Annotated in this window: 45 protein-coding genes and 1 tRNA gene; 19 read left to right on the top strand and 27 right to left on the bottom strand. The window is 70.5% G+C overall.

Going from position 1 to position 57671, the window contains the following annotated elements:
• The first annotated feature begins 99 nt into the window (after positions 1-99).
• Complete coding sequence (locus ACFYY1_RS36950; protein ID WP_388593521.1) at positions 100-1320, top strand: trypsin-like serine peptidase; 1221 nt, start codon at positions 100-102, stop codon at positions 1318-1320.
• Positions 1321-1589: 269 nt separating this feature from the next.
• A complete protein-coding gene (locus ACFYY1_RS36945; RefSeq protein ID WP_388593518.1) occupies positions 1590-2759 on the top strand; it encodes a trypsin-like serine peptidase in 1170 nt (389 codons plus the stop codon).
• Positions 2760-2840: 81 nt separating this feature from the next.
• On the opposite strand, the gene hflX is transcribed toward ACFYY1_RS36945, so the two are convergent.
• From hflX to miaA, 6 genes are all read right to left on the bottom strand, one after another.
• Positions 2841-4361: a GTPase HflX gene (gene hflX / locus ACFYY1_RS36940; RefSeq protein WP_388593515.1), complete on the bottom strand. Its 1521-nt coding sequence runs from the start codon at positions 4359-4361 to the stop codon at positions 2841-2843.
• A 144-nt stretch (positions 4362-4505) separates the two neighbouring features.
• The gene (locus ACFYY1_RS36935; protein ID WP_388593513.1) at positions 4506-5960 is read right to left on the bottom strand and encodes a M1 family metallopeptidase; all 1455 of its coding nucleotides are present in this window, start codon (positions 5958-5960) and stop codon (positions 4506-4508) included.
• A 97-nt stretch (positions 5961-6057) separates the two neighbouring features.
• Entirely contained in the window at positions 6058-8229 is a 2172-nt protein-coding gene (locus ACFYY1_RS36930; protein ID WP_388593510.1) for a RelA/SpoT family protein, read from the bottom strand.
• Positions 8230-8370: 141 nt separating this feature from the next.
• The gene (gene dapF / locus ACFYY1_RS36925) at positions 8371-9243 is read right to left on the bottom strand and encodes a diaminopimelate epimerase (protein ID WP_388593507.1); all 873 of its coding nucleotides are present in this window, start codon (positions 9241-9243) and stop codon (positions 8371-8373) included.
• Between the two features lie 115 nt (positions 9244-9358).
• Complete coding sequence (locus tag ACFYY1_RS36920) at positions 9359-9796, bottom strand: hypothetical protein (protein WP_388593557.1); 438 nt, start codon at positions 9794-9796, stop codon at positions 9359-9361.
• 107 nt (positions 9797-9903) lie between these two features.
• Positions 9904-10842 (bottom strand): tRNA (adenosine(37)-N6)-dimethylallyltransferase MiaA, encoded by a 939-nt coding sequence (miaA, locus tag ACFYY1_RS36915; RefSeq protein ID WP_388593505.1) that lies wholly within the window; start codon positions 10840-10842, stop codon positions 9904-9906.
• 217 nt (positions 10843-11059) lie between these two features.
• On the opposite strand from miaA, the gene ACFYY1_RS36910 reads away from it, so the two are divergent.
• Positions 11060-11302 carry an antitoxin gene (locus tag ACFYY1_RS36910; RefSeq protein ID WP_388593502.1) on the top strand — a complete coding sequence of 81 codons (243 nt, stop codon included), beginning with the start codon at positions 11060-11062 and terminating at the stop codon, positions 11300-11302.
• Between the two features lie 83 nt (positions 11303-11385).
• On the opposite strand, the gene ACFYY1_RS36905 is transcribed toward ACFYY1_RS36910, so the two are convergent.
• Together ACFYY1_RS36905 and miaB are read right to left on the bottom strand one after the other, a co-directional pair.
• Entirely contained in the window at positions 11386-12102 is a 717-nt protein-coding gene (locus ACFYY1_RS36905) for a class III extradiol dioxygenase subunit B-like domain-containing protein (protein WP_388593500.1), read from the bottom strand.
• 116 nt (positions 12103-12218) lie between these two features.
• Positions 12219-13712 (bottom strand): tRNA (N6-isopentenyl adenosine(37)-C2)-methylthiotransferase MiaB, encoded by a 1494-nt coding sequence (miaB, locus tag ACFYY1_RS36900; protein WP_388593555.1) that lies wholly within the window; start codon positions 13710-13712, stop codon positions 12219-12221.
• 168 nt (positions 13713-13880) lie between these two features.
• On the opposite strand from miaB, the gene ACFYY1_RS36895 reads away from it, so the two are divergent.
• Complete coding sequence (locus ACFYY1_RS36895; protein ID WP_388593498.1) at positions 13881-14879, top strand: TAXI family TRAP transporter solute-binding subunit; 999 nt, start codon at positions 13881-13883, stop codon at positions 14877-14879.
• Positions 14880-14903: 24 nt separating this feature from the next.
• Here ACFYY1_RS36895 and ACFYY1_RS36890 read toward each other — a convergent pair whose 3' ends face one another.
• On the bottom strand, positions 14904-16298 hold the full coding sequence (locus tag ACFYY1_RS36890) for a sensor histidine kinase (RefSeq protein ID WP_388593495.1): 1395 nt from the start codon (positions 16296-16298) through the stop codon (positions 14904-14906).
• A gap of 15 nt (positions 16299-16313) precedes the next feature.
• Positions 16314-17006: a response regulator transcription factor gene (locus tag ACFYY1_RS36885; RefSeq protein WP_388593492.1), complete on the bottom strand. Its 693-nt coding sequence runs from the start codon at positions 17004-17006 to the stop codon at positions 16314-16316.
• A 355-nt stretch (positions 17007-17361) separates the two neighbouring features.
• Between ACFYY1_RS36885 and ACFYY1_RS36880 the strand changes: the two genes are divergently transcribed.
• From ACFYY1_RS36880 to ACFYY1_RS36840, 9 genes are all read left to right on the top strand, one after another.
• Positions 17362-18147, top strand: a complete 786-nt coding sequence (locus ACFYY1_RS36880; RefSeq protein ID WP_388593489.1) for an amino acid ABC transporter ATP-binding protein — start codon at positions 17362-17364, stop codon at positions 18145-18147.
• A 69-nt stretch (positions 18148-18216) separates the two neighbouring features.
• Positions 18217-19053: a glutamate ABC transporter substrate-binding protein gene (locus tag ACFYY1_RS36875; RefSeq protein ID WP_388593486.1), complete on the top strand. Its 837-nt coding sequence runs from the start codon at positions 18217-18219 to the stop codon at positions 19051-19053.
• A gap of 75 nt (positions 19054-19128) precedes the next feature.
• Positions 19129-19794 carry an amino acid ABC transporter permease gene (locus ACFYY1_RS36870; RefSeq protein WP_266729323.1) on the top strand — a complete coding sequence of 222 codons (666 nt, stop codon included), beginning with the start codon at positions 19129-19131 and terminating at the stop codon, positions 19792-19794.
• A complete protein-coding gene (locus tag ACFYY1_RS36865) occupies positions 19791-20687 on the top strand; it encodes an amino acid ABC transporter permease (protein WP_388593483.1) in 897 nt (298 codons plus the stop codon). The genes ACFYY1_RS36870 and ACFYY1_RS36865 overlap by 4 nt, the downstream gene beginning before the upstream one ends.
• 221 nt (positions 20688-20908) lie before the next feature.
• Positions 20909-22522, top strand: coding sequence for an FAD-dependent monooxygenase (locus ACFYY1_RS36860; protein WP_388593480.1), 1614 nt, complete (start codon positions 20909-20911; stop codon positions 22520-22522).
• Between the two features lie 3 nt (positions 22523-22525).
• Positions 22526-22642 (top strand): putative leader peptide, encoded by a 117-nt coding sequence (locus ACFYY1_RS36855; RefSeq protein ID WP_388593478.1) that lies wholly within the window; start codon positions 22526-22528, stop codon positions 22640-22642.
• A gap of 104 nt (positions 22643-22746) precedes the next feature.
• Positions 22747-23265 carry a cysteine dioxygenase gene (locus tag ACFYY1_RS36850; protein WP_388593476.1) on the top strand — a complete coding sequence of 173 codons (519 nt, stop codon included), beginning with the start codon at positions 22747-22749 and terminating at the stop codon, positions 23263-23265.
• Positions 23262-23672 (top strand): rhodanese-like domain-containing protein, encoded by a 411-nt coding sequence (locus ACFYY1_RS36845; RefSeq protein WP_388593474.1) that lies wholly within the window; start codon positions 23262-23264, stop codon positions 23670-23672. The genes ACFYY1_RS36850 and ACFYY1_RS36845 overlap by 4 nt, the downstream gene beginning before the upstream one ends.
• Positions 23673-24103: 431 nt before the next feature.
• On the top strand, positions 24104-24763 hold the full coding sequence (locus ACFYY1_RS36840) for a hypothetical protein (protein WP_388593471.1): 660 nt from the start codon (positions 24104-24106) through the stop codon (positions 24761-24763).
• A 32-nt stretch (positions 24764-24795) separates the two neighbouring features.
• Here the strand turns inward: ACFYY1_RS36840 and recX are convergent, their stop codons facing one another.
• From recX to ACFYY1_RS36820, 4 genes are all read right to left on the bottom strand, one after another.
• Positions 24796-25539, bottom strand: coding sequence for a recombination regulator RecX (recX, locus tag ACFYY1_RS36835; protein WP_388593469.1), 744 nt, complete (start codon positions 25537-25539; stop codon positions 24796-24798).
• A 3-nt stretch (positions 25540-25542) separates the two neighbouring features.
• A complete protein-coding gene (gene recA, locus ACFYY1_RS36830; protein ID WP_388593468.1) occupies positions 25543-26670 on the bottom strand; it encodes a recombinase RecA in 1128 nt (375 codons plus the stop codon).
• A 400-nt stretch (positions 26671-27070) separates the two neighbouring features.
• Positions 27071-28267 (bottom strand): AI-2E family transporter, encoded by a 1197-nt coding sequence (locus ACFYY1_RS36825; protein WP_388593465.1) that lies wholly within the window; start codon positions 28265-28267, stop codon positions 27071-27073.
• A 267-nt stretch (positions 28268-28534) separates the two neighbouring features.
• Positions 28535-28729, bottom strand: coding sequence for a DUF3046 domain-containing protein (locus tag ACFYY1_RS36820; RefSeq protein WP_114247022.1), 195 nt, complete (start codon positions 28727-28729; stop codon positions 28535-28537).
• A 79-nt stretch (positions 28730-28808) separates the two neighbouring features.
• On the opposite strand from ACFYY1_RS36820, the gene ACFYY1_RS36815 reads away from it, so the two are divergent.
• Positions 28809-29723, top strand: a complete 915-nt coding sequence (locus tag ACFYY1_RS36815; RefSeq protein ID WP_388593463.1) for a hypothetical protein — start codon at positions 28809-28811, stop codon at positions 29721-29723.
• 80 nt (positions 29724-29803) lie between these two features.
• Here the strand turns inward: ACFYY1_RS36815 and ACFYY1_RS36810 are convergent, their stop codons facing one another.
• The 3 genes from ACFYY1_RS36810 to ACFYY1_RS36800 are packed head-to-tail and all read right to left on the bottom strand — an operon-like array spanning position 29804 to position 31912.
• Positions 29804-30109: an AzlD domain-containing protein gene (locus ACFYY1_RS36810; RefSeq protein WP_388593460.1), complete on the bottom strand. Its 306-nt coding sequence runs from the start codon at positions 30107-30109 to the stop codon at positions 29804-29806.
• The gene (locus ACFYY1_RS36805) at positions 30106-31032 is read right to left on the bottom strand and encodes an AzlC family ABC transporter permease (protein ID WP_388593457.1); all 927 of its coding nucleotides are present in this window, start codon (positions 31030-31032) and stop codon (positions 30106-30108) included. Before ACFYY1_RS36805 ends, ACFYY1_RS36810 begins: the two co-directional genes overlap by 4 nt.
• 10 nt (positions 31033-31042) lie before the next feature.
• Positions 31043-31912 carry an AraC family transcriptional regulator gene (locus ACFYY1_RS36800; RefSeq protein WP_388593456.1) on the bottom strand — a complete coding sequence of 290 codons (870 nt, stop codon included), beginning with the start codon at positions 31910-31912 and terminating at the stop codon, positions 31043-31045.
• A 149-nt stretch (positions 31913-32061) separates the two neighbouring features.
• On the opposite strand from ACFYY1_RS36800, the gene ACFYY1_RS36795 reads away from it, so the two are divergent.
• From ACFYY1_RS36795 to ACFYY1_RS36785, 3 genes are all read left to right on the top strand, one after another.
• Entirely contained in the window at positions 32062-36777 is a 4716-nt protein-coding gene (locus ACFYY1_RS36795; RefSeq protein WP_388593453.1) for a DEAD/DEAH box helicase, read from the top strand.
• Between the two features lie 78 nt (positions 36778-36855).
• Positions 36856-37677: a DNA-formamidopyrimidine glycosylase family protein gene (locus ACFYY1_RS36790; protein WP_388593451.1), complete on the top strand. Its 822-nt coding sequence runs from the start codon at positions 36856-36858 to the stop codon at positions 37675-37677.
• Between the two features lie 50 nt (positions 37678-37727).
• Entirely contained in the window at positions 37728-38492 is a 765-nt protein-coding gene (locus ACFYY1_RS36785) for an SDR family NAD(P)-dependent oxidoreductase (RefSeq protein ID WP_388593449.1), read from the top strand.
• A 690-nt stretch (positions 38493-39182) separates the two neighbouring features.
• On the opposite strand, the gene ACFYY1_RS36780 is transcribed toward ACFYY1_RS36785, so the two are convergent.
• The 9 genes from ACFYY1_RS36780 to ACFYY1_RS36740 all read right to left on the bottom strand — a co-directional run bounded on the left by ACFYY1_RS36780 (position 39183) and on the right by ACFYY1_RS36740 (position 53378).
• Entirely contained in the window at positions 39183-39374 is a 192-nt protein-coding gene (locus tag ACFYY1_RS36780; RefSeq protein ID WP_388593447.1) for a CsbD family protein, read from the bottom strand.
• Between the two features lie 261 nt (positions 39375-39635).
• On the bottom strand, positions 39636-40019 hold the full coding sequence (locus ACFYY1_RS36775; protein WP_018105285.1) for a helix-turn-helix domain-containing protein: 384 nt from the start codon (positions 40017-40019) through the stop codon (positions 39636-39638).
• A gap of 109 nt (positions 40020-40128) precedes the next feature.
• A complete protein-coding gene (locus tag ACFYY1_RS36770) occupies positions 40129-40638 on the bottom strand; it encodes a CinA family protein (protein ID WP_388593444.1) in 510 nt (169 codons plus the stop codon).
• Entirely contained in the window at positions 40635-41348 is a 714-nt protein-coding gene (gene pgsA / locus ACFYY1_RS36765; protein WP_388593442.1) for a CDP-diacylglycerol--glycerol-3-phosphate 3-phosphatidyltransferase, read from the bottom strand. The genes ACFYY1_RS36770 and pgsA overlap by 4 nt, the downstream gene beginning before the upstream one ends.
• On the bottom strand, positions 41345-42820 hold the full coding sequence (rimO, locus tag ACFYY1_RS36760; RefSeq protein ID WP_388593439.1) for a 30S ribosomal protein S12 methylthiotransferase RimO: 1476 nt from the start codon (positions 42818-42820) through the stop codon (positions 41345-41347). The genes pgsA and rimO overlap by 4 nt, the downstream gene beginning before the upstream one ends.
• A 146-nt stretch (positions 42821-42966) precedes the next feature.
• A complete protein-coding gene (locus ACFYY1_RS36755) occupies positions 42967-43767 on the bottom strand; it encodes a helix-turn-helix domain-containing protein (protein WP_388593437.1) in 801 nt (266 codons plus the stop codon).
• A gap of 205 nt (positions 43768-43972) precedes the next feature.
• Entirely contained in the window at positions 43973-46753 is a 2781-nt protein-coding gene (locus ACFYY1_RS36750) for a DNA translocase FtsK (RefSeq protein ID WP_388593435.1), read from the bottom strand.
• A 276-nt stretch (positions 46754-47029) separates the two neighbouring features.
• On the bottom strand, positions 47030-47704 hold the full coding sequence (locus ACFYY1_RS36745) for a two-component system response regulator (protein ID WP_388593432.1): 675 nt from the start codon (positions 47702-47704) through the stop codon (positions 47030-47032).
• A gap of 244 nt (positions 47705-47948) precedes the next feature.
• A complete protein-coding gene (locus tag ACFYY1_RS36740; RefSeq protein ID WP_388593430.1) occupies positions 47949-53378 on the bottom strand; it encodes a HAMP domain-containing protein in 5430 nt (1809 codons plus the stop codon).
• A 400-nt stretch (positions 53379-53778) separates the two neighbouring features.
• Here ACFYY1_RS36740 and ACFYY1_RS36735 point away from each other — a divergent pair, with 400 nt between their 5' ends.
• Both ACFYY1_RS36735 and ACFYY1_RS36730 read left to right on the top strand, forming a co-directional pair.
• A complete protein-coding gene (locus tag ACFYY1_RS36735) occupies positions 53779-56424 on the top strand; it encodes a SpoIIE family protein phosphatase (protein ID WP_388593428.1) in 2646 nt (881 codons plus the stop codon).
• A gap of 66 nt (positions 56425-56490) precedes the next feature.
• Positions 56491-57249: a 2-phosphosulfolactate phosphatase gene (locus ACFYY1_RS36730; protein ID WP_388593425.1), complete on the top strand. Its 759-nt coding sequence runs from the start codon at positions 56491-56493 to the stop codon at positions 57247-57249.
• Positions 57250-57321: 72 nt separating this feature from the next.
• Here the strand turns inward: ACFYY1_RS36730 and ACFYY1_RS36725 are convergent.
• Positions 57322-57394 (bottom strand) — tRNA-Thr (locus ACFYY1_RS36725).
• Positions 57395-57671 lie beyond the last annotated feature (277 nt).

The raw sequence follows: 57671 nt of genomic DNA, 5'->3' as shown, positions 1-57671 counted from the left end.
CGTCCGGGAGTCCGCAGCTTGTTCGGAGCAGGTGGCTCGGAGCAGTACCGCGGTGCAGTACAGAAGTGTTGAGTTACGAAGTCCCAGGGGGATCACCACATGCGACTCATTCGACCGGCTCTCGCCGTACGTCAGGGGAGGGGGCGCCGCCGGCCTTCGTCGGTGCTCGCCGTGGCCGCGGCCACCGCGGTCCTCGCGCTCACCGCCACCGCCTGCGGTCCCGAGGAGGACAACGCGAGCAACAAGCCGAGCGTTCCCGCCGGCCAGTCCTCGGACGGCAAGATCACCATCCCGGACGATCTGAAGGACCGGCTCAAGGATCACGGGATCGACCTCGACCAGTGGAAGAACGGCGAGTGGAAGAACTGGGACAAGGACAAGTGGCTGCGTGAGGCCAAGGACTTCGTCAACCCCATCATCGAGGACCTCTGGGACCCGGACCGGATGCGGGACGCGGACAAGTCGCCGGAGAAGCCGGTCGACAACGACATCTCGGGCGATGTCGGCGTGACGGACCCGACGCCCGTGCCGGTCCGGGCCACGAGCGTCGGGACGCCGTACCACGCCAACGCCGCGGAGTCCGGGAAACTGCTGTTCGACGGCCCCGAGGGCTCCATGGTCTGTTCCGCGACCGTGGTGAAGGACCCGGCGCACCCCGGGAAGTCCAACCTGGTGTGGACCGCGGGGCACTGCGTGCACGCCGGCAAGAAGGGCGGCTGGTACCGCAACATCGCCTTCGTGCCGTCGTACAACAACCAGGGCCTTTCGCTCGCCGAGCTGAAGAAGGCGACGAAGCAGGAGATCGCCCCCTACGGCGTGTGGTGGGGCACCTGGGCGCAGACGTCCGACCAGTGGATCTCGCAGGGTGCCTCGGTGGGCGGTCAGGGCGCGCCGTACGACTTCGCGGTGCTGCACGTGACACCGGAGAAGGGCTCGACGGGCAAGTCTCTGGAGGAGACGGTCGGTTCCGCGCTGCCCGTCGAGTTCAACGCCCCGGCCGTGCCGAAGATCGACAGCATGACCGCGACCGGCTTCCCGGCCGCTCCGCCGTACGACGGCCAGAAGGCGTTCCAGTGCGCGGACAAGCCGGGCCGGCTCTCGCTCACCGCTCAGGACCCGACGATGTACCGCATCGGCTGCACCATGACCGGCGGCGCCTCGGGCGGTGGCTGGGTCGCCAACGGCCAGGACGGCAAGCCCGCGCTGGTCTCGAACACCTCCATCGGGCCGGTGACGGCCGGCTGGCTGGCCGGGCCGCGGTTCGGCAAGGAGGCCAAGGGCGTCTACGACTCGGTCAGCAAGAAGTACGCGGGACAGTGATGACGGGCCGTCATCCGTCCCGGCCACGGGAGCGGTGACGGCGACAGCGCATCAGGGGCCCCCGGCACGGCAGTTGCGTGCCGGGGGCCCCTGTCCGTCGTGCGGCACCGCCGCCCGGTCGTGCCGTGTGCGGGACGTGCGGCCGTGGCGGGGAGCATGCCCCGGACCGTCATAGGGTGGCCCCTGCATGTTCGGTGGCCGTTGGCCCGGCCCGTCGAGCCATGTGACACGTTCATGGCAATTTTGGCAATTTCAGGGGGAACCTTTCCATGCGATCCATACGTCCGCTGCTCGCCGCGACCGGTCTCGTCGCCGCGCTCACGCTGACGGCCACGGCCTGCGGTCCGAGCGAGGACGACGCGGCCGGCAAGCCCGCCGCCGAATCCCCGGGCGGCCAGGACGCCGGCGGCTCCCTGCCCGACGGTCTGGCCGAGACGCTGAAGAAGCACGGTGTCGACCCGGAGAAGTGGAAGAACGGCGAGTGGAAGAACTGGGACAAGGACAAGTGGCTGCGTGAGGCCAAGGACTTCGTCAACCCGGTCATCGAGGGGCTGTGGAAGCCCGACCGGATGAAGTCGGCCAAGGACCCGGCGAAGACCATGGCGGCCGGCGACGCCTCCGGTGGTCAGGGCATCAGCGACCCGGAGCCCGCTCCGGTGCAGGCCGAGCGCGAGAAGACGCCGTACCACGACTACGCGGCCCCGGTCGGCAAGGTGTTCTTCGACTCCCCCGAGGGCTCGATGGTCTGCTCGGGCACGGTCGTCAAGGACCCCGAGAACCCGGGCAAGTCCAACCTGGTGTGGACCGCAGGGCACTGTGTGCACGCCGGTTCGAAGGGCGGCTGGTACCGCAACATCGTCTTCGTGCCCGCGTACAACGACAAGGGCAAGTCCGCCGCCGCCCTGCAGAGCGCGCAGCCGCAGGAGATCGCCCCGTACGGCGCGTACTGGGCGGACTGGGCGACGACCTCGGGTGAATGGCTCGCCGACGGCGGACCCACCGGGGGCGAGGGCGCCCCCTACGACTACGCGGTACTGCACGTGAAGCCGGAGAAGGGCACCAAGTCCCTGGAGGAGACCGTGGGCAACGCCCTGTCGGTCGACTTCGACGCTCCTGAGATCTCTCGGATCGATGCCATGGGCGCCTGGGGATACCCGGCCGCTCCCCCGTACGACGGCCTGATCATGCACAAGTGCGTCGACCGTCCCGGCCGGCTCTCCATCAGCCCGAGCACTCCGGCGATGTACCGCATCGGCTGCACCATGACCGGTGGGTCGTCCGGCGGCGGCTGGTTCCGCAAGGGCAGTGACGGCAAGTCGGTGCTGGTCTCCAACACGTCCATCGGGCCGGTGACTTCGGGCTGGCTCGCCGGCCCCCACCTGGGTCCGGGCGCCAAGGACGTCTTCACCACGACGAGCGAGAAGTTCGCCGGCCGCTGACCGCCGCCACCCCACGACGGCCGAAGGCCCGCCCCTGGTCGGGGCGGGCCTTCGGGCGTCACGCGCCTTGTCGCGCCGCGGTCAGTGCGCCACGGGGACGAACGAGGAGAGCTCGGCCGCCAGCTCCTCGTGCACCCGCGCCTTGAGCAGGGTGCCCTCCGACGTGTGCTCCTCGGAGATCACCTCGCCCTCGGCATGCACCCGGGAGACGAGTCCGCCCTGGATGTACGGGACGAGCGCGTCGATCTCGATCGACGGCCGCGGCAGTTCGGTGTCGATGAGTGCGAGCAGCTCCTCGATACCGGCGCCGGTGCGCGCCGAGACGGCGATCGCGTGCTTCTCGATGCGCAGCAGTCGCTGAAGCACCAGCGGATCGGCCGCGTCCGCCTTGTTGACCACCACGATCTCGGGCACGTCCACCGCGCCCACTTCGCGGATCACCTCGCGCACCGCGGCGAGCTGCTCCTCCGGCGCCGGGTGCGCGCCGTCCACCACGTGGAGGATCAGGTCGGACTCGCCGACCTCCTCCATGGTGGAGCGGAACGCCTCGACGAGGTGGTGCGGCAGATGCCGTACGAACCCGACGGTGTCGGCCAGGGTGTAGAGCCGGCCGCTCGGCGTCTCGGCCCGGCGCACGGTCGGGTCCAGGGTGGCGAACAGTGCGTTCTCCACCAGGACGCCTGCGCCGGTGAGCCGGTTGAGCAGCGAGGACTTGCCCGCGTTGGTGTAGCCGGCGATGGCGACCGACGGCACCTTGTTGCGCTTGCGCTCCTGGCGCTTGATCTCGCGGCCCGTCTTCATCTCCGCGATCTCCCGGCGCATCTTCGCCATCTTCTCGCGGATCCGGCGCCGGTCCGTCTCGATCTTGGTCTCACCGGGACCACGGGTGGCCATGCCGCCACCGCCGCTGGAACCGCCGCCGCCCATCTGACGGGAGAGCGACTGACCCCAGCCTCGCAGCCGCGGCAGCATGTACTGCATCTGTGCCAGCGAGACCTGCGCCTTGCCCTCTCGGGACTTGGCGTGCTGGGCGAAGATGTCGAGGATCAGGGCGGTCCGGTCGACCACCTTCACCTTGACGACGTCTTCCAGGTGAATCAGCTGGCCGGGGCTGAGCTCACCGTCGCAGACGACGGTGTCGGCCCCCGATTCGAGGACGATGTCGCGCAGCTCCAGCGCCTTGCCCGAACCGATGTAGGTGGCCGGGTCCGGCTTGTCGCGGCGCTGGAAGACGGCGTCGAGCACCTGGGCGCCCGCCGTCTCCGCCAGTGCGGCCAGCTCCGCGAGGGAGTTCTCCGCGTCACGCACGGTCCCCGACGTCCAGACACCGACCAGCACCACGCGCTCCAGGCGCAGCTGTCGGTACTCGACCTCGGTGACATCTTCGAGCTCGGTGGAGAGCCCGGCCACACGCCGCAGCGCGGCGCGTTCGGAGCGGTCGAACTGCTCGCCGTCCCGCTCCGTGTCGATCTCGTGGCTCCAGGCGACGTCCTCTTCCATCAGGGCGTCGGCCCGAAGGCTCTCGGTGAGGCTTTCGGTGGCATTCTCCGTAGCACTCTGCGCGTCCTGCGCGTCCTGGGGAAGGGAAGAAGAGGAGGTCATTGGATCCTTACGTCGTTGGAATTCCGTTACATCAGTCACAACGCGTGACCCCTTCCGATGATTCCCTCCGTCGGGAATCTCCGGTCCGGCCGCCGCGGCGACCCGTCGATAGTGGCACGGCCGCGCCTCGCCGGTCACCCGGGTTTAGCGCTGTGCGGCGGGCGCCGTGCTGCGCCAGTCCGGGTGCCCCGGCATCGGCGGGGTCTTCTCCCCGTACAGCCAGCCGTCGAAGAACGAGGTCAGGTCGCGGCCCGCGGTCCGGGACGCCAGGCGGACGAAGTCCTCGGTGGTCGCGTTGGAGTCCCGGTGCTTCTTCACCCAGCTCTTCTCCACCCGGTCGAACGCGCTGCTGCCGATCTTCTGGCGCAGCGCGTAGAGGATCAGCGCGCTGCCGTCGTACACCACCGGCCGGAACAGGCTGATCTTGTGTCCGGGCGCCGGGGCGTCGGGGCGGGCCGGCGGACCGCCCGCGGCGCGCCAGCCGTCGGACCTGGTGTACGCCTCACGCATGCGGTCCTCCAGCGACTTGTCGGCGTGGTCCTCGGCGTAGCGGGCCTCGTACCAGGTGGCGTGCCCCTCGTTGAGCCAGAGATCGGACCACCGCTGCGGGGAGACGCTGTTGCCGAACCACTGGTGGGCGAGCTCGTGCACCATGATCGATTCGAGGTACCACTCGGGGTAGTCGGCCCCGACGAACAGGGACCGCTCGAAGAGCGAGAGCGTCTGGGTCTCCAGTTCGAAGCCGGTCTTGGTGTCGGCGACGAGCAGTCCGTAGGTCTCGAAGGGGTAGCGGCCGACCTGCTGTTCCATCCACTCCAGCTGGGCGGGGGTCCTGCTGAGCAGGGGTTCGAGGCGCTCGCGGTCGGCGGTGGGCACCACGTCGCGCATCGGCAGCCGGTGCGGGCCGGTCCGGTGCAGGACGGTGGACCGGCCGATCGAGACCTGGGCCAGTTCGGTGGCCATGGGGTGTTCGGTCCGGTAGGTCCAGGTGGTGTCGGCGCCGTGCCGGGCCGTGCGGGCGGGCAGTCCGTTGGCCACCACGATGAGGCCCTTGGGCGCGGTGACCCGGAAGGTGAAGTACGCCTTGTCCGCGGGGTGGTCGTTGCTCGGGAAGACCCGGTGCGCGGCGTCGGCCTGATTGGCCATGGCCAGGCCGTCGGCGGTACGCAGCCAGCCACCGGTGTTCTGGTCGCCGCTGGGGTCGCTGGTGTGCCGGACGGTGATGCGCAGCGGCACCCCGGCGGGGAGCCGGCCCACTGGCTCGATGACCAGGTCCTCGTCCTTGACGGCGAAGTCGGCGCGAAGTCCGTTGACTTCGACCCCGCGGACCGTGCCCCGGGTGAAGTCGAGGTTGATCCGGTCGAGGGGTTCGGTGGTCCGCGCGTCGATCCTGGTGACGGCGTCCAGCGGCTTGTTGTTGTCGCCGTGGTAGGTCATTGCGATGTCGTAGGCGCGGACGTCGTACCCCGGATTGCCGAGGTGGGGGAAGAGCGGATCGCCGATGCCGAGCGGCACGGGCGAGGGGAGGGTGGCTGCGACGAGGGTGGCTGATGCGGTGGCCAGCAGGGCGGCCCGCAGGCGGCGGGAGATGAACGGCATGAACTACCGCTACCAGCGACTTCCCGCCGGACGGGCGCGGCGCGCGCCGCGCCACCCGAACGAGACCTCTGTGGGCAGATGGCTCCGGCCGGCGGGGTCAGACGGTGGCCGCTCGGTGCTGGGCGCGACTCACGTCGTACACCCCGGGCACGTCACGCATGGCGCGCATCAGGGCCGGCAGTCCGGCCGCGTCGGAGAGTTGCAGGGTGTAGGTGTGCCGGACGCGTTGTTCGCTGGGGGGTTCGACAGTGGCGGCGATGATCGCCGCGTCCGCCGTCGCGATCGCCTCGGTGAGATCGGCGAGCAGCCGGGGGCGTCCGAAGGACTCGGCGACCAGGGTGACCCGGTACTCGGTGGCCTCTCCCCAGCTCACCCCGACCGGCTTCCGGCCGACGGACCGCATCCGGGCGACGGCGGAGCACTCCAGGCGGTGCACGGTGACGGCGCCGCCGCGCACGACGAATCCGGTGACCGCGTCGGGCGGCACGGGGGTGCAGCAGCCCGCGAGCCGTACGGGGGCGTCCGGCCCGTCCACCACGGCGCTCGCGGCCATGGCGGACCCGGTGCCGGCCGTCTGGTGAGCCTGCGGTCCGGGCCTGGTGTGCCCCTGCGCCTGCTGCTCGGGTCCGGTCCCCGCGGGCCGGGCGCCCTGCGGGCCGCGGGTGTCCTCGGGGTGGGCGTCCAGCCAGCCGGTGATGGCGATGCGGGCGGCGGGGGTCCGGGCGTGGTCGAGCCAGTCGGGCGAGGGGCCGGAGGCGGCGTCCTCGCCGAGCAGCAGCTGCACGGTGTCGCCGTCGCTGAGTACGGTGCCGAGCGTGGCCAGGCGGCCGTTGACCCGGGCGCCGATGCAGTTGTGCGCCTCGTCCCCGTACTGCGCGTAGGCGGCGTCCACGCAGCTGGCTCCGGCGGGCAGCCCGAGCGTGCCGCCGTCGGTCCGGAAGACCGTGATCTCCCGGTCCTGGGCCAGATCGGCGCGGAGCGTGGTCCAGAAGGTGTCGGGGTCCGGGGCGGACTGCTGCCATTCCAGGAGCCGGGAGAGCCAGCCGGGCCGGGTGGGGTCGGCGCGCTCCCCGTCGGCGGGTTCGGCTGCCTGGGGGCCGGTGCCGTTGTCCGCGGCGTACGGATTGCCGAGGGCGATGACTCCGGCCTCGGCGACCTTGTGCATCCGGTGGGTACGGATGAGGACTTCGGCGACCGCCCCGTCCTCGCCCACGACGGCGGTGTGCAGCGACTGGTAGAGGTTGAACTTGGGGGCGGCGATGAAGTCCTTGAACTCGGAGATCACCGGCGTGAAGCAGGTGTGGAGTTCACCGAGCACGGCGTAGCAGTCGGCGTCCTCGCCGACCAGCACCAACAGCCGGCCGAAGTCGGTGCCGCGCAGCTCGCCGCGTTTGATGCCGACCCGGTGCACGGACACGAAGTGGCGTGGCCTGATGAGGACTTCGGCGGGGATGCCGGCCTCCCGCAACACCGTCGTGACGTTCTCGGAGATGGCCGCGAGCGGGTCCTGACGGGCGGCGCCGGAGCCGTCCGGCCGCGCCGACGCGGCGTCGATCAGCGTGCGGGTCCGTTCGTACTCCTCCGGGTGGAGGATCGCGAAGACGAGGTCCTCCAGCTCGGTCTTGAGTGCCTGTACCCCGAGCCGTTCGGCCAGCGGGATCAGTACGTCGCGGGTGACCTTGGCGATCCTGGCCTGTTTCTCGGGCCGCATCACGCCGAGGGTGCGCATGTTGTGCAGCCGGTCGGCGAGCTTGATGGACATGACCCGGACGTCGTCCCCGGTGGCGACCAGCATCTTGCGGAAGGTCTCGGGCTCGGCCGCCGCCCCGTAGTCGACCTTTTCGAGTTTGGTGACGCCGTCGACGAGATAGCAGACCTCTTTGCCGAACTGCTCCCGCACCTGATCGAGGGTCACATCGGTGTCCTCGACGGTGTCGTGGAGCAGCGACGCGGTGAGCGTCGTCGTCTCGGCGCCGAGCTGGGCGAGGATCAGGGTGACCGCGAGCGGGTGCGTGATGTACGGCTCGCCGCTCTTGCGCATCTGGCCCCGGTGCGAGGACTCCGCGAGTACGTAGGCCCGGCGCAGGATCGAGAGGTCGGCATCCGGGTGGTGGGCCCGGTGCGCCTCGGCGACATGGCCGATGGCATCGGGCAGCCGGTCGCGGGAGACGGGGCCGAGCAGCGCTACGCGGCCGAGCCTGCGCAGATCGATCCGGGGACGGCCCCGTCTGCGGATGGGGGCACCTGGGCTGGTGGCCTCTGCGCTCATGGGGGCACCTCCGGCGACGTCGACCGGCGGTGGGGAGGTGCGGTCGCTCCTCCGGGCCGGTGCTTGATGCTACCGAGCCCACCACGCGGCGGAGTGCCGCTCTCGCCCAGCGTGAAAGGGATCACCCATTCGAGCGAAGTTCTAACCAGCCACCGTTTCGAGCCAGGCGGGGTCGATCAGCCCCTCGGCGACGATCACGGCCGGTCCCGTCATCTCGATCTCGCCGTCCGGCCGCTCGGTGATCAGGAGGGTGCCGCCGGGCAGATCGACCGTGTACGTGACCGGGGTGCCGGTCTCCGTGGGGTCCGCGCCGTCCCTGCGGGCCGTGGCGACGGCCACGGCGCAGGCGCCCGTGCCGCAGGAGCGGGTCTCGCCGGAGCCGCGCTCGTGGACCCGCATGGCGACATGGCGCGGCCCGCGGTCCACCACGAACTCGATGTTGACACCGTCGGGGTAGACGGCCGCGGGGCTGTAGGGCGGTACGGAGAGCAGGTCGCCGGCGTGCGTCAGGTCGTCGACGAAGGCGACCGCGTGGGGGTTGCCCATGTTCACGTTGCGGGCGTTCCAGCTGCGGCCGTCGAGGCTGACCGTGACGCCGTCCTCGGGGAGGAGGGCGCGCCCCATGGAGACCGTGATGGCGCCGTCCTTGGCGATGTGCACCTTCTTCACGCCGCCCCGGGTCGCGACGGCGAGGTCGCCCTGCTCGACGTGCCCGGCGCGCTGGAGGTATCCGGCGAAGACCCGGACCCCGTTGCCGCACATCTCGGCGATCGAGCCGTCCGCATTGCGGTAGTCCATGAACCATTCGGCCTCGGCGGCCATGGCCTGCGCCTCGGGGTGCGCGGCGGACCGCACGACGTGCAGCAGTCCGTCACCGCCGATACCGGCCCGGCGGTCGCAGAGCCGGGCGACGGTGGAAGCGGGCAGGTCGATGGCGTTGTCCGGGTCGGGAACGATCACGAAGTCGTTCTCGGTGCCGTGACCCTTGAGGAAGGCGATCTGCGAGGTGCTCACAGGGCAACTGTACGAAACAGCGCCGACAACCGACGCCCCAGGCCCGCCCCGCGGGCGTCGGCACGAAGGCTCCGGCCGCCACGGAAGCCGTACCGCCCCCGGGACGGCTCCGGCGTCACTGGAGCCGTGCCACCCGCCAGACGGCCAGGGCGACCAGTGTGCCGCCGACCGCGACGTACAGGGCGATCACCCGCCAGTCCGAACGCTCGCCCGAGCCCCGCTGAGGCAGGCCGGGCCAGGTGTATCCCACGCGGCGGGCGGCCATCATGCCCCAGCCCGCGGCGCAGCAGCTGATCAGCAGGCCGAGCATGGCCACGACGGCGCCGCCGTCGCCGAACTCGAAGGCGAGCGGGAAGGCGAACATCAGCGATCCCACCGCGGCAAGCATGACGATGGGTGCCAGCTGCCAGATCCGCAGCTTCCGAGCGGGCCGCAGCTCGACCTCGACCTCGGGGGTCGCCGCCGGCTCGTCCGGCCCGTCGGGGCTCAGACTTCCCGCTCCGTGCAGGGCGTCCGGTGCGTCTTGTTCAGTGTCGCGAGGGCCGGCCTCCATCGCCACGCGCCCTCCCAACTCGGACTCCACTGGTCGATCGATGCTCGATGATGGCACGCTCCGGGTCGTCGAAATGACGGGCAGGGCTTCCCGATGCCATCACGTGATCAGGCTGTAACCGCTCGTTCGATCAACGCCAGCGCCTGGCGCGGGAGTTCCCCGCGGTGTTCCGCGGCGCCGCTCAGCCAGTGGACCCGCGGGTCGCGGCGGAACCACGAGTCCTGACGGCGGGCGAATCTCTTGGTGGCGCGGACGGTCTCGGCGCGGGCCTCGTCCTCGGTGCATTCCCGGGCCAGCGCGGCGAGTACCTGCTGGTAGCCGAGCGCCCGGGACGCGGTCCGGCCCTCGCGCAGGCCGCGCGCCTCCAGGGCGCGCACCTCGTCCACGAGCCCGGCCGCCCACATCCGGTCGACCCTCAGGGCGATGCGTTCGTCGAGTTCGGGTCGGGCCACGTCGACGCCGATCTGGACGGTGTCGTACACCGCATCGTTACCGGGGAGATTCGCGGTGAAGGGCTTGCCGGTGATCTCGATGACTTCGAGGGCCCTGACGATCCGGCGGCCGTTGCCGGGCAGGATGGCCCGGCCCGCCTCGGGGTCGGCGGCGGCGAGCCGGGCGTGCAGCGCTCCGGAGCCGCGCTCGGCCAGCTCCTCCTCCAGCCTGGCCCGCACGTCGGGGTCCGTGCCGGGGAACTCCAGGGCGTCGATGGCACCCTTCACGTAGAGCCCGGAGCCGCCGACAAGGACGGGGGCGCGGCCGGCGGCGAGCAGCCGGTCGATCTCGGCGCGGGCCAGCCGCTGGTACTCGGCGACGCTGGCGGTCTCGGTGACGTCCCAGATGTCCAGCAGGTGGTGCGGGACGGATTCGCGTTCGGCGAGCGTCAGCTTCGCGGTACCGATATCCATCCCCCGATAGAGCTGCATGGAGTCGGCGTTGACCACTTCGCCGTCGAGCTGCTGAGCAAGAAATACGCCCAGATCGGACTTTCCGGCCGCAGTGGGGCCGACGACGGTGATGACCCGCGGTGCGGGAGCTGAACTTCTCACTGCCACAGTCTCGCAAACCTCCGGCGCTCTTCCCGAACGAGTGAGGTGACCGGCCGGGAACGGCAATCGTTCGCCGCCCCGGCCCGGACCCGCCTGCCGCACCCCTCCGGGCGGCGCGGATCGTCTCGCACGCCAGTAGAATTCACAGTGAATATGGGCGTTTTTTCATGGTTTGAAAAAGCGTCCGGCCGTAGTCCCCCAGCAGGGAAGGTGCCCGATGGGCTTCCTGGACAATTTGAAGGCCAAGCTGAGCCCCGCCAAGGACAAGGTCGGCGAACTCGCGCATCAGCACGGGGAGAAGATCGACCAGGGGCTCGACAAGGCAGCGCGTACGGTCGACGAAAAGACCAAGGGCAAGTACAGCGACAAGATCGAGTCCGGCGCGAAGAAGGCCAAGGACGCGGTCGAGCGCCTGTCCCACAAGAAGGACGAGGGTGGTACGCCGCCGCCTGCTTCCTGACCATGAACTGATCAAGTCCGGGTGACGCCCGTGGAGCGGCGACGCGCACGGCCGTCACCCGCAGGACCGTCGGCGCCAGCGGCTCAGGACCAGGCCGCGACCAGGTAGCCGACGCCGTACGGGGCGTCCTCGTACAGGAGTCGTCCTCCCAGGCCGGCCCCCTGTGCCGCGCCCGCGAGGACCTGCCAGGGGGCCCGTCCCGCCGCCTTCAGTTCGTACGCCAGCGACTCGTCCAGCGCGATCAGCGCGTCCGGGTCCGCCGCGCCCAGCGCGCGGGCGGCCGCCGCGTCGAACGCCTCGGCGCGTTCGTCCAGATAGCCGGGGGCCTTGAGCGTGCGGCAGGCGCTGCCGTCGCCCATCACGAGCAGCGCGACCCGGTCCGCCCGGGCGGCCAGCTCCCGCCCGGTGCTCGTGCAGCGGTCGGCCGCCAGCGGCTCCCCCACGCCCAGCCCCTCGACGGGCGCGCCGGCCCATTCCGCGTGGGCCAGCAGCCAGGCGCCGACAGCGAGGGACGGCGGAAGAGAGTCGTCCGCGCCCACCGGTCCGAGCTCGCGCCCGAGCCGTACAGCCAGGTCGACGCCGAACCCCTCGAAGGTCCCGGTCGCCCCCTCGGGGTGCGGTCCGCGGCCCGGCCGGTCCGCGGGCCCGACCACGATCAGCAGGTCGGGACGCGCGGCGGCCAGCACGCCGATGGCGTCGGCGCAGGCGTCCCGCAGGGTGTCGAGCTCGGGAGCGGCACCGGCGGCGACCTCGGGTACCAGCAGGGGCGGGCAGGGGCAGACTGCGGCGGCGACAAGCATGGAGGGCAGCGTACTGCCTGCCCGCCAGGCCCCCGCCGCCTCGGCCCCGGTCGTTCCGGGCGCTGCTCGGTCCTGCTGCCGTGCGGGCGGCCGTCCCGCCGCCGGGCTCCCCGCCGTCAGTCGCAGCCGCAGCCCGGGGCCGCCGCGGCCGGCAGCGGTGCCGGGGCCCCGATACCGGGCAGTCCCAGCATCACTCCGGCCGGCTTGGCGGCCTCGGCGGCGTTGCGCTTCTCCCAGGCGTCCCCGGCCCGGGTCCGCCGCACGGCGACCGGGGCGCCCTCGGCGAGCAGGTGGTGCGGGGCCGCGTAGCTGATCTCGACGGTCACCACGTCGCCGGGGCGCACGTCCTCGTCCGGCTTGGTGAAGTGGACCAGGCGGTTGTCGGGGGCGCGGCCGGAGAGGCGGTGGGTGGCGCCGTCCTTGCGGCCCTCGCCCTCCGCGACCATGATCTCCAGCGTCCGGCCGACCTGCTTCTTGTTCTCCTCCCAGGAGATCTCCTCCTGGAGGGCCGACAGGCGCATGTACCGCTCCTGGACGACCTCCTTGGGGATCTGTCCCTCCATCTCGGCGGCCGGGGTCCCGGGGCGCTTGGAGTACTGGAAGGTGAAGGCGTTGGCGAAGCGCGCCTCGCGGACCGCGTGCATGGTCTGCTCGAAGTCCTCCTCGGTCTCGCCGGGGAAGCCCACGATGATGTCGGTGGAGATGGCGGCGTCCGGCATCGCGGCGCGCACCTTCTCGATGATGCCGAGGAAGCGCTCCTGCCGGTACGAGCGCCGCATCGCCTTGAGGATCGCGTCCGAGCCCGACTGCATCGGCATGTGGAGCTGGGGCATCACATTGGGCGTCTCGGCCATGGCGGCGATCACGTCGTCCGTGAAGTCGCGGGGGTGCGGCGAGGTGAAACGGACCCGCTCCAGGCCCTCGATCCTGCCGCAGGCGCGCAGCAGCTTGGAGAACGCCTCGCGGTCGCCGATGTCGGAGCCGTACGCGTTCACGTTCTGGCCGAGCAGGGTGATCTCGGAGACTCCCTCGGCGACCAGGGCCTCGATCTCGGCGAGGATGTCGCCGGTGCGGCGGTCCTTCTCCTTGCCCCGCAGCGCCGGAACGATGCAGAAGGTGCAGGTGTTGTTGCAGCCGACGGAGATCGACACCCACGCGGCGTAGGCGGACTCGCGGCGGGTGGGGAGCGTGGAGGGGAAGGCTTCCAGGGATTCGGCGATCTCGATCTGCGCCTCCTCCTGGATGCGGGCGCGCTCCAGCAGCACGGGCAGCTTGCCGATGTTGTGCGTGCCGAAGACGACGTCGACCCAGGGGGCCCGCTCGACGATGGTGTCGCGGTCCTTCTGCGCCAGGCAGCCGCCGACGGCGATCTGCATGCCGGGCCGCTTGGTCTTCATCGGGGCGAGCCGGCCGAGGTTGCCGTACAGCTTGTTGTCGGCGTTCTCCCGGACCGCGCAGGTGTTGAAGACCACGACGTCGGCGTCTCCGTCGGAGCCCTCGGCGGCACGTACGTAACCCGCGCCCTCCAGCAGCCCCGACAGCCGCTCGGAGTCGTGGACGTTCATCTGGCACCCGTAGGTGCGCACCTCGTACGTTTTCAAACCGTCCACTACTCCACCAGCCACGTCGTTGCCGCTCACCCGTCCAGGGTAAGGGCTCCGCCGGGGCCCCGATGCTGGCTGCCCCGCCCGTCGACCACCCGCCATCGGGGAGCGGCCCTGGTCGTCACCGGGGAGCGGCGCTGGTCATCGCCGGGGCGGGCTGGCAGGATCGCCGCCATGCTCCAGGCACTCTCCCGTATCGGCAGGCGACGCTTCCTTCAGATGTGCGCCGCCGTCGTCGTCGTGTCCGGGCTGCTGCTGTGGTGGCTGCTGCCGCTCGGGCAGCCGGCCCCGACCGGCACGCTGACCTTCAGCACAGGGGTGCGCAGTGGGGTCTACCAGCGCTACGGCGAGCGCCTCATGGGGGACCTGGCCAGGGATCTGCCCGAGGTGTCGATAAGGCTGCAGACCAGTGAGGGCTCTCAGCAGAACATCGCCCGGGTGGCGACCGGGAAGGCCGACTTCACCATCGCCACCACCGATGCCCTCGCCACCTATCTGCGCAGCGGCAAGCCCGGAGCGGACCGGTTGCGGGGCTGTGTGCGGCTGTACGACGACTACATACAGCTGGTCGTACCCCGCGACTCGGAGGTGCGCAAGGTCTCCGACCTGCGTGGAAAGCGGGTCGGGGTGGGGCAGCGGGGGTCGGGGGTGCGGCTGGTCGCCGACCGGCTGCTGACGGCTGCGGGGCTCGATCCCGCGAAGGACGTGACCCCGGTACCCGCTGGTATCGACACCATGCCGGAGCAGTTGGAGGACGGCAGGCTCGAAGCCTTCTTCTGGTCCGGCGGGTTGCCCACCTCCGCCGTGCAGGAGCTCTCGGACCGGTTCGCGATCCGGCTGGTGCCGCTGGAGGCCCCGCTGGTCAAGGAGCTCCAGGCGGCGGGCGGGTCCGCCCGCTACTACCGTTCGGCCATGATGCCCGCCGATGCCTACGGCAACGCGCAGCAGGACCAGGCGGTGCCGACGGTCGCGGTCGCCAATGTGCTGGTGACCACGGACCGCTCGGATCCGGCGTTGACGGAGGCGTTCACCCGAACCGTGATCGACAGCCGGGACCGGATCGGGCGCGAGGTGCACGCGGCCCAGCTGGTGGATCTGCGTACGGCGATCTACACCGACCCGCTCCCGCTGCACGAAGGGGCCAGCCGCTACTACCGCTCGGTCAAGCCCTGACCGTTCTCCCGGGCCCTGTGGCGCTCAGCCCTGCGGGCCGTTGCGCGGCACCGAGACCGTGACCCGCAGCCCGTGCGGCTCGCGGGCCGCGTAGCTCACGGAGCCGCCGCAGGCCGCCAGGAGCGCCTGCGAGATGGAGAGCCCGAGGCCGGATCCCTTGATGTTCTGGTGCTGGGTGCTGCGCCAGAACCGGTCGCCGATGCGTTCCATCTCCTGTGTGGTGAGGCCGGGCCCGCGATCGGCGACGACGACCGTGACGTCCTCGCGGCCGGAGGCGACCGTGACGACGACCTCTTCCTCGGCAGGGGTGAATTTCAGGGCGTTGTCGATGATCGCGTCGAGGGCGCTCGACAGCGCGATGGGGTCGGCCCAGGCGGTCACCGCGGACGAGCCGTCCGCCCGGAGCCGCACCGCCTTCTCCTCGGCGACCGGCCGCCAGGACGCGACGCGCTCCGCGGTGAGCGCGCCGATGTCCGTGAGTTGCAGATCGGCCGCGGCGTGTTCGGCCAGCGCCAGGTCGAGCAGGTCGTCGAGGACCTGCGCGAGGCGCTTGCCCTCCGTACGCACGGAGGCGATCTCCTCGTTGCCCTCGGGGAGTTCGAGCGCGAGGAGCTCGATCCGCAGCAGCAGCGCGGCGAGGGGGTTGCGCAGCTGGTGCGAGGCGTCGGCGACGAAGGCGCGCTGCTGCTCCAGCACGTCCTCGACGTTGTCCGCCATCTCGTTGAACGAACGGGCCAGGCGCCTGAGTTCCGGTGGCCCGCCGGAAGCCGCGACCCGCGATCGCATGCGTCCGCTGGCGATGTCGTGGGTGGCCGCGTCCAGCGTCCGTACCGGCAGCAGGACCCAGCCGGTGAGGCGGATCGCGGCGCCGACGGCGACCAGCATCGCGATCACTTCGCCGGCTGCGATCAGCAGCCAGCCGCGGATCGTGCGTGAGCGCATCTCGTCGGTGGGCGAGTCGAGGACCACCACGGCGACGACATCGCCGTCCCGTACGACGGGTGAGGCGACGACGACCCTGCCGTTCTGCCACGGCCAGACCTGTGGTGGATCGTGGCTGCGCCGCCCGAGCAGAGCCTCCTTGAACGCCTCGCGCCCCTCCCCCTCCAGCGGCAGCTGCCAGGCGGCGGGAGCCTTGGCCATGGCGCTGTCGTCGCGGCGGAAGACACCGGCACGGATGCCGTACACGGACTCGTAGGTGTCGAGTTCATTGCGCAGGGTGCGCCGGCGCTCGTCGTATCCGGCGACCGGATCGGTCATGAACTGCGCGAGGGCGGCGAAGCGTGCCGTGTCGTCGATGCGGTCGATGACGACGCGCTGCTGCTGGGCGGCGGCGACGCTGACGGCCAGCGGGAAGCCCAGGGCGAGCAGTACGCCCGCCATGAGCACGATGAGCAGGGGAAGCAGCCGGGTGCGCACCTGGGACGTACGCCTCTACGCGGACGACGCGACGAGGCGGTAGCCGACTCCGCGCACCGTCTCGATCAGTGCGGGCAGCCGCAGCTTGGAACGCAGGGACGCGACGTGCACTTCGAGCGTGCGCCCCGTGCCCTCCCAGCTCGTGCGCCACACCTCGCTGATGATCTGCTCCCGGCGGAACACCACTCCGGGCCGCTGGGCGAGCAGCGCGAGGAGGTCGAACTCCTTGCGGGTGAGCTGGACTTCCGCTCCGTCGACGCTGACCTTGCGGGTCGGCAGCTCGATGTGGACATGGCCGAGACGCAGCCCTGCGACGGGCATGGGCACGGTGTCCTCGCCCGATGTCTTGCGCCGGCTGACGGCGTGGATACGGGCGAGGAGCTCGCCGGTGTCGTACGGCTTGACCACGTAGTCGTCGGCGCCGAGGTTGAGGCCGTGGATCCGCGACCGTACGTCCGCGCGCGCGGTCACCATGATCACCGGCGTGGAGGTGCGCTTGCGGATCTTCCCGCACACCTCGTAGCCGTCCTGATCGGGCAGGCCGAGGTCGAGGAGCACGACACCGAACGGCTCCGTGTCGGCCGGCAGCAGGGCCTGCAGGGCCTCCTCGCCGCTGCGCGCGTGCACGACCCGGAAGCCGTGCCGGGCGAGGATCGCGGAGAGGGCGGCGGCGACATGGTTGTCGTCCTCGACGAGCAGCAGTCTCATGGCCTCCCTCTCCGGTTCTTCGATGATTGCGACGGGACGCCTGCCGGCAGGCGTCGGCGGGTGTCGGTGCGGTCTCCGTACGCTCCCCGTCACTTCCCCGTACCGAGGCGTTTCACGTCATGGCGTACCAGGGCATCCACTCCGATGAGAGGCAGGTCAGTCAAGGCCTGCCCGCCGCATCCGGCCATCTGTTATCCACCCGGTACGCCGCGGGCGTCACACCCCGCACCCCCTTCACACGGAGTGTCCGGTTGCCGCCGGATCGTTATCCTCAATTTCCGCTCAGATGTAATGACGCTGGTAGCACCGCGTCACTAGGGTCCTTCCCAACCGAGGAGGACGGAGCATGAAGCCGATGAGCGGAGTTTCAGTGACCAAGGGTGCCGGGGACGCCGCGCCTGCGGCGGACGACCTTGTCGTGCTGAGCAACGTCAACAAGCACTTCGGCGCGCTGCATGTGCTCCAGGACATCGACCTGACGATCGCCCGTGGCGAGGTCGTGGTCGTCATCGGGCCCTCCGGGTCCGGGAAGTCCACGCTGTGCCGCACGATCAACCGCTTGGAGACGATCGACTCGGGCGCCATCCTGATCGACGGCAAGCCGCTGCCCGCCGAGGGCAGGGAACTGGCCAGACTGCGTGCCGATGTCGGCATGGTCTTCCAGTCGTTCAATCTCTTCGCGCACAAGACGGTGCTCGAAAACGTGATGCTGGGCCAGATCAAGGTCCGAAAGACGGACAAGAAGGCCGCGGAGGACAAGGCCCGTTCGCTGCTCGACCGGGTGGGTGTCGCGACGCAGGCCGACAAGTACCCCGCCCAGCTCTCCGGCGGCCAGCAGCAACGCGTGGCCATCGCACGGGCGTTGGCGATGGGCCCGAAGGTGATCCTCTTCGACGAGCCGACCTCCGCGCTCGACCCGGAGATGATCAACGAGGTGCTGGAGGTCATGCAGCAGCTCGCCCAGGAGGGCATGACGATGGTCGTCGTCACCCATGAGATGGGCTTCGCGCGCTCGGCCGCGAACCGGGTCGTCTTCATGGCCGACGGAAAGATCGTCGAAGAGGCCACGCCCGACCAGTTCTTCAGCAACCCTCGCAGTGACCGGGCCAAGGACTTCCTGTCGAAGATCCTTCACCACTGACTGAGCCTGCACCGCCGGGCCCCGGACCGGCTGATCACTCACATCGCGTCAACTCTAGGGAAAACCACCATGCAGCTTCGTAAGGTCACCGCCGCCTCGGCCGCCGTGCTCGCCCTCGCCATCACCGCCACCGCCTGTGGCTCCGACAAGGAGGACGGCGGCTCGGGCGACGGCAAGAAGATCACGATCGGCATCAAGATCGACCAGCCGGGCATCGGCCTGAAGACCCCGGACGGCAAGTACACCGGCTTCGACGTCGATGTCGCCACGTACGTGGCCAAGGAGCTCGGCTACAAGCCCGAGAACATCGAGTTCAAGGAGACCAAGAGCGCCGACCGCGAGACGGCGATCGAGCGCGGTGACGTGAAGTTCATCGCCGCCTCCTACTCGATCAACGACGAGCGCCTGCAGAAGGTCGACTTCGCCGGTCCCTACCTGCTGGCCCACCAGGACATCCTGGTCCGCGCCGACGACAAGACGATCAAGTCCCCGGCCGACCTGAACAACAAGAAGCTGTGTTCGGTCGCCGGCTCGACCTCGGCCAAGAACGTCAAGGACAAGCTGGCCCCGAAGGCGCAGCTCCAGACGTACGGCGGCTACTCGGAGTGCCTGACCGGCCTGGAGAACAAGGCCATCGACGCGCTGACCACCGATGACAGCATCCTGGCGGGCTACGCCTCGCAGGCGAACTTCCAGGGCAAGTTCAAGCTGGCCGGCTTCAAGATGACCAACGAGAACTACGGCATCGGTCTGAAGAAGGGCGACGCCGACCTCAAGAAGAAGATCGACGCCGCGCTCACCAAGATGGTCTCGGACGGCGCCTGGGACAAGGCCGTGAAGGACAACTTCGGCCCGGCGAACTACAAGAACGAGCCCGCCCCGAAGATCGGCAACATCGTCAAGTGAAGCAGGGCTGACCGGGCGCGCCGTCCGTGAACGGCGGCGCGCCGTGCCCTCCTAGACGCGGAAGCGCGGGAGATCGTGTTCGACTTTCTTGAAGGTTACGACCTGCTGGGGGCCTTCTGGGTGACGGTGCAACTCGCCGTCTACTCCGCCCTCGGCTCCCTCATATGGGGAACGCTGCTGGCCGGCATGAAGGTCAGCCCGGTCCCCCTGATGCGCGGCTTCGCCACCGCGTACGTGAACGTGGTCCGGAACATTCCGCTGACCGTGATCATCGTGTTCTCGTCGCTGGGTCTGAACCAGACGCTGACCATCTCGCTCGGCGCCGATGTCATCGAGGACATCAACTTCCGGCTGGCCGTGCTGGCCCTGGTCGCCTACACCGCGGCCTTCGTCTGCGAGGCGCTGCGCTCCGGCATCAACACGGTGCCGGTCGGCCAGGCCGAGGCGGCGCGCGCGCTCGGACTGAGCTTCACGCAGGTACTGCGGCTGATCATCCTTCCTCAGGCGTTCCGTGCGGTGGTCAATCCGTTGTCCAACGTGCTGATCGCGCTGACGAAGAACACCACGGTCGCCTCCGCGATCGGCGTCGTCGAGGCCTCCTACCTGATGAAGGACATGATCGAGGCCGAGGCCCAGCTGATCCTGATCGCGCTGGTCTTCGCGTTCGGCTTCGTCGTCCTGACCCTCCCGACCGGCCTGATCCTCGGCTGGGTGAGCAAGAAGGTGGCGGTGAAGCGATGAGTTCCGTCCTCTACGACGCCCAGGGGCCCCGCGCCAAGCAGCGCAACATCCTCTACACGGCGCTGTTCGTGCTGTGCGCCGCGGCCGTGGTGTGGTGGGTGTACGACGGTCTGGCCGAGAAGCACCAGCTCGACTGGATCAAGTGGAAGCCCTTCTTCACCAGCTCCCAGCCGTGGGAGACGTACATCTGGCCGGGCTTCCAGAACACGCTCAAAGCGGCGTTCTTCGCCCTGATCATCGCACTGCCGCTGGGCGCCCTGTTCGGCATCGGCAGGCTCTCGGACCACCGTTGGGTACGGATGCCGGCCGGCTTCGTCGTGGAACTCTTCCGCGCCGTCCCGGTGCTGATCCTGATGATCACCGCGAACGCGGTGTACGCGGAGTACACCACCATCGACACCGATGTGCGTCCGCTGTACGCCGTGGTGACCGGACTGGTGCTGTACAACTTCTCGGTCCTCGCCGAGATCGTGCGGGCCGGGATCGAGACCCTGCCGAAGGGCCAGGCCGAGGCTGCCAAGGCACTCGGCATGCGCAAGAGTCAGATCATGCTGTCGGTGCTGCTGCCGCAGGCGGTGACGGCCATGCTGCCCGCGATCGTCAGCCAGCTCGTCGTCATCGTGAAGGACACCGCGCTCGGCGGCGCCATGATGACCTTCCCCGAGCTGCTGGCGTCGGTCCGCCCGATGAGCGCGAACTACGGTGCCAACACCATCGCGTGCTTCACCATCGTGGCCGTCCTCTTCGTCGCGCTGAACTTCGCGCTCACCTCCTTCGCGAGCCGGCTGGAGCGGTGGCTCCGACGCAACAAGAAGGCGAAGGGCACCGCGCCCGGGGGCGCACTCAAGACCGTCGGTGAGCCGTCGCTCGTCGTCGACGACGGGCGCGCCTGACAGCTCGTCGCATTGCGGTCCCGAGGGGCGGTGGCAGATCTGCCACCGCCCCTCACTGCTCTTCGGTGTCGCTTGACGCAAGCACCGGCAGTAGGTTGCATACGTTCTGTGATCGCGCCCCCTGTCCTCTCCGTCGCCACGCCTCCTCAACCCTCCATCCACCTTCCGAGCCGCTCGCTTCGCGCGTCCGCGTCGTGTGAACGGATCCCAGGAGTCGCGCCGTGGACCCGGTGATCGTCGTCGGCGCCGGGCCGGTCGGCCTGGCGCTGTCGCTCGCCCTCGCGGCGCAGGGCGTTCCCTCCGTCCTGCTCGACGAGGACCCGGGCAAGGACGAGACACGCCCCGCCCGCACCGTGGTACTGCACGAGGACACCGCGGCCCTGGTGGAGCGGCTGGGCTGCAAGGCGCTCCGGCACGAGGGGATGCGGTGGGCCGGGTGGCGGTCGATGCGGCGCAAGCAGCTGGTGCGTGAGCTGCCGCTGGGCGAGGACTCTCCCGAGGGCGATCCGTTGCCGGCCCCCATCCATCTGCCCCAGCACGTGCTGACGCGTGGGCTGCGGGAGGCGGTGGCCGCGCACGAGCTGGTACGGGTGGCCCCGTACAGCCGGATCGACACCCTGGAGCAGGACGCCACCGGTGTCACGGTGCACACCAGGGAGCCGAACGCGACCTGGTGGCGCGGGAGTTATCTGGTGGGCTGCGACGGCGCCAGGTCCACCGTGCGCAAGCTGCTCGACATCCGGTTCCCCGGGCGTACGGCGGTGGAGCGGCATGCCGTCGCCGCGCTGCGTACCGAGCTGCCCTGGCCCGGACAGGCCGTGCTGCACCGGCTGCCGCCGTGGCGAACCGGCGGCGCCGAGGTCACGGCGCGGCCCCTGCCGGACGGCGTCTGGCGGCTGGACTGGTTGCTGCCGCCGCGCGGCGAGCTCGTCACGCCGGATGCTCTGATCACCCGGGTCCGGGACACCTTGGCGGGCTGGTGCGGGGAGACACCGCCGTACGAGCTGCTGGACACGGGCGTGTACACGCTGCATCACCGGCTCGCCCTGCGCTGGCGGGTGGACCGGGCCTTCCTGGCCGGCGACGCCGCCCATCTGCTGGGCGCACTGGGCACCCAGGGGCTCGACGAGGGGCTGCGGGACGCCGAGAACCTGGCCTGGAAGCTGGCCCAGGACTGGCACCACGGCGCTTCCGACGTACTGCTCGACAGTTACCAGGCCGAGCGCCGGGCCGCGGTCGCCGCACGGCTGCGTGCCGCGGACCAGTCGCTGCCGATACTGCGGGGCGGCGGAGGGCTGCGGACGCTGGTCCCGGGGAGCGCACGGGAGCACGATGCGCTGCTCGCCGACGGACATCTGGGCTGTGGCCCCCTCGGTGCGCCCCCCTCGTACTCGCATTCGCCCCTTGCGCCCCCACGCGCCGAGGCGCACACATCTGTCGGTACGCCCCCCGGTGCGCCGGTGGCCGATGTGCGGGTGACGGCCCCCGACGGCACGACCGTACGGCTCCGGGAACGGCTGGGGCAGGGACATCTGCTGGTGGTTCTGGTGGCGCCCGGGACCGGGGTCTGGGACCGGCGCCACTGGATGACCGCCGGTGTCATGCCCCGCCTCGCCGCCGCCGTCGACGCCCTGCCGATGAAGGGCGAGCTGCTGGTGACCGAGAGCTACCCGGGAGCATCGGCCCACACCGTGCTGCTGGTCAGGCCGGACGGTCATCTCGTGGCGTCGTTCGGCGGGGTGCAGCCGCGGGACCTCTTCGCGGCTGCGGACGCGGTACGTGGCGGAGCGGTGCGCGCCGCCGTACGTTCCGACCAGACTGCGGGCATCAATTGACCGATGCGGACGGCAGATGGTGTACTCCGGAACGTGACCGACACCGATGTGCGCCTGTGGCGGAGGGTCCATATGGACCTCGTCCGCTATGCGGGCTGCGTGTGTCGTCCGTCCTGCTGAATCGCCTTCCTCTGCCCCGCCGTGCGCGCTGCCGTACGGGCGGGGCATCCGCGCGAACCCTCAGGCCGGTCCCTGTGTCTGCCCCTTCGTCACCCTCTGTACGCATGTCCTCCGCCGCCGATGACGCTTCCGGTCCGACGGCGGCGGAACTGCTCGATTTCGTCCGTGCTGTCGCCGCCGACGCCGAGGTCGTCGCCTCGCTCCCTCTCGACCCCGAAGGCCGCACCTGGGTCCAGCTCGAAGGGCCCGGCGGCAGCGAGGCCTGGCTGATCGGCTGGCCGCCCGGTGCGGGTACGGGCTGGCACGACCATGCCGACTCGATCGGCGCCTTCACCACGGCGAGCGGCACGCTCAAGGAGCTGTCGCTCGCCGCCCGGCTGCCCACCGACGGCTGGAAGACCCTCGAACTCGCCGAGGGCATCGACCGTTCCCGGCAGTTGGCCACCGGCCAGGGCAGGGCGTTCGGCCGCCACCACGTCCACGAGGTGCTGAACGAGTCGGCCACGGAGCACGCCGTCTCCGTCCACGCGTACTACCCGCCGCTGCCGCGGATCCGCCGCTACAGCCGTGCCGGCGCGGTGCTCCGTCTTGAGCAGGTCGAGCGCCCGGAGGACTGGCAGTGAGTGCCGACGGTCGCGGGGACACCGAGCCGGTCGGGATCGATGAGCTGCTGGAACGGGTCCGGGCGGGGTTCGTCAGGGTCGGCCCGCAGCAGGCGGCCACCGCCGCCGCTGCGGGCGAGGCGCTCCTCGTGGACATCCGCTACGCGGAGCTGCGGGAACGGGACGGACTGGTTCCGGGGGCGCTGGTCATCGAGCGCAATGAACTGGAGTGGCGGCTCGACCCACGAGGAAGCCATCGGGCCCCGCAGGCGGTCAGCCACGATCTCCGCATCGTGGTGATCTGCAACGAGGGTTACGCGTCGAGCCTCGCCGTCGCGTCCCTGCGTCAGCTGGGACTGCACCGGGCAACCGATCTGATCGGCGGCTTCCAGGCATGGCGCGCGGCGGGCCTGCCGGTCGAGGTGTGACGGGCGGGGTTCGACGGGCGAGGTGCGACGGTCGAGGTGTGACGCGCGGGGTGCGACGGTCGAGGTGTGACGGTCGAGGTGCGACGGGCGGCGCCCTGGTTGCGGAATGACGGCTCCGCCTGGGGTGCGGGACGGCCGGGGCCGAGCCGCGCGTCGGTGAGCCGGGCGAAGCCGCGCGTTGGAGAGCCGGGCCCGGTCTCGGGGTGGCGACTTGGGCCCGGTTCCACACACGGGCACCTGCGCGCCGGATCCTGCTGTCTTCGTCCGGGACCGCTCCTCCACCCCTCCACTTCTCCGCTCCTCCATGCCGCCCGCAGATCCCCCGAATCCGCCCCGACACACCCGAACGCCACGCTCCGGTGGAGCAATCCCCGTACCCGACCGACATTCACCTCAACGCCAAGGACCGATGTGACGGAGACCTCGCACTCATGCCGACCCCCACCCCCACCCTCACCCCCGATCAACTGGACGCCCAGGCCGCTCGTCTCCATGACACCGAGGCGTGGCAGCAGATCATCACCGGCTGGGACGCCACAGCCTCCGGCCCCGACCGCGACCCCGTACAGCCTTCCTCCCCCGCCGTCGCAGAACGGCTGCTGCCGGTCCATCAGCCGGCTGACTGGCGTGACCTGTTGTCCGTGCCGGTCGATCAGCTCATCGCCGACTCCGTCCGCACCCTGCCTCCGACCGCGCCGCGCGAACGGCCGCTTCCCGGCCGGCTGGGCGCGGTCCTCCCGGACCGGCTCCACTCCTGGCGGCGCATCGGCCAGCCCGAGGTGAGACCCTCCACGCATCTCGCCTACGCGAGGCAGATCCTGACCGAATGGGGCTGGCAGAACACCCCGTACCGGCTCCGCAACGCACGCGGCGCACGGTGCATCTGCGGTGCCCTCCTCACCGCGCACCGCCTGGGGTACGGCTCCCTCGCCACCGTGGACCGGGCCGGCGCCTGGCTCGTCGCCGAACTCCGCTCCCGGGGCTGGACCGGACTGATCGGCCCCTGGAACCGATGCCCCGGCCGCACCGCCGCGGATGCGCTCGCCCTGATCGACGCCACCATCGCCCGCGCCGCCCACGCCGGGCAGTGATCGCCACAGCCACCCCGCCGATACGCACCCGGTCAGAAGGGCTCGTCCAGGCCTTCCGTGTCCTCGCCCTCTTCTTCGAGCGCCTGCCGCACCACGCGCAGCGCCATGCCCTCCCCGTACCCCTTGCGGGCGAGCATGCCCGCAAGGCGGCGCAGCCGCTTGTCGCGCTCCAGGCCACGTGTGGAGCGCAGTTTTCGCGCAACCAGCTCCCGGGCGGTCGCCTCCTCCTGCTCGGAGTCGAGCTGCCCGACGGCCTCGTCGATGACCGCCGAGTCCACCCCCTTGGTGCGCAGCTCACGGACGAGGGCCCGGCGGGCCAGGCCGCGACCGTGGTGCCGGGACTCCACCCAGGCGTCGGCGAACGCCGCGTCGTCGATCAGCCCGACATCCTCGAAGCGCGACAGCACTTCTTCGGCTGCCTCGTCCGGAATCTCCCGCTTGCGCAGGGCGTCCGCGAGCTGCTTCCGGGTGCGCGGGGTCCCGGTGAGCAGTCGCAGGCAGATGTTGCGCGCCTGCTCGACCGGGTCTCGCGGCTCCCCCTTCTCGGCCCTCGACGAGGAAGGGGAGCCGCTGCTCCTGGTGCGGGAGCGGTCACGACGGCCCGCCCCCTCGCCGAATCCGGCGCCCGAGCCCGTGCCGCGACCGGTGCCGGATCCGGCACCGGCCTCCGGCTCGTGCGCATCCCGGGACCCGGCCATGTACCCGGCGGTGCTTCCGTGGCCGGGTCCGGCGTGCTGGTCAGTGGCGCTGACCGGCCACTCCGTACGACGCGTCACGGTCTAGCTCTTGGCCGCCGCGGTCTTGGCCGGCTTGGTCTTGCCGGCCGGAGCGGGCACCGACTTCGCGCTGTCGGCCGGAGCCGCGGCACCAGCTGCCGCGTCCGCACCGGACTCGGCGGCGCTGTCGTCGGGCCGGACACCGATGCCCAGCTTCTCAAGGATCTTCTTCTCGATCTCGTTGGCGAGGTCGGGGTTGTCCTTGAGGAAGTTGCGGGCATTCTCCTTGCCCTGGCCCAGCTGGTCGCCCTCGTACGTGTACCAGGCACCGGCCTTGCGGACGAAGCCGTGCTCCACGCCCATGTCGATCAGACCGCCCTCACGGCTGATGCCCTGGCCGTAGAGGATGTCGAACTCGGCCTGCTTGAAGGGCGGCGCGACCTTGTTCTTGACGACCTTGACGCGGGTGCGGTTGCCAACGGCGTCGGTGCCGTCCTTCAGCGTCTCGATCCGGCGGATGTCGAGGCGCACCGAGGCGTAGAACTTGAGCGCCCGGCCACCGGTCGTGGTCTCCGGCGAGCCGAACATCACACCGATCTTCTCGCGGAGCTGGTTGATGAAGATCGCGGTGGTCTTGGACTGATTGAGCGCGCTCGTGATCTTGCGGAGTGCCTGGCTCATCAGACGGGCCTGGAGACCCACGTGCGAGTCACCCATCTCGCCCTCGATCTCCGCACGCGGCACGAGCGCTGCGACGGAGTCGATGACGATCAGGTCGAGGGCGCCGGAGCGGACCAGCATGTCCACGATCTCAAGGGCCTGCTCGCCGTTGTCCGGCTGGGACAGGATGAGGCTGTCGATGTCGACACCGAGCTTCTTCGCGTACTCGGGGTCGAGGGCGTGCTCCGCGTCGATGAAGGCCACCGAGCCACCGAGCTTCTGCGCGTTCGCCACCGCGTGGAGCGTCAGCGTCGTCTTACCGGAGGATTCCGGTCCGTACACCTCCACCACACGGCCGCGCGGCAGGCCGCCGACGCCGAGGGCCACGTCGAGGGCGGTCGACCCGGTGGGAATCACTTCGATGGGCTCGTTCGGCCGCTCGCCGAGGCGCATCACCGCGCCCTTGCCGAATTGCCGTTCAATCTGTGCGAGTGCGGCGTCCAGCGCCTTCTCGCGGTCGTTTCCTGCCATGGGTTCCACCCGATTTGCTTGAGTCGATCGCTTCACGTCAAAGACGCTAACCCCTGCCACTGACAATGGGCCTCGACGTCCTCCCGGCCTGTGGACAACTCCACGGTCGGGCCCGGGAAAACCCGGCCGGAATCCCATGAGAATGGATGTTCGATTTTAGTGTCAAGCGCACCACGCCGGGCCGATCCACGCCCCGGGGTGGCCCTTGGCACCTCGTCCCCGAGGGGTCAGGAGCAGCCGATCAACACCATGCTAGATTCCGGCCACGCAGTGACAAAAGCGGCAAAGAAAGCGGTTCCCCCGCCCTCTCCGAGAGCCCGGCGTTCGTCGGCCGGGCTGTGGTCGCGCTCACGCGGGACCACCGGGTGTCGCGCTGGAAGCGCGTCACTGAGGAACGAGGTCAGGTGTGCGCCGGGCCCTCCGGCCCCCCGGCAGCGCCCTGTCCGCCTTCGCCCTCGTCGTTCCCCTCGCCGTCATCGCTCTCGGGGGCCCGCCAGGAACGGCGCAGCCGCGTGAGCAGCGGCTCGCCACGTCGTCGGCCCCGGCCGTGGCCGTGCACCCGCGGGTCGTCCGTCACGTCGTACCGCTTCACGTACGCGCCGAGGAACGCCTGGAGCGTGGCGACGGCCGGGATCGCGATCAGCGCGCCCACGGCACCCATCAGGGCCGTGCCCGCGATGACCGATCCGAAGGCGACCGCCGGATGGATGTCGACGGTCTTGGAGGTGAGCTTGGGCTGCAGTGCGTAGTTCTCGAACTGCTGGTAGACCACGACGAAGCCGAGCACCCACACCGCGTACCAGGGGTCGACGGTGAACGCGATCAGCATCGGCAGGGCGCCTGCCAGATACGTACCGATCGTGGGGATGAACTGGGAGACCAGCCCGACCCAGACGGCGAGCGCGGGCGCGTACGGAACGCCGAGGATCACCAGCAGGATGTAGTGCGCGATCCCGGAGATGAGGGCCATCAGACCGCGTGAGTAGAGATAGCCGCCGGTCTTGTCGACCGCGATCTCCCAGGCCCGCAGGACCTCCGCCTGCCTGGCGGGCGGCAGCACGGAGCACAGGGCGCGTCGCAGCCTGGGGCCGTCGGCCGCGAAGTAGAACGAGAACAGGAAGATCGTCAGCAGACGGAACAGCCCTCCGAGCACGGTGGTGGAGACGTCGAGCACACCGGTCGCGCTGTTCTGGACGTACTTCTGCAGCCAGTCGGAGTGGAGCAGGCTGTCCTGGACCTCGACCCTGGAGAGGTCGGTGTGGAAGGTCTGGTTGACCCAGTTGATCACCGAGTCCAGATACTTCGGGAACTCCTCGACCATCTCGACGATCTGGCCCGCGAGCATCGAGCCGAGGAGCACGACGAAGCCCACCCCGGCGATCAGCACCACCAGGAAGACCAGGAAGGTGGCGAGGCCGCGGCGCATGCCGCGCGCCGACATCCGGCTCACCGCCGGCTCGATGGCGAGCGCCAGGAAGAACGCGATCAGGACATTGATCAACAGCCCGATGAGCTGGTCGAACGCCCAGCTGCCGAGCCGGAAGCAGGCATAGAGCGCCAGCGCGAGAACCATGGCGCGCGGCAGCCACGCGGGCATGCGCACCGGTCCGCCGCCGGCGGACGCGGCGGGTGGCGCGGCCGGCGGGACGGGCGGTGTGGAAGGCGGCTGGGTCTGTGCTGTCTCGTCTGTCGGTACCACGGTTCCAGTCTCGCCTACGGCTGCGACAGCCAACCGCCCGCCCCGGACAACAGCGCAGGTACGGCCATGGAACCGGGGTCAGCGCCTGTCCTCTCCGACGTCAGTGCTTGCCCACACCGACGTCAGTGCTCGCCCACGCCGGGGCCCGCGCTCGTCCGCACCAGGTCAGCGCTTGTCCGCCGGGATGCCGACCGCGGTACAGACACCGCGCCAGACGTCCTTGGTCTCCCAGCCCGCGGCCAGCGCCTGGTGCACCGTCTGCCCGCCGAGTTCGGCCATCACATGATCACGCGCGAAGGAGTCGGCGTACCCGGCTCCGAAGTGGTCCGCCATCCGTTCCCAGAAAATCGTCAACCGCATGACCTCAGTATCCCGCTCCTGAGAGTGCAGCCGGGCCGCTACGTCTTGCCGAGAGCGCTTACCGCCCTACGGTCGGTCCATGGCTGGAACCGGAACAAGTCCCCTCAACCGAGCCGAGCAGTTCATTTGGCTCACGGCCCGTGTCCTGGAACAACGGCGGTTCGCTCATCACTTCCTGGAAGGAAGTGCGGACGCGGTGGAAACCGCGCTCGCCGCCTATCTGAACGAGGACGGTGGCTACGGGCACGCGCTCGAACCCGATCTGCGCGGCCCTGTCAGTCAGCCACTGCACACCGCGCACGCGCTCAATGTGCTGGACTCCATCGGGCGCTGCGACGGACTGCGGGTGGAGCGGATCTGCCGCTTCCTCACCCAGGTGTCGACCAAGGAGGGCGCGCTGCCCGCTCTGCTGACGACGCAGCGCGGCTATCCCGCCGCGCCGTTCATCCCGATCGTCGACGATCCCCCCGCGGAGCTGTTGACCACCGGCCCCGTCGTCGGACTCCTGCACCGCAACGCGGTGTGGCACGCCTGGCTGTTCCGGGCCACCGATTTCTGCTGGGCCGCGGTGGACGCGCTGGACCGGTCGCATCCGTACGAGATCGAGGCGGCGCTCGCCTTCCTGGACGGCGCTCCGGACCGGGCGCGGGCGGAGGCGGCGGCCGACCGGCTCGGGCGGCTGGTGCGGGATCAGCGTCTCGCCGTACTGGATCCGGAGCGGCGGGCCGAGTACCCGGTCGCGGCCGGCTACGCGCCGGGTGAGCAGCACTTTCCGTACGACTACGCCCGTACGCCCGATTCGCTCGCCCGGCACTGGTTCACCGACGAGGAGCTCTCCCGCTCGCTCGACCATCTCGCGGCCGAGCAGCAGCCGGACGGCGGCTGGCCGGTCAACTGGCGGCAGTGGGCACCGGGGACGGCTCTGGAGGGGCGGCCCATCGTGACGCTCAAGGCACTCCTGACCCTGCGCGCCCACGGCCGCAGCCTCGGCTGAGCCCCGGTGCCGGCCGGCTCCGGACGGTAAGGGGCTCGGTCCATGGAGCCGAGCCCCTTACCGTCCGTGCGGGGCAGGGCCTAACCGAGGGCACGTACCCCCGCGGTGACGACCACGGCGGCGCCCACGACCACGAGGAACGGCGCGCGCAGGACCAGCGCGAGCGCCGCTGCGGCAAGGCCGGCCCCCCTGGCGTCCAGTGCCAGGTGCTGCCCGTCGCCGAACGTCTGCTGCGCGGTGAGGGCGGCCAGGAGCGCCACGGGCAGGAGTGCCGCGAGGCGCTGGGCGAGCGGGCGTTCCAGCACACCGGCGGGCACCAGCAGCCCGACGAGCTTGGCGAGATAGCAGCCGACGGCGGTCAGTGCGATGGCGATCCAGACGTTCATCGGTCCTTCTCCGTGCTCTTCGTGCTGTTCTTCGCGTTGTTCTTCGTGCTGTTCTTCGTGTCGCTGCCCGTGTCGCTCTTCGCGTTGTTCTTTGTGCTCTTCTTCGTGGTGGCCGCTCCCCGGCCAGCGCCCTTCCCACGTCCGCCCAGGAACAGGACGGCGGGTGCGGCGAGCGCGGACAGCAGGACGGGGACGCCCGCGGGCAGCACGGGCAGCAGCCCGAGCACGAGCAGGACCGCGATGGCGGCGGTGACGCGTTCCGTGGTGCTCTTCAGCATCGGCGCGAGCAGAGCGAGGAAGACCGCGGGCGATGCCGCGTCCAGCCCCCAGGCGTCGGTGTCGCCGAGCGCCTCGGCGCCCAGGGCCCCCAGCAGCGTGGTCAGGTTCCACAGCACATACAGGGTCAGCCCGGTGACGGCGAAGCCGATCCGTGCCGCCCGCCGGGTCGGCTGCGGCAGTGTCACGGCGGTCGTCTCGTCGATGACCCACTGGGCGGCGAAGGGTCGCAGCGCCTTGGGAAGCGCCAGCAGCTGCGACAGCCGCAGACCGTAGAAAGAATTGCGTACGCCGAGGAAGAAGGCCCCGGCAGCCGCGGTGTACGGGTTGCCGCCCGCCGCGAGGGCGCCGACGAGGGCGAACTGCGAGGCGCCGGTGAAGACGGCGAGGCTGAGCGCGCAGGTCTGCAACAGGCTCAGTCCGGAACCGGCCGAGGTCACACCGAAGGCGAAACCGGAAAGCCCGACGGCTATCCCGACGCCGAGTGCGTCGCGCACGACGGCCGCGTCCGGCTTCGCACCGGCCGGCTCCGCACCGGCCGGCTTCCCACGGACCGCGTCCGGCTGCTCTCCTCGGCCGGTCGCGTCGCGGTGGGGTGCGTCGGCCGATGCGCCGACGCCCTCTGGGAGTGTTGTCTGTTCTGCCACGACCGGAACGCTACGTGGGCAAATCAGGACCGGTCTTGTACGTTCTTGCACGTTCGCGCTGGTACGCGCCGGGTGGTACTCCCACGATCCGGGTGAAATGACGATTGAGATGCGGCTGATCGGTGAAGCCGACCTCGGCGGCCGCCTCCGCGGGTGCCGTCCCCGCGTCGAGCATCCGCCGCGCCGCCCGCACCCGGGCATCGGTGAGCCAGGCGTGCGGCGGCATCCCGTACTGCTTCTTGAAGGCTCTCAGCAACGCGAACGGACTCGTTCCCAGCTCCGCCGCCAGCGCCTCCAGGGTGGGCGGCGCCGCCATCCGCCCCTCCAGCACCGCGCGGGCCCGCGCCGCGTCGCGGGCGCCCGCCGAGCGGGGCGCGCGGGTGGGCAGCACGCTGCCGTACCGGTCGAGCAGCCGCGTGACCATGACCCTCAGCACCGTGTCGGCGGCAAGCGCATTGCCCTCCTCGGCGGCCCGGTGGACCTCGCCGATCAGCCGGGCCGCGTACGGGTCCACGACGCTGGTCTCGGTGAATCCGACCGTGCCGCGCAGGGTCGTCGTCTCGGCCGCGATGTCGTTGATCACCTGCGACGACGGGTAGAGCGTGGCGTAGACCCAGCCCTCCGGCACTCCCGCGCGGGCCGTGTGCGGAACCTCGGGGTTGATCATGACGACGGTGCCGGGGCCGGCGTGGACGGTGCCGCCCGGCAGTCCGACGTCCTCCACTCCGCGGCTGATGGTGCCGAAGACATAGCCCTCGTGGCTGTGGCGCGGGAAAGTGTGGCGGACATAGCGGGCACGCAGCAGATCGAGGTCGGGCAGTTCCGCGTACTGCCAGTACCTCGCCCACTCCCCCGATCCCGAGGCCGGTATCGCCGCCATGCACGAATTCTCGCAGTTCCGGGGCGTGGCCGCCGAGGGCGGTCGGAGCCCTTGCAGGTGAGCCGGGGTGCAGGGCCTCGGGGCCGTCGCGAATGGCGGCACGCACGGAGTCGGGGGCGTTGTCAGTGGCGGGGTGCACGATGGGGGGCATGACCGGCTCTGCGCTCGATTCGTTCTCACCCGCGACCCGCGGCTGGTTCGCGGGTGCCTTCAGCGCGCCCACCGCCGCGCAGGAGGGCGCCTGGCGCGCGATCGGCGAGGGTTCCGACGTGCTGGTCGTCGCGCCGACCGGCTCCGGCAAGACCCTCGCCGCGTTCCTCGCCGCGCTGGACGCCCTGGCGTCCGTCCCGCCGCCCGCCGAGGCGAAGAAGCGCTGCCGGGTGCTGTACGTGTCGCCCCTCAAGGCGCTCGCGGTCGATGTGGAGCGCAACCTCCGCTCGCCGCTGACCGGCATCCGCCAGGAGTCGGTGCGCCTGGGGCTGCCCGAGCCCGAGGTCCGGGTGGGGATCCGCTCCGGCGACACCCCGCCCGCCGAGCGCCGCTCGATGGCGACCCGGCCGCCGGACATCCTGATCACCACGCCCGAATCACTGTTCCTGATGCTGACCTCGTCCGCCCGGGAGGCGCTGTCCGGCGTCGAGACGGTGATCCTCGACGAGGTGCACGCCGTGGCGGGCACGAAGCGTGGCGCCCATCTCGCCGTTTCGCTGGAGCGTCTGGACGAGCTGCTGCCGCGTCCCGCGCGGCGGATCGGCCTGTCGGCGACGGTCCGTCCGGTCGACGAGGTGGCCCGCTTCCTCTCGCCCCGGGGCAAGGTGGAGATCGTCCAGCCGCCGTCCACCAAGCGGTTCGACCTGTCGGTGGTCGTCCCGGTCGAGGATCTGGGCGAGCTCGGCGGCTCCCCCGCCACCGACCCCGACCAGGCGGGCCAGGCGGACAAGCCGTCGATCTGGCCCCACGTCGAGGAGCGGATCGTCGACCTGGTCCAGCAGCATCGCTCCACCATCGTCTTCGCCAATTCCCGTCGTCTCGCCGAGCGACTGTGCAACCGGCTCAACGAGATCGCCTACGAGCGGCTCACCGGCGAGACGATCGCCGAGTCCCACTCGCCCGCCGAGATCATGGCCGAGTCCGGTGCCGCGAAGGGCGCCCCGGCGCTGCTCGCCCGCGCCCACCACGGCTCGGTCTCCAAGGAACAGCGCGCCCAGGTCGAGGAGGACCTCAAGGCGGGCCGGCTGCCGGCCGTCGTCGCCACCTCCAGCCTGGAGCTGGGCATCGACATGGGGGCGGTCGACCTGGTGATCCAGGTGGAGTCGCCGCCCTCGGTCGCCTCCGGCCTGCAGCGGGTCGGCCGGGCCGGACACCAGGTCGGTGCGGTCTCCACCGGAGTGGTCTTCCCCAAGTACCGGGGCGATCTGGTGCAGGCGGCCGTGGTCACCGAGCGGATGCGCGAGGGCTCCATCGAGGCGCTCCGGGTCCCGTCCAACCCGCTGGACGTGCTGGCCCAGCAGCTGGTGGCCATGGTCGCCCTGGACAGCTGGCAGGTGGACGATCTGCTGGCGGCCGTCCGCCGCGCCGCGCCCTTCGCCTCACTGCCCGAGTCCGCGTTCACCGCCGTGCTGGACATGCTCGCCGGCCGCTACCCCTCCGACGCCTTCGCCGAGCTGCGCCCCCGCGTCGTCTGGGACCGGGTGGCCGGTACGGTCACCGGCCGCCCCGGCGCACAGCGGCTCGCCGTCACCTCCGGGGGAACGATCCCCGACCGGGGGCTTTTCGGGGTCTTCCTCGCGGGCGCCGATCCGAAGAAGGGCGGCGGCCGGGTCGGTGAGCTCGACGAGGAGATGGTGTACGAATCCCGGGTGGGCGATGTCTTCACGCTCGGCACCACGTCCTGGCGGATCGAGGACATCACCCGTGACCGGGTCCTGGTGTCGCCCGCCCCCGGCGTTCCCGGCCGGCTGCCGTTCTGGAAGGGCGACCAGCTGGGCCGCCCGCTGGAGCTGGGGCGTGCGCTGGGGGCGTTCCTCCGCGAGATCGGCACACTGTCGCAGGAGGACGCCCGGGAACGGCTGCTCGCCGCCGGTCTCGACACCTGGGCCGCCGACAACACCCTGTCGTACATCGACGAGCAGCGCCGCGCCTGCGGCCACGTGCCGGACGACCGGACCATCCTCGTCGAGCGGTTCCGTGACGAGCTGGGTGACTGGCGGGTCGTGGTCCACTCCCCGTTCGGCGCGCAGGTGCACGCGCCGTGGGCACTGGCGCTGAGCGCCCGCCTCGCCGAGCGGTACGGCATGGACGCCCAGGTGATGCACGCCGACGACGGCATCGTGCTCCGGCTGCCCGATGCCGACCTGATGGGCCTGGACCTCCTGGACTTCGACCCCGCGCAGGACCTGACGCAGGACCTGACGCGGGGTCTGGCACAGGACCTGATGCCGGGTCCGACACAGGACCTGGCGCACAGCCCGGCCCAGGCTCAGGCACCGCTGCCGAACCTCTCGTACGACAGCGATCAACCACCTGTCGGCGCGGCGGACGTGACGTTCGAGCAGGGCGAGATCGGCCAGATCGTCACCGACCAGGTGGGCGGTTCGGCGCTGTTCGCCTCCCGGTTCCGAGAGTGCGCGGCCCGTGCCCTGCTGCTGCCGCGCCGCAGCCCCGGCAAACGCACCCCGCTGTGGCAACAGCGCCAGCGCGCCGCGCAACTCCTCCAGGTCGCATCGGAGTTCGGCTCGTTCCCCATCGTCCTGGAAGCGGTCCGCGAATGCCTACAGGACGTCTTCGACGTCCCCGGCCTCACAGAGCTCATGGGCGACATCGAAGCGCGCCGGGTCCGACTGGTCGAGGTGACCACCCCGGAGCCCTCACCCTTCGCGCGCTCGCTCCTGTTCGGCTACGTCGCCCAGTTCCTGTACGAGGGCGACTCGCCCCTCGCCGAGCGGCGGGCCGCCGCGCTCTCCCTCGACTCCCATCTGCTGGCGGAGCTCCTCGGCCAGGCGGAGCTGCGCGAGCTGCTCGACGCGGATGTCCTGGCCGAGCTGGAGCAGGAGCTCCAGTGGCTGACCGAGGACCGCCGGATCAAGGACGTCGAAGGCGTCGCCGACCTCCTCAGGGTCCTCGGTCCGCTCACCGACGAGGAGTTGGCGGAGCGCGGCGCCGACCCGTCCTGGGCCCCGGAGCTGTCCTCGGCCCGCCGGGCCATCCGGGTCCGGATCGGCGGGGCCGTCCACTGGGCGGCGATCGAGGACGCGGGCCGCCTGCGGGACGCACTGGGCACCGCCCTCCCGGTCGGCGTCCCCGAGGCGTTCACCGAACCGGTGAAGGACCCGCTCGGCGATCTCCTCGGCAGGTACGCCCGTACGCACGGCCCGTTCACCTCCACCGCGGCCGCCACCCGCTTCGGACTCGGTACCGCCGTCACCGACGGGGCGTTGCAACGGCTCTCCGCGTCCGGCCGGATCGTCCAGGGCGAGTTCCATCCCGCCGGTATCGGCCAGGAGTGGTGTGACGCCACCGTGCTGCGCCGGTTGCGCCGCCGCTCGCTCGCCGCGCTCCGCCACGAACTGGAACCGGTCCCGCCCGCCGCCCTCGCCGGCTTCCTGCCCCAGTGGCAGCATCTGGGCAGCAACAGCCTGCGCGGAATCGACGGACTGGCCCGCGCCATCGAGCAGTTGCAGGGCGCGCCCGTTCCGGCGTCGGCGCTGGAGAAGCTGATCCTGCCGGGCCGGGTCACGGGCTACACCCCCGCGATGCTCGACGAGCTGACCACCACCGGCGAGGTCGTCTGGGCCGGCGCGGGCGCGCTGCCCGGCAAGGACGGCTGGCTGTCCCTCTACCTCGCCGACAGCGCACCCCTGCTCCTCCCGCCCCCGCACCCGCTGGAGCTCAGCGCGTTGCACGAATCCGTCCTGACCGCGCTGAGCGGCGGATACGGACTGTTCTTCCGGCAGATCGCCGATCAGGTCCGCGCCACCACCCATCCGGACTGCACCGATCCGCAACTCGCCGACGCCATCTGGGAGCTGGCCTGGTCGGGACGGCTCACCAATGACACGCTCGCCCCGCTGCGCTCGCTGCTCGGCTCCGGCCGCACGGCGGGGTCGACCGCCCACCGCGCCAGACGCAATGTCCCGCGCGGGCGTTACGGCTCGCTCACCTCCGCCGCCCGGCCCGCGTCCCGCACCGGCCCGCCCACCGTCTCGGGCCGCTGGTCCCTGCTGCCCGCCACCGAACCCGATCCCACCCACCGCGCCCACGCCCTGGCCCGCACACTCCTCGACCGCCACGGGGTGGTGACCCGGGGCGCGGTCCAGGCCGAGGGCGTCGAAGGCGGCTTCTCCGCGACGTACCGCGTGCTGTCCGCCTTCGAGGACAACGGGCAGGCCCGGCGCGGCTATGTCGTCGAGGGCCTGGGTGCGGCCCAGTTCGCGATGGACGGCGCGGTGGACCGGCTGCGTGCCACGTCCACCGCGCGCGACCGTGCGGAGCCGGGGGCCTCGCCCCACGCCCTGGTCCTCGCCGCGGCGGACCCGGCCAACGCGTACGGCGCCGCCCTGCCCTGGCCCGAGCCGCCGGACGGCGCCGGGCACAAGCCCGGCCGCAAGGCGGGTGCCCTGGTGGTGCTGGTCGACGGAGAGCTCGCGATGTACATGGAGCGCGGCGGCAAGACCCTGCTGGCCTGGCACACCGACCCGGACGACCCGGCGCTCCTCGCGGCGGCCGGGGCACTGGCAGCAGCCGCCCTCGGCACGATCACGGTGGAGCGCACCAACGGTGCGCCGTCCCTGACCTCCCCGCTCGGCCGCACCTTGGAGGCAGCCGGCTTCCTCGCGACCCCGAGGGGGCTCCGCCTGCGCGCCTGAACCAACAGCGCGCCCCATCCCTCGCCCACCGCATCGTCGGCACACCGTACGACGCTCCCCGCCCCGCATCATGGAGGTATGCCCGAAGGAGACACCGTCCTGCAGACCGCCAAGCGTCTGCACACCGCACTCGCCGGCCGGATCCTCACCCGCTCCGACCTGCGCGTCCCCCGATTCGCCACCGCCGACCTCACCGGCCGGACGGTCCTGGACGTCATCTCGCGCGGCAAGCATCTCCTCACCCGCCTCGAAGGCGGCCTCACCCTGCACAGCCATCTCCGGATGGACGGCGCCTGGCGCGTCTACGCCCCGGGCGAACACTGGCGCGGTGGCCCCGCCCACCAGATCCGCGCGATCCTCGCCAACACGGAGCACACCGCGGTCGGCTACCGGCTGCCCGTCCTCGAACTGCTCCGCACCCGGGACGAGGCGAAGGCGGTCGGCCACCTCGGCCCCGATCTGCTGGGCCCGGACTGGGACCCCGAGACGGCCCTGCGCAATCTGCTCGCCGACCCCGGCCGCCCGCTCGGCGAAGCCCTGCTGGACCAGCGCAACCTGGCCGGAATCGGCAACATCTACAAGGCCGAGCTCTGCTTCCTGGCCCGCGCCACCCCCTGGCTCGCCGTCGGCGACCTCCCCGCCCCCACCGCCGCCCGCCTCGTCACCACGGCCAAGCAGCTCCTCGAAGCCAATCGCGACCGCCCGATGCGCACGACCACGACCGCGCGCACCCCACGCACCCCCGGCCCCGGCCTCGGCCCCGGCCCAAAGGAAAGGCTCTGGGTCTACGGCAGGACCGACCGCCCCTGTCTGCGCTGCGGCACCCCCATCCGCACCGCGGACCAGGACGCCCGCCCCGCCTACTGGTGTCCGCACTGCCAGTCGGGCCCCACCAGCTGAGGCACACACGACAGTTGACGCTCCGTCAGTTCCGGTCGTACCGTCCGGTCATGCCTCTCACCGCGTACGACCTCACGGGCCGATCCGCGTTCATCACCGGCGCGGCAGGCGGCATCGGCCGGGCCTGCGCCGTCCTGCTCGCGGCCGCGGGCGCCACGGTGCACTGCGCGGATCTCGACGAGAAGGGCCTGCTGGAAACCCGGGACCTGATCACCGAAGCGGGTGGCACATCCCACACCCAGGTCCTCGATGTCACCGACCGCAGTCAGGTCGGGGCCGCGGTGGCCGCAGCGGGCAACCTGGACATCCTGGCGGCCGTCGCCGGGATCATGCATTCGAGCAGCGTCCTGGAGACCTCGGACGAGGACCTCGACCGCGTCCTCGCGGTCAATTTCAAGGGTGTGCTGTACGCCTGCCAGGAGGTGGCCCGCGGCCTGATCGCGCGCGGCGCCCCCGGCTCACTGATCACCATGGCCTCCGGAGCGGTCGACTCCTCGGGCCCGGGACTGCTCTGCTACAGCGCGGCCAAGGCGGCGGTCGTCCAGCTCACGAAGACACTGGCGACCGAACTGGGGCCGCACGCGATCCGCGTCAACGCCGTCGCCCCGGGGTGGATCCGTACGCCCATGACCGCCCGCCACGACGCGGACCGGCAGCAACAGGTGGAGACGACGATGGCCCGGATCTCCCCGCTGGGACGGGTGGGCGAACCGGAGGACGTCGCGCACACCGTGCTCCATCTCGCTTCCGACGCGTCGGCCTTCATGACCGGCCAGATCCTCCGCCCGAACGGCGGCGTAGCCATGCCCTGGTGACCCGTCGGACCCGCTCCGCACCCCGCACCCCGGCGGCGAGCCAACGGCCCGCCCACCGCCCCCCGAGGGCCGTCCACCGGGCAGCACCCGCTTCTGCGCCCCCGCCGTCCGCCGCCACGCCCCTTCGACCCGCACCCGCCGATCCAGCGGTCGCGGCCGCATGCACGGGCAGCAGACTCAGACCCCATCCACCCGCCGCCACCGCACCCTCGACAAGTCCCGCATGGGCCGGTTCCAGCGCGAGCCGCAGCACGGCCCACCACCACACCCCGCCGAGAACGAGCGCCGGCACCCATCGCCGTACCATGGCTGCCTCCTCCGGCCGAACCTAGTGCGGCGCACTCACCCGGCGGGAGAGCGCATCGGCGCATCACCAGCGCGCGGCGTACAGCCGCAGACCGTTGCACGCTCTTGCCCAGAACTCCAGGGCGTGCTGCGCCGGATCGGGCCCGCCGCGGCTGGACACGCTCCGGCAGTGAACCGGAGCGCACGGCCCCGACGCACTGCGCACGACCCCGCGGTACTGCGCACGACCCGACACTCTGCGGGCGACCCCACCGCACCGGATCCCACCGGTCGGCGGCCCGCTCCTCGCAGTCTCGCCCGGCAGCGTCCGGACCGCATCCAGAACGAGGGGGCCTCGGCACCACTGAGCCCCCACTGTTTCGAGTGGGGGCTCGGCGGAAGCGGTCAGTGCTCGTCGCGGCCCAGCGAGTCCTTCATGCCCTTCGCGCGCTTCTCGGCGTCGCTCATGGCGTCCTTGGCCCGGCCCTTGGCCTGGTCCATCTTGCCTTCGGCCTCCTTGCGACGGTCGCCGGTCATCTTGCCCATGGCTTCCTTCGCCTTGCCCTTCATCTTGTCCTTGGCGCCTTCGTCAACCATTGCGACTCCTTCGGGTACGGGGATGATCTCTCTGGCCGTTCGGCTCCACCCACGATGACACAAACGAAACAAATCGGTCATTTGAGAGCCGCCTGAGCCGCCCACCCGGGCACGCCCCGAGCCATCCACACGACCTGAGCACACCCCGAGGTCACCCCAAGGCCGTCCCAAGCCCCCGAACACGCAGAAGCCCCGGTCGCCCCCTCCAGGGGGACAACCGGGGCTCCGCCACACACACCGCTCCACACCGGACCGCAAGGGTCAGGCGGCGACGACATCCACCGCTTCCGCGGGCGCCTTGATGGTCACCCGCCCCGTCGGCACACCTGCCACCGACGTCACGGAGACGGAGTTGAGCATGGGCCGGACCGGCACAGGCACCGGATCGCTGGCTGCTGCCGACTCGGCCAGTTCGGCCAGCGACAGCTCATCGCTCACTTCACGCATGAGCTCGGACATCCGTACGTCAAGCGCGTCGCAAATGGCGGAGAGCAGTTCGGAGGATGCCTCCTTCTGCCCCCGCTCCACCTCGGAGAGATAGCCGAGCGAGACTCGGGCGGACGAGGAGACTTCGCGCAGAGTACGGCCTTGGCGCTGGCGCTGCCGACGCAGCACGTCACCAAGCAGGCGACGGAGCAGAATCATCGGTGGCTCCCTCCTCGGACCGCGTAGCCGCATCCTTCACGCCCCACCGTACCGCCTCGCGCCGCGGCCGTGCGGGGAGCGATGTCGTGTTCACTCAGGGCTGCAAACATCAATTCCCCCCGTTCTGTTCCGTATCCTGTGCCCTTGCATTCTTGCCGAGTTCGGCGGAGAGCAAGTCGAGCACGCTCCGTACGCTCTCCTTACGGATGTCCGCCCGTCCGCCGTTCAACCTCAGCTCGGCCATATTCTGCACGCCTCCCGGCCCGGCCACCGCGACATAGACCGTCCCCACGGCCTTGCCGTCCTGCGGCTCGGGGCCCGCGACCCCCGTGGTGGCCATGCCCCAGTCCGCCCCGAGGACGCGGCGCACACCGGCTGCCATCTGCCGCGCCACCTCCGGGTCGACCGCACCGCGCTCCGTCAGCAGGACCCCGTCCACCCCCAGGACGTCCCGCTTCAGGGGCGTCGCGTACGCCGTCACGGACCCCCGGAAGGAGCGCGAGGCTCCCGGTACCGAGGTGAGCTCCGCCGCGACCAGACCGCCGGTCAGCGACTCCGCGACGGCAAGGGTCTCACCACGCTCCACGAGCAGCTCCAGCACCCTGGCCGCGGCAGTCACCGCTCGGCCTCCGCCGAATCACGGCTTCCCGCAACCTCCTGGACCGGCCCGGCCGCCGCGGCGGCCCGCTCGGCGGCGAGCCCCTTGCTGCGCAGCACCACGGCCTGGCGCACGTAGTCGAGCCCGGTGACCACCGTCAGTACGACGGCCACCGCCATCACCCAGAAGCGCAGGGTGGCCAGTGGACCGGTGAGCGCCAGGACGTACATCCCGACAGCCGTCCCCTGCGCCAGGGTCTTCATCTTCCCGCCACGGCTGGCCGGAATCACCGCATGCCGTATCACCCAGAAGCGCATCAGCGTGATGCCGAGCTCGCGGAAGAGGATCACGCCCGTGACCCACCAGGGCAGATCGCCGAGGTACGAGAGACAGACCAGCGCGGCGCCCATGATCGCCTTGTCCGCGATCGGGTCCGCGATCTTCCCGAAGTCGGTGACCAGGTTGTACGTGCGCGCCAGATGACCGTCGAACAGGTCGGTGATCATGGCGATGGCGAAGGCCGCCCAGGCGAACGAACGCCAGACCGGGTCGTACCCGCCGTTGTGCAGCAGCAGCAGCACGAAGCCGGGCACCAGCACCAGCCGCAGCATGGTGAGCAGATTGGCGATGTTCCACAGGCTGGCCTGATTGACGGCCGCAGTGCCCAGCTTGCCGCCGCGGACCGGCTTCGCGCCGGAGCCGCCTGCCGCGGATGCCGGGGCTCCCGTCATCTGGCCGCCTCCACGAATCCGGAACACTCGGCCACCAGATCCACTCCTTCGGTGCCCACGACCTTTGCCTCGACCATAAGGCCGGGTACGAGGCCGTCGCGTGTCGTGAAGAGCACCTGGCCGTCCGTTTCGGGTGCCTGGTGCGCCGCGCGGCCCACCGCACCGTCCTCGTCGTCCACGGACTCGACCAGCACCTGGAGCGACTCGCCCAGGCGCTCCTCGGCACGCTGCGAGGTCAGCTCCTCGGCCAGCTGCGAGATGTGCGCGAGCCGCTCGGCGATGACGTCGGCGTCCAGCTTGTTCTCGTAGCCGACGGCCTCGGTGCCTTCTTCGTCGGAGTAGCCGAAGACGCCGATGGCGTCGAGCCGGGCACCGGTGAGGAAGCGTTCCAGCTCCGCCAGGTCGGCCTCGGTCTCGCCCGGGAAGCCCACGATGAAGTTGGAGCGGGCACCGGCCTGCGGCGCCTTGCTCCGGATGGTGTCCAGCAGCTCCAGGAACCGGTCGGTGTCGCCGAAACGGCGCATCGCCCGCAGCACACCGGGGGCCGAGTGCTGGAAGGACAGATCGAAGTAGGGCGCGACCTTCGGCGTCGAGGTCAGCACGTCGATCAGGCCGGGCCGCATCTCGGCCGGCTGGAGGTAGCTGACCCGGATCCGCTCGATGCCCTCGACGTCCGCGAGCTCCGGCAGCAGCGTCTCCAGCAGCCGGATGTCGCCGAGGTCCTTGCCGTACGAGGTGTTGTTCTCGGAGACGAGCATGACCTCCTTGACACCCTGCTCGGCCAGCCAGCGGGTCTCCTGCAGCACGTCCGAGGGGCGCCGCGAGATGAAGGAACCGCGGAAGGACGGAATGGCGCAGAAGGAGCAGCGGCGGTCGCAGCCGGAGGCGAGCTTCACCGAGGCGACGGGGCTGGTGCCCAGCCGTCGGCGCAGGGGCGCCCGCGGCCCGGAGACCGGGGCGACGCCGTCGGGGAGGTCCTCGGGGGCGGGGGCCGGTGCGGCCTCCTGGGCGTGACCGGGCAGGGCCACGGCCGCGTCCTGCCGCTCGGCCGGGCTGATCGGCAGCAGCTTGCGGCGGTCGCGCGGGGTGTGCGAGGCGTGGATGCCGCCGTTGAGGATGGTCTGGAGGCGGTCGGAGATGTCGGCGTAGTCGTCGAAGCCGAGGACGCCGTCCGCCTCGGGCAGGGCCTCGGCGAGGTCCTTGCCGTAGCGCTCGGCCATGCAGCCGACGGCGACCACGGCCTGGGTCCTGCCGTGGTCCTTCAGATCATTGGCTTCGAGCAGGGCATCGACGGAGTCCTTCTTGGCGGCTTCGACGAATCCACAGGTGTTGACTACGGCGACATCCGCGTCGGAGGCGTCCTGGACGAGCTCCCAGCCGTCCGCTGCCAAGCGGCCTGCGAGCTCCTCCGAGTCCACCTCGTTACGGGCGCAGCCAAGAGTGACAAGGGCGACGGTACGGCGTTCGGGCATGGGCTCAAGACTACTTTGTCCGTGCACTCGCCCTGCCGCGCAGGGTTCCACCGTTACACCGAGTAACAAATGCGGCGAGCGCCCGGCCTGGTTGCCGGGCGCTCGCCGTGTCGTCGATGCCGCCTGAGGAACTGTGCGTACCGGGGTCAGCCGACCGCCGGGTCGCCCTTGGTGTACGAGAGACGCTCGACCTGGCCGGGCTGGAACTGGTCCTCGACCTTCTTGCCGTTGACGAAGAGCTCGATCGAGCCCGCGTCACCGAGGACGAGGTCGACCCGTTCCTCGTCCTGGAAGGTCTTGGTCTGGCCCTGGAGCAGCAGACCGTCGAAGAGCAGCCGCCCGTTGTGGTCCTTGGCGGAGATCCAGCTCTTGCCCTGGTTGGCGTTGAGCCGGACGGTCACCTTGTCCCTGGGGGCCGCGGCGATGGCGCTGTCCGAAGGCGCCGGCTTGGGGTCGACGGGCTTGTCGGTCTTCGGTGCGGAGGTCTTCTTGTGGGGTGCGGGACCCTCCGCGACCTGGGTGGCCGCGGGACTGTCGTCGCCGCCCTTGAGGAAGGTGAAGCCGACGAAACCGACGACAGCGACGATCGCCGCGACCATGGCCGCCGTCCAGTTGGGCCGACGAGGTTCGGAACGGATCCTCTCGGCCTCGAACAGCGGCGCCGCGGGAGTGGGTGCGGGACGGCCGCCGTGTTCCGCGTCGTACTGCGAAACCAGCGGTTCCGGATCGAGTTCGACGGCACGCGCGAGCGTACGGATATGGCCGCGCGCGTACACGTCGCCGCCACAGCGGGAGAAGTCGTCCTCCTCGATCGCGTGCACGATGGGGATGCGCACCCGGGTGGACGAGCTGACCTCTTCGACCGTGAGGCCTGCGGCGATACGAGCCTGCTGGAGCACTCGACCGATCGAAGGCCGGTCGTCTTCGGGGGAGTTGCCGATGGACACGGGGGCGCCTTTCGAGCGTGAGCCACCTGCTGGGTGTTCAGTCTAGGGGGGGTACGAAAGGGTGGGGCAACCGGGAGGAAGGACTTTGTCCTCCATCGGACTCGAATCACTGTCCGATTTTCCGGACCGCCCCGGGAAGGACAATTCTGCCGCCCCTCCCTCCAAGTTGACGTACGACCCGACGAAACGGTTGCCCGTAACACCCTTACGAACCGGTTTCCCCGCGGATCAGGGCCAACACCCCGTCCAGCTCGTCGGGCTTCACCATGACATCGCGCGCCTTCGACCCCTCGCTGGGTCCGACGATGTTCCTCGACTCCATCAGGTCCATCAGCCGGCCCGCCTTCGCGAAGCCGACCCGCAGCTTGCGCTGCAGCATCGAGGTGGACCCGAACTGCGTGGAGACGACCAGTTCGGCGGCCTGGCAGAGCAGGTCCAGGTCGTCGCCGATGTCCTCGTCGATCTCCTTCTTCTTCGCGCCACCGACCACCACGTCCTCGCGGAAGACCGGCGCCATCTGGTCCTTGCAGTGCTGGACGACGGCTGCGACCTCGTCCTCGGTGACGAAGGCGCCCTGCATGCGGGTCGGCTTGTTCGCACCCATCGGCAGGAACAGACCGTCACCCTTTCCGATGAGCTTCTCGGCTCCAGGCTGGTCGAGGATGACCCGGCTGTCGGCCAGCGACGAAGTCGCGAAGGCGAGCCGGGAAGGCACGTTCGCCTTGATCAGACCGGTGACGACGTCGACCGAGGGCCGCTGGGTCGCGAGCACCAGGTGGATACCGGCGGCGCGGGCCAGCTGGGTGATCCGGACGATGGCGTCCTCCACGTCGCGCGGAGCGACCATCATCAGGTCGGCGAGCTCGTCGACGATCACCAGCAGATACGGGTAGGGCGAGAGCTCGCGCTCACTGCCCTCCGGCGGCTTGACCTTGCCGTTGCGGACGGCCTGGTTGAAGTCGTCGATGTGCCGGTAGCCGAACGCCGCGAGGTCGTCGTAGCGCAGGTCCATCTCCCGCACGACCCACTGAAGCGCCTCGGCGGCACGCTTCGGGTTGGTGATGATCGGCGTGATCAGGTGCGGGATGCCCTCGTACGCCGTCAGCTCGACGCGCTTGGGGTCGACCAGCACCATGCGGACGTCGTCCGGGGTCGCCCGCACCATGACCGAGGTGATCAGACAGTTGATGCACGACGACTTGCCGGAGCCGGTCGCACCGGCCACCAGCACGTGCGGCATCTTCGCCAGGTTGGCCATCACATAGCCGCCCTCGACGTCCTTGCCGAGCGCGACCAGCATCGGGTGGTCGTCCTCGGCGGCGTCCGCGAGGCGCAGTACGTCGCCGAGGTTGACCATCTCCCGGTCGGTGTTGGGGATCTCGATGCCGACCGCCGACTTGCCCGGGATCGGGGAGATGATCCGGACGTCGGGGCTGGCGACGGCATAGGCGATGTTCTTGGCGAGCGCGGTGATCCGCTCGACCTTCACCGCCGGGCCGAGCTCCACCTCGTACCGCGTGACCGTCGGCCCGCGGGTGAAGCCGGTGACGGCGGCGTCGACCTTGAACTCGGTGAAGACGTTGGTCAGCGCGGCGACGATCGCGTCGTTGGCGGCGCTGCGGGTCTTGCCGGGGCCGCCGCGCTCCAGCAGGTCGAGCGAGGGCAGCGAATAGGTGATGTCGCCGGAGAGCTGGAGCTGTTCGGCGCGGGCCGGCAGCGGCTGGGACTGCGAGTCGGGCACCGGCTTCGTCAGATCGGGTACGCCGCCCGTGGGAGCCGGCGGCTTCCCTCCTCCGGAGGAGGGTTCGCCCTCCCTGGCGCCCGGCACCGGTGTGCCCTGGCGTTCGCGCTCGACGGAGACGCCCTGGGTGAGGTCGGCGACGATCGGCGAGGGCGGCATGCCGTTGAGCACCGCCCCGTCGAGGGCCGCGGCCGCGGCGGCCGCCACGTCCACCGCGTCCATGGTGCGGTTCAGCGCGGGCTGCACGGAGGGCCTGCGCGGCCGGCGGCGCGTGGAGAGCGCTTCCGCCTCGGCCTGCTCGGGGTCGTACTCGGCGGGGGCTTCGGAGCGGCGTGCCGGGGAGCGGCGGGAGCGGGCGGGAAGCTGCTCGCGCCACTGCTCCTCGTAGCGCTCGTCGTCGTTCTCCTCGTCCGCCTCGGGGTCGTACTCCGGGTGGAGGAGGCCCAGCTTGGTGCCGAGCAGCCGGAGCCGCTGCGGAATGGCGTTCACCGGGGTGGCGGTGACGACCAGCAGCCCGAAGACGGTGAGCAGCAAGAGCAGCGGTACGGCGAGGACCTCGCCCATCGTGTAGATCAGCGGCTTGGAGGCGGCCCAGCCGATGAGCCCGCCCGCGTTCTGCATCGCCGTGGTGCCGTCCTCGCGGCCGGGCGACCCACAGGCGATGTGGACCTGTCCGAGCACCCCGATGACGAGGGCGGAGAGCCCGATGACGATGCGGCCGTTGGCCTCGGGCTTCTCCGGGTAGCGGATCAGCCGTACGGCGATGGCGCCGAGCAGTATCGGTACGAGCAGATCGAGCCGGCCGAAGGCCCCGGTGACGAGCATCTCCACGAGGTCGCCGACGGGCCCGCGCAGATTCGACCAGGTGCCTGCGGCGACGACCAGCGCGAGGCCGAGCAGCAGCAGCGCGACGCCGTCCTTGCGGTGTGCGGGGTCGAGTCCCTTGGCGCCGCGCCCTATGCCGCGGAAGGCGGCTCCGACGGTGTGGGCCGCGCCGAGCCAGACGGCGCGCGCCAGGCGGTACACACCACCGGTGGGCGACGGGGCGGGCTTGGGCGGGGCCGCCTTCTTCGCCGCCGCCTTCTTGGCGGGTGCCTTCTTGGCGGGCGCGCTCTTCTTGGCGGCGGTCTTCTTCGCGGGCGCGGCTTTCGGCGCGGCTTTCCTGGCCGGCCCCGCGGTGCCGCCGACGCGCTTCGCGGTGCCCGCCGTGCCCTGGGAACCCTTGCCGGACGTACGTGAGGCCATGGTGCCGAGGTTACCGTTGTCGGCGCCTGTGAACACGTGCGACTGCTGCTTCACCCGACCGTGTCGCTGTACGGGGGCCGCGAACTGACGCGGCCTCACTGCTGGACGCCCCGATTCCGCGCACCGACCGGTGGCCCGGAAGGGTCAGTTGGGCCTACGCCCGGACAACCGCCCGCCCCCGGACCGAAGTCACGCCGCCGGACCGCCGCGAACCCGGCCCTCCCCCGGCTCGGGGCGCGGCGGTTTCGGCATCACGAGGCAGCGGCGGACGAGGCGTTACGAGGTAAGGGTGGCCGGGCCGGTGCCGGTGCCGGGCTCCAGGGCGTCGAGCGCCCGGCGCAGCCCGGTCAGCTTGCGCTCCAGATGGGCGGCGGTGGCCACCGCCGCGGCGTCCGCCGACTCGTCGTCGAGCTGCTTGGAGAGCGCCTCCGCCTGCTCCTCGACGGCTGCCAGCCGCGCCGAGAGCTCGGCGAGCAGCCCGGCGGGCTCCTTCTCGTGGTCCGCGCCGCCCGCATCGCCTTCGAGCTGGAGCCGCAGCAGCGCCGCCTGCTCGCGCAGCTTGCAGTTCTTCATGTACAGCTCGACGAAGACCGAGACCTTGGCGCGGAGCACCCATGGGTCGAAGGGCTTCGAGATGTAGTCCACCGCGCCCGCCGCGTACCCCCTGAAGGTGTGATGCGGGCCGTGGTTGATCGCGGTGAGAAAAATGATCGGGATGTCCCGGGTCCGTTCCCGCCGCTTGATGTGCGCGGCGGTTTCGAAACCGTCCATGCCCGGCATCTGGACGTCCAGCAGAATGACCGCGAAGTCATCCGTGAGCAGCGCTTTGAGCGCTTCCTCCCCTGACGATGCCCGCACCAGTGTCTGATCGAGCGCAGAGAGGATGGCCTCCAGCGCCAGCAGATTCTCCGGCCGGTCATCGACCAGGAGGATCTTGGCCTTCTGCACCATGGCCCGTCCTCCTCGCCCCGGAATTGCACCGGGCGCCGCCCCAGGGGACGACTCCCTTACGCCGTCCGTCCTTGTGCCGGTCATGGTAGCCGCACCCCGCCCGTCGCCACACCCTGTCACCGCGATGTCACTGTGCACACAGCAGAAACGCGGTGGGGGACGAGAAGGTTCCCCGTATACCGCCCTCTCACACCCCTCCGAGCACAGTCGATCAACAACTCGTCCGGATTCCCTCGTTCAATGATCACTCTCCGCGCATCCACTGCTCCATTACGGAAAGGAGATGATCAGGATCGACAGGCTTGGTGACATAGTCGGAAGCGCCGGATTCGATCGCCTTCTCCCGGTCGCCCTTCATCGCCTTCGCGGTCAACGCGACGATCGGCAGCCCGGCGAACTGCGGCATCCGCCGGATCGCCGCCGTCGTGGCATAGCCGTCCATCTCCGGCATCATGATGTCCATCAGTACGACCGTCACATCATCGTGCTGTTCCAGGACTTCGATGCCGACACGTCCGTTCTCCGCGTACAGCACCGACAGCCCGTGCTGCTCCAGCACGCTGGTGAGCGCGAAGACGTTACGGATGTCGTCGTCGACGATGAGTACCTTCTCACCACGGAACCGGAACGTCCTGCGGACCTCGGGTTCCTCCTGCCCGGCGAGCGTCCACGGCTCCTGCGGAGCGGCCGGCGCGGCGCTCCGGGGCGGCAGCGCGAGCCGCCGCTCCGTGCCCCCCAGGCTCTTGCGGCGACGCCGCATCAAACCGGCCGCGCCGCCCGGATCCGGTGCCTCGGCCGCCGGCCCGGCCCCCGGACCGGCCTCCGGCAGCAGCCCTTCCTCGACCGCCGCACCGTGCCCCTCGATGGGACCGGGCCCGATCTGCGGGTACCCCTGCGGCGGCAACTCGCTCGGGTGCAGCGGCAGATACAGCGTGAAGGTCGAGCCACGGCCCGGCTCACTGGCCGCGTGGATCTCCCCGCCCAGCAGCCGGGCGATCTCCCGGCTGATGGACAGCCCGAGTCCCGTGCCGCCGTACTTGCGACTGGTCGTACCGTCCGCCTGCTTGAACGCCTCGAAGATCACCAGCATCTTGCTGGCGGCGATCCCGATACCGGTGTCGGTGACCGAGAACGCGATCAGGTCGGCGTCCGCGTCACGCAGCGAGCCGGCCTCCAGGAGCTGCTCCCGGATGGCGTTCGGCACGTCCTGGTTGGCGTGCCGGATCACCAGCTCGACCGCCCCGCTGTCGGTGAACTTCACCGCGTTGGAGAGGAGATTGCGCAGCACCTGCAGGAGCCGCTGCTCGTCCGTGTGCAGGGTCGCGGGCAGTTCCGGCGAAACCCGTACGGAGAAGTCGAGCCCCTTCTCCGCGGTGAGCGGGCGGAACGTCGCCTCCACGTAGTCCACCAGCTGAACCAGTGCGATCCGGGTCGGGCTGACGTCCATCTTGCCCGCCTCGACCTTCGTCAGATCGAGAATGTCATTGATCAGCTGGAGCAGATCGGATCCGGCCCCGTGGATCGTCTCGGCGAATTCCACCTGCTTCGGCGAGAGATTGCCCTCGGCATTGTCCGCGAGCAGCTTGGCCAGAATGAGCAGCGAGTTGAGCGGTGTACGCAGCTCGTGCGACATGTTCGCCAGGAATTCGGACTTGTAACGCATCGAGACCGCGAGCTGCTCGGCGCGTTCCTCCAGGACCTGCCGGGCCTCTTCGATCTCGGTGTTCTTGACCTCGATGTCGCGGTTCTGCTGGGCCAGCAGTTCGGCCTTCTCCTCCAGTTCCGCGTTGGAGGCCTGCAACGCCTTCTGCCGGTTCTCCAACTCCTGTGAACGGTCCCGCAATTGCTCGGCCAGCTCCTGCGACTGTTCGAGCAGCTTCTCGGTCTTCGTATTGACGCTGATGGTGTTGACGCTCGTCGCGATCATTTCGGCGAGCTGGTTGAGGAAGTCCCGCTGGATGTGGGTGAACGGCTGGAACGACGCCAGTTCGATCACGCCGAGGACCTTCCCCTCGAAAAGCACCGGAAGCACGATCACATGCGCGGGAGGTGCCTCGCCCAGCCCGGAGGAGATCTTCAGATAGCCCGGCGGAACGTTGTCCACCTGGATGGTCCGCTTCTCCTCGGCCGCCGTGCCGATGAGCGTCTCGCCCGGCCGGAAGGACGTCGGCATCGAACCGGCCGAGTAGCCGTAGCTGCCCCTCATGCAGAGTTCGTACGAGTTGTCCTTGTCGCTGTCCGAGCCCACCGCGGCGGTGTCCCCGGTCGGCATGGCCAGGAAGAACGCACCGTGCTGCGCGGAGACGACCGGGGTCAGCTCGCTCATGATCAGCGAGGCCACGTCGTCCAGATCGCGACGCCCCTGCATCAGACCGGAGATCCGGGCGAGGTTGCCCTTGAGCCAGTCCTGTTCCTTGTTGGTCGCCGTGGTGTCGCGCAGGTTGGCGATCATCGTGTTGATGTTGTCCTGCAGGGCCTGGATCTCGCCGGCCGCGTCCACGTCGATCTTCAGATTCAGATCGCCGCGGGTCACCGCGGTGGCGACGGCCGCGATGGCCCGCACCTGACGGGTGAGGTTGCCGGCCATCTCGTTCACCGACTCGGTGAGGTCGCGCCAGGTGCCGTCGACGTCCCGGACCCGGGCCTGACCGCCCAGCTGCCCCTCGGTACCCACCTCCCGGGCCACCCGGGTCACCTGCTCGGCGAACGAGGACAGCTGGTCGACCATCGTGTTGATCGTGTTCTTCAGCTGCTGGATCTCACCGCGCGCGTCGATGTCGATCTTCTTGGTGAGGTCGCCCTTGGCGATGGCGGTGGTGACCGCCGCGATCTGGCGCACCTGACCGGTCAGGTTGGACGCCATCGAGTTCACCGACTCGGTGAGGTCCTTCCACGTCCCCGAGACGCCCGGCACCCGTGCCTGGCCGCCGAGTTCGCCCTCCGTGCCCACCTCGCGGGCGACCCGCGTCACCTCGTCGGCGAACGAGGACAGCGTCGTCACCATCGTGTTGACGGTGTCCGCGAGCTCGGCGACCTCGCCGCGCGCCTCGACGGTGACCTTCTTCCTCAGGTCGCCGTTGGCGACCGCCGAGGAGACCCGGGAGATGTTCCGCACCTGACTCGTCAGGTTGTTGGCCATCAGGTTGACGTTGTCGCTGAGGTCCTTCCAGATGCCGGTGGCGCCCGGCACCCGGGCCTGGCCGCCGAGGATGCCCTCGGTGCCCACCTCGCGGGCCACCCGCGTCACCTCGTCGGCGAAGTTGAGCAGCTGGTCGACCATGGTGTTGACGGTCGTGACCAGTTCGAGGATCTCGCCCTTGGCGTCGACGGTGATCTTCTTGGAGAGATCGCCGTTGGCGACTGCGGTGGTGACCTCGGCGATGTTGCGGACCTGCAGGGTCAGGTTGTTCGCCATGCCGTTGACGGACTGGGTGAGGTCCTTCCACGTACCGGACACCCCCTGCACCTCGGCCTGGCCGCCGAGGATGCCCTCCGTACCCACCTCGCGGGCGACCCTGGTCACCTGCTCGGCGAAGTTCGAGAGCTGGTCGACCATCGTGTTGATGGTGTTCTTCAGCTCCAGGATCTCGCCCCGCGCGTCCACGTCGATCTTCTGCGACAGGTCACCGCGCGCCACCGCCGTGGCGACCTGCGCGATGTTACGGACCTGAGCGGTGAGGTTGCCCGCCATGCCGTTCACCGAGTCGGTCAGATCACGCCACACACCAGCCACGCCCGGCACCTGCGCCTGACCGCCGAGCCGTCCGTCGGTGCCGACCTCGCGGGCGACCCTGGTCACCTGATCCGCGAAGGCGGAGAGCTGGTCGACCATCGTGTTGATGGTGTTCTTCAGCTCCAGGATCTCGCCCCGGGCATCCACGTCGATCTTCTGCGACAGGTCACCGCGCGCCACCGCCGTGGTCACCTGGGCGATCTGGCGGACCTGCGAAGTCAGGTTCCCGGCCATGAAGTTGACGGAGTCGGTGAGCTCCTTCCAGGTACCGGAGACGCCGTCCACCCGGGCCTGGCCGCCGAGGCGGCCCTCCGTGCCCACGTCCCGCGCCATCCGCGTCACCTGGTCGGCGAAGTTCGAGAGCTGCGCCACCATCGTGTTGACGGTGTTCTTCAACTCCAGCATCTCGCCCGCGACATCCACGGTGACCTTCTGCGTCAGGTCGCCGTTGGCCACCGCGGTCGTCACCTGAGCGATGTCCCGCACCTGCCCGGTGAGGTTGCGGAACGCCGCGTTCACCGAGTCGGTGAGGTCCTTCCACGTCCCCGCAGCCCCCGGCACCTCGGCCTGACCGCCGAGGCGGCCCTCCACACCGACCTCCCGGGCCACCCGGGTCACTTCCGAACCGAAGGCCTGGAGCTGGTCCACCATCGTGTTGACGGTGTTCTTCAGCTCCAGCATCTCGCCGGCCACGTCCACGGTGACCTTCTGCGTCATGTCACCGTTGGCCACCGCCTTGGTCACCTGCGCGATGTCCCGCACCTGGGTCGTCAGGTTCCGGAAGACCGTGTTCACCGAGTCGGTGAGGTCCTTCCACGTCCCCGCAGCCCCCGGCACCTTCGCCTGACCGCCGAGCAGACCCTCGCCACCGACCTCGCTGGCCACCCGGGTCACTTCGTCCGCGAAGAGGCGCAGCGTGTCGGTCATCTGGTTGATGGTCTCGGCCAGTTGCGCGACCTCGCCGCGCGCGCTCACCGTGACCTTCTGGGACAGGTCGCCGTTGGCGACCGCCGTCGTCACCTCGGCGATCCCGCGCACCTGGGAGGTGAGGTTCCCGGCCATCGTGTTGACGGAGTCGGTGAGGTCCTTCCACACACCCGCCACACCCGGCACGGTCGCCTGACCGCCGAGTTCGCCCTCCGTGCCCACCTCACGGGCGACCCTGGTCACCTCGGAGGAGAACGACGACAGCTGGTCGACCATCGTGTTGACGGTGTTCTTCAGCTGGAGCATCTCACCGGCCACATGGACGGTGACCTTCCGCGACAGATCCCCCTTGGCGACCGCCGTCGTCACCAGGGCGATGTCGCGCACCTGCGCGGTCAGCCGGTACGCCATGGTGTTCACGGAGTCCGTGAGGTCCTTCCAGGACCCGGACATCCCGCGCACCTGGGCCTGCCCGCCCAGCTTGCCCTCGGTACCCACCTCGACCGCGACCCGCGTCACCTGCTCGGTGAACGCCGACAGCTGGTCGACGAGGCTGTTGACCGTACGGGCGACCTTCAGGAACTCGCCGCGCAGCGGCCGTACCGTCTCGTCGGACGTGTGCGAACGCAGTTCCATCCGCTGTTCGAGATCACCGTCGGCCACCGCCGACAGCACCCGCCCGACCTCCGAGACGGGGCGGGCCAGATCGTCGACCAGTTCGTTGGAGGCGTCGATCGCGGCTGCCCAGGAGCCCTCGCAGGCGCCCGTCTCCAGCCGCTCGGTGAGCTTCCCCTCGCGTCCGACCACCCGCCGCACCCGGGCCAGCTCACCGGTGAGATGCAGATTGCGGTCGGCGACCTCGTTGAAGACCGCGGCGATCTCCGCCATCACATCGTCACCCGAGACGGTCAGACGCCTGCGGAAGTTCCCGTCGCGCATCGCCACGAGGCCCGCCAGCAGTCTGTTGAGCGCCGCCGCGTCGACGTCGATGGTTCCATTGCGCTGTTTCTTCACGGACTGTCCGCCTTTTGTGCGCGTGCTTCCGCCCCGCGCCGCCACGCCAGACTCCACCGTGTCCCTCCCGCAGGGGTTGACCGTATCGCTCGGGCCTTATCTGGGAGCTTGCCCAGTTCTTCTTGGCTCACCGCCACAGCCCACCGTCGACGGGTGACCATGGGGACGTCAAATCGTTGAAACGTACCAGGCCGGGCGCAGCCGGGGTGCCACGTCCCATGGTTGTCCCACATCCCTCCATCGAGAAGGCCACACTTGTCCGGTCACAGGTCGGTTCCTGGTCGCTCCTGTCCGAAGTCGCCCCTCGTGTACCCGGCACGCAGACCGAGCGTCTAGCCTGGCAGGCGAATCGAAGCGGCGAGAAACGGGCACAGGACTCGGGGAAGCGACGAGACACCACATGGGGAGTTCTGTGATCACCGCGCGCGCGGCCGCCACCTTCGACCCGGTCGGGCGCTCCGTCGCGACCGCCCGCGCCTTCGTCCGCGACACCCTCCAGGGGTGGGGCTACACGGACGTCGTCGACGACGCGGTCGTCCTGACCAGCGAGCTGGTGACCAACGCCGTGGTCCACGCGGGCACCGCCGCCGACGTCCTGTGCCTGCGCACGGAGGACGGCGTACGGATCGAGGTCTCCGACCACTACCCGGAACGCGAGGTCCCGCTCCAGAGCGCGGGCCCGGACTTCGGCAGCCCGGACCGCGAGAACGGCCGCGGACTGCTGCTCTGCGCGGCGCTCGCCACCCGGTGGGGCGTCGAGTACTCACCCACCCGCAAACATGTCTGGTTCCAGCTCGATCTTCCCGAACGCCCGGTGGGCATCCGCTCGGCGGGCCCGCTGCTCCCCGTGGGGCTGCTTCCCGTCGCCGACGAACGCGTCAGGGTGGCGGTCGTCCAGATCGACGGAACCGGCTCCATCGCGGCCTGGAACGAGGACGCCTCGTTCCTCTTCGGCCACACCACGGATCAGGTCACTGGGAAGCAGCTCACCGACATCACCGCCTGGCCCCAGACCCCCGGCACCAACACCGGCATCGTCGACGCGCTCCAGCTCTCGCGCTGGGAGGGCAGCTACGGAATCCGCGGCGCCGACGGCCGGACCATCCCCGTCTACGCCTCCCATCTGCGGGTCCGCGACACCCACGGCGAGCCCTCGACCGTCTGCCTCCTCGTCCGCGACTACGAACGCGCGGTGCTCCAGTCGCCGGCCCGCACACCGGTCTCCGACACCAGCAGCGAGAGCGGCAAGACCGACCCGTTCGAGATCTTCATCGGCTCCCCCGCCCCCGACGACCTCGACGGCCTGCTCCAGCGCACGGTCGAGCGGGCCCGCGACATGCTCGACGCCGACGCGGCGTTCCTGCTGCTGGCGACGGACGACGAGACGGAACTGGAGGTACGGGCCACCACCGGCCTGCCCTCCGCCCGCCAGCGCTTCGCCCGCGTCCCGGTGGAGGCCGGAACCGGACGGTACGGATCCGCCCGGATGCCCGCCGTCCACGAGGACCTCGACAACGTCCCGGGCGCCGTCCCGCTGCTGGGCGGCACCGGGATGCGTTCCGTCGTCACCGTCCCGCTGAAGGTCGAAGGGCGGCTCACGGGTTCCCTGGGTGTCGCCGCCGAAGCGGCCGGGCGCTACTCGAACGAGGAGGCCCTGCGCCTTCAGTTCGCCGCGGACCGGATCGCGCTCGCGGTCGAATCGGCCCGCCTGGGCGAGCTGGAACGCCTCCGCCGCGGTTCTCTCTCCTTCCTCGTCGAGGCCTCCGACCTGCTCGCCGGCACGCTCGACCGGGACCAGACCCTGGCTCTGATGGCCCAGATGACGGTCCCGACCCTGGCCACCTGGTGCGCCGTGTACACGATCGCCGACCAGTCCTCCGAGCCGTACCTCTCGTACGTCCTGCACGAGGACGAGGAGCGCATCGACGGCCTCAAGGCGCTGCTCTCCAAGATCGCACCGCCGGACCCGGTACCCACCCCCGGCGCCCGGGTCTGGGCCGCCCCCTCCGAGGCCGCCCACCAGGCGGCCCTGCGCAGCTCGATGCGGACGCTCGGCCTCGGCGAGACCGGCCGGCTCGGCGAACCGGGCAGACTCGGCCCCGGCATCCGTACGACCCTCGCCACCGCGGCCGCCGTGGGTGGGGAGACGGTGGTCCTGCCGCTCGTGGCCCGGAACCGCGTCATCGGCATGCTCACGCTCGGGAAGCCCTCCGACGACCACTTCCGCCAGGAGATCCTGGAGCTGGCCGAGGACCTCTCCCGCCGCGCCGCCCTGGCCCTCGACAACGCGCGCCTCTACTCGGAGCGCATGGCGATCAGCCAGTCCTTGCAGCGCAGCCTCCTGCCTCCGGGGCTGCCCGAGGTACCCAACGTCGAGATCGAGGTCATCTACCGCGCGGCCGGCGAGGGCAACGAGGTCGGCGGCGACTTCTACGACGTCTTCCCGATCCGCGACGGCGCCTACGGCTTCGCCATCGGCGACGTATGCGGTACGGGCCCGGAGGCCGCCGCGGTCACGGGCCTCGCCCGCCACGCCCTGCGCCTCCTCGCCCGCGAGGGCTTCGGCGGCCCCGCCGTTCTGGAGCGGCTCAACGCAGCCATCCTGGACGAGGGCGCCCGCAGCCGCTTCCTCACCCTCCTGTACGGCGAGCTGTGGCCCCAGGAGGACGGCAGCGCCCTCCTGAAGGTGGTCTGCGCGGGGCACCCGCTGCCGCTGCGCCTGCGTCAGGACGGATCGGTCGAAGCAGCGGCCGAGCCCCAGCCCCTGCTGGGCGTCATCGAGGACCTCGAACTGTACGAGCAGACGGTCACCCTCGCCCCGGGCGATGTCCTGCTGTGCGTCACCGACGGCGTCACGGAACGCCGGGAGGGCACCAGGATGCTCGGCGACGACGGTCTGGCGGACGTCCTGGCGACCTGCACCGGCCTCACCGCGGGAGCGGTGGCGGCTCGCATCCTGCGAGCCGTGGAACGCTTCGCCGCCGAGCCGGCCTCGGACGACATGGCCATCCTCGCCATGCGCGTCCCGGAGCCCCCCACTGCCTAAGGGCTGTCCCGTAGTACGCCGACGCCCTGGCGGCCTGCGGCCGAGCACCTGCCATTCTCATCTGCCATGGATGACGACTGGTATCTGCAAGCAAGCAGTGGGGCACGGTTCGACTGGGGGCCCACGGGTGCCGAACGGCTCTCGTCGGCGGTCGCGTGTCTGGTGGTGATCGACGTGCTGTCGTTCACCACCTCGGTGACGGTGGCCGTGGAGTCCGGTACCCGGGTCCTCCCGTATGCCTGGCGTGACGCGTCGGCATCGGCCTTCGCCGAACGTATGGGCGCGCAACTGGCCGTCGGGCGACGCATGGCCACCTCGGCATCCCCTTGGTCGTTGTCGCCGGCTGCGCTGAGAGAAGCGCCTTTCACCCCACGTCTGGTCCTGCCTTCCCCCAACGGCTCGGTGATCTCCGCCGCGGCCGGTGGGTCGGTGGTCGTTGCGGGCTGCCTGCGCAATGCGACGGCGGTGGGCCGTTGGCTCGCCCGCCACGGCTACGGAACACTCGCCCGCCCGGTTGCCGTGATCGCCTCGGGCGAGCGATGGCCGGACGGCAGCCTGCGCCCCGCGCTGGAGGACCTGCTCGGCGCCGGAGCCGTTCTCTCGGCGCTCAGGAAGCAGCGCGGCGGGCCCCTGTCGCCCGAGGCGGCCACAGCGGCCGCGTGCTTCGAAGCGGTGCCGGATGTCATTGCCGCGGTGACCGCCGGCGCATCCGGGCAGGAGCTCATCTCAGGGGGCTTCCCCGACGACGTACGTATCGCAACGGAGTTGGACGTCTCCGATGTCGTACCGGTCCTCACCGACGGGGCGTTCACGGCAGCCGGCTGAGGGACAGCCCTCAGCTTACGCACCAACAGGAAAGGCCCCCGCCAACTGGCGAGGGCCTTTCCTGTTCTTCGGAGCCCCAATGCGGAATCGAACCGCAGACCTTCTCCTTACCATGGAGACGCTCTACCGACTGAGCTATTGGGGCGTGCTGCGCTGTGCAACGAGATAAAGCATACCCCGAACTCGGGGATGCTCAAAACCACTGGTCGCAGACCACTCTGACGGGCTCTCACCGCACCCCGTACCGCACTCCCACCCGCACTCCCGCGGCGATGGCAGGAACTGACGGGACGGAAGCCGGGCCGACCGCGCGCGCCCGCCATCGAGAAGGCCGTAGAACGCAGAAAAGCCCCGTGTCCACAAGGACACGGGGCTTTCCCGTAAAAGGAGTTCGGCGGCGTCCTACTCTCCCACAGGGTCCC

The organism is Streptomyces sp. NPDC001890 (assembly GCF_042891445.1).
Taxonomy (GTDB): domain Bacteria; phylum Actinomycetota; class Actinomycetes; order Streptomycetales; family Streptomycetaceae; genus Streptomyces.
This window is presented reverse-complemented; position numbering and strand designations above follow the sequence as displayed.

What these genes read in the sequence shown, in the direction of transcription:
- ACFYY1_RS36815 (WP_388593463.1), top strand. Translation starts at nt 28,809, where the DNA reads ATGGCTGGAACCGGAACAAGTCCCCTCAACCGAGCCGAGCAGTTCATT.
- ACFYY1_RS36730 (WP_388593425.1), top strand. Translation starts at nt 56,491, where the DNA reads ATGGATGACGACTGGTATCTGCAAGCAAGCAGTGGGGCACGGTTCGAC.
- recA (WP_388593468.1), bottom strand. Translation starts at nt 26,670, where the DNA reads ATGGCAGGAAACGACCGCGAGAAGGCGCTGGACGCCGCACTCGCACAG.
- ACFYY1_RS36795 (WP_388593453.1), top strand. Translation starts at nt 32,062, where the DNA reads ATGACCGGCTCTGCGCTCGATTCGTTCTCACCCGCGACCCGCGGCTGG.
- ACFYY1_RS36910 (WP_388593502.1), top strand. Translation starts at nt 11,060, where the DNA reads ATGGGCTTCCTGGACAATTTGAAGGCCAAGCTGAGCCCCGCCAAGGAC.
- pgsA (WP_388593442.1), bottom strand. Translation starts at nt 41,348, where the DNA reads ATGACGGGAGCCCCGGCATCCGCGGCAGGCGGCTCCGGCGCGAAGCCG.
- ACFYY1_RS36825 (WP_388593465.1), bottom strand. Translation starts at nt 28,267, where the DNA reads ATGCCCGCGTGGCTGCCGCGCGCCATGGTTCTCGCGCTGGCGCTCTAT.
- ACFYY1_RS36810 (WP_388593460.1), bottom strand. Translation starts at nt 30,109, where the DNA reads ATGAACGTCTGGATCGCCATCGCACTGACCGCCGTCGGCTGCTATCTC.
- ACFYY1_RS36790 (WP_388593451.1), top strand. Translation starts at nt 36,856, where the DNA reads ATGCCCGAAGGAGACACCGTCCTGCAGACCGCCAAGCGTCTGCACACC.
- ACFYY1_RS36885 (WP_388593492.1), bottom strand. Translation starts at nt 17,006, where the DNA reads ATGAGACTGCTGCTCGTCGAGGACGACAACCATGTCGCCGCCGCCCTC.
- ACFYY1_RS36895 (WP_388593498.1), top strand. Translation starts at nt 13,881, where the DNA reads ATGCTCCAGGCACTCTCCCGTATCGGCAGGCGACGCTTCCTTCAGATG.
- rimO (WP_388593439.1), bottom strand. Translation starts at nt 42,820, where the DNA reads ATGCCCGAACGCCGTACCGTCGCCCTTGTCACTCTTGGCTGCGCCCGT.
- ACFYY1_RS36930 (WP_388593510.1), bottom strand. Translation starts at nt 8,229, where the DNA reads ATGAGCGCAGAGGCCACCAGCCCAGGTGCCCCCATCCGCAGACGGGGC.
- hflX (WP_388593515.1), bottom strand. Translation starts at nt 4,361, where the DNA reads ATGACCTCCTCTTCTTCCCTTCCCCAGGACGCGCAGGACGCGCAGAGT.
- ACFYY1_RS36750 (WP_388593435.1), bottom strand. Translation starts at nt 46,753, where the DNA reads ATGGCCTCACGTACGTCCGGCAAGGGTTCCCAGGGCACGGCGGGCACC.
- ACFYY1_RS36865 (WP_388593483.1), top strand. Translation starts at nt 19,791, where the DNA reads ATGAGTTCCGTCCTCTACGACGCCCAGGGGCCCCGCGCCAAGCAGCGC.
- ACFYY1_RS36920 (WP_388593557.1), bottom strand. Translation starts at nt 9,796, where the DNA reads ATGGAGGCCGGCCCTCGCGACACTGAACAAGACGCACCGGACGCCCTG.
- ACFYY1_RS36785 (WP_388593449.1), top strand. Translation starts at nt 37,728, where the DNA reads ATGCCTCTCACCGCGTACGACCTCACGGGCCGATCCGCGTTCATCACC.
- ACFYY1_RS36850 (WP_388593476.1), top strand. Translation starts at nt 22,747, where the DNA reads ATGTCCTCCGCCGCCGATGACGCTTCCGGTCCGACGGCGGCGGAACTG.
- ACFYY1_RS36820 (WP_114247022.1), bottom strand. Translation starts at nt 28,729, where the DNA reads ATGCGGTTGACGATTTTCTGGGAACGGATGGCGGACCACTTCGGAGCC.
- ACFYY1_RS36905 (WP_388593500.1), bottom strand. Translation starts at nt 12,102, where the DNA reads ATGCTTGTCGCCGCCGCAGTCTGCCCCTGCCCGCCCCTGCTGGTACCC.
- ACFYY1_RS36800 (WP_388593456.1), bottom strand. Translation starts at nt 31,912, where the DNA reads ATGGCGGCGATACCGGCCTCGGGATCGGGGGAGTGGGCGAGGTACTGG.
- ACFYY1_RS36950 (WP_388593521.1), top strand. Translation starts at nt 100, where the DNA reads ATGCGACTCATTCGACCGGCTCTCGCCGTACGTCAGGGGAGGGGGCGC.
- ACFYY1_RS36880 (WP_388593489.1), top strand. Translation starts at nt 17,362, where the DNA reads ATGAGCGGAGTTTCAGTGACCAAGGGTGCCGGGGACGCCGCGCCTGCG.
- ACFYY1_RS36855 (WP_388593478.1), top strand. Translation starts at nt 22,526, where the DNA reads ATGCGGACGGCAGATGGTGTACTCCGGAACGTGACCGACACCGATGTG.
- ACFYY1_RS36875 (WP_388593486.1), top strand. Translation starts at nt 18,217, where the DNA reads ATGCAGCTTCGTAAGGTCACCGCCGCCTCGGCCGCCGTGCTCGCCCTC.
- ACFYY1_RS36745 (WP_388593432.1), bottom strand. Translation starts at nt 47,704, where the DNA reads ATGGTGCAGAAGGCCAAGATCCTCCTGGTCGATGACCGGCCGGAGAAT.
- ACFYY1_RS36735 (WP_388593428.1), top strand. Translation starts at nt 53,779, where the DNA reads ATGGGGAGTTCTGTGATCACCGCGCGCGCGGCCGCCACCTTCGACCCG.
- ACFYY1_RS36780 (WP_388593447.1), bottom strand. Translation starts at nt 39,374, where the DNA reads ATGGTTGACGAAGGCGCCAAGGACAAGATGAAGGGCAAGGCGAAGGAA.
- ACFYY1_RS36945 (WP_388593518.1), top strand. Translation starts at nt 1,590, where the DNA reads ATGCGATCCATACGTCCGCTGCTCGCCGCGACCGGTCTCGTCGCCGCG.
- ACFYY1_RS36935 (WP_388593513.1), bottom strand. Translation starts at nt 5,960, where the DNA reads ATGCCGTTCATCTCCCGCCGCCTGCGGGCCGCCCTGCTGGCCACCGCA.
- ACFYY1_RS36840 (WP_388593471.1), top strand. Translation starts at nt 24,104, where the DNA reads ATGCCGACCCCCACCCCCACCCTCACCCCCGATCAACTGGACGCCCAG.
- ACFYY1_RS36775 (WP_018105285.1), bottom strand. Translation starts at nt 40,019, where the DNA reads ATGATTCTGCTCCGTCGCCTGCTTGGTGACGTGCTGCGTCGGCAGCGC.